The 57,671-nt window shown below is 37.2% G+C and carries 49 protein-coding genes and 1 pseudogene (1 of these 50 cut by a window edge); 13 read left to right on the top strand and 37 right to left on the bottom strand.

From position 1 onward, the window contains the following. Nucleotides 1-457 precede the first annotated feature (457 nt). Nucleotides 458-1,567, bottom strand: a complete 1,110-nt coding sequence (zapE, locus tag I6E80_RS00930) for a cell division protein ZapE (protein WP_197184564.1) — start codon at nucleotides 1,565-1,567, stop codon at nucleotides 458-460. Between the two features lie 59 nt (nucleotides 1,568-1,626). Here zapE and rsuA point away from each other — a divergent pair, with 59 nt between their 5' ends. The 3 genes from rsuA (at nucleotide 1,627) to I6E80_RS00915 (ending at nucleotide 4,398) form a co-directional block, all read left to right on the top strand. After that, nucleotides 1,627-2,325 (top strand): 16S rRNA pseudouridine(516) synthase RsuA, encoded by a 699-nt coding sequence (gene rsuA / locus I6E80_RS00925; protein ID WP_197184563.1) that lies wholly within the window; start codon nucleotides 1,627-1,629, stop codon nucleotides 2,323-2,325. Nucleotides 2,326-2,712: 387 nt separating this feature from the next. Beyond that, nucleotides 2,713-3,366, top strand: a complete 654-nt coding sequence (rluA, locus tag I6E80_RS00920) for a bifunctional tRNA pseudouridine(32) synthase/23S rRNA pseudouridine(746) synthase RluA (protein ID WP_197184562.1) — start codon at nucleotides 2,713-2,715, stop codon at nucleotides 3,364-3,366. Between the two features lie 81 nt (nucleotides 3,367-3,447). Beyond that, nucleotides 3,448-4,398, top strand: coding sequence for a DUF3530 family protein (locus I6E80_RS00915; RefSeq protein WP_197184561.1), 951 nt, complete (start codon nucleotides 3,448-3,450; stop codon nucleotides 4,396-4,398). On the opposite strand, the gene djlA is transcribed toward I6E80_RS00915, so the two are convergent. Genes djlA through I6E80_RS00900 form a run of 3 tightly spaced genes read right to left on the bottom strand, consistent with a single transcriptional unit; the run spans nucleotide 4,381 to nucleotide 6,933 of the window. After that, a complete protein-coding gene (gene djlA / locus I6E80_RS00910; protein WP_024600316.1) occupies nucleotides 4,381-5,247 on the bottom strand; it encodes a co-chaperone DjlA in 867 nt (288 codons plus the stop codon). The two genes, I6E80_RS00915 and djlA, sit on opposite strands and share 18 nt — an antisense overlap. Nucleotides 5,248-5,278: 31 nt before the next feature. Beyond that, a complete protein-coding gene (gene murU / locus I6E80_RS00905; protein WP_197184560.1) occupies nucleotides 5,279-5,935 on the bottom strand; it encodes an N-acetylmuramate alpha-1-phosphate uridylyltransferase MurU in 657 nt (218 codons plus the stop codon). Continuing rightward, entirely contained in the window at nucleotides 5,932-6,933 is a 1,002-nt protein-coding gene (locus I6E80_RS00900; protein ID WP_197184559.1) for an aminoglycoside phosphotransferase family protein, read from the bottom strand. Before I6E80_RS00900 ends, murU begins: the two co-directional genes overlap by 4 nt. Nucleotides 6,934-7,044: 111 nt before the next feature. Between I6E80_RS00900 and lptD the strand changes: the two genes are divergently transcribed. The 8 genes from lptD to I6E80_RS00860 all read left to right on the top strand — a co-directional run bounded on the left by lptD (nucleotide 7,045) and on the right by I6E80_RS00860 (nucleotide 18,292). Further along, nucleotides 7,045-9,297 carry an LPS assembly protein LptD gene (lptD, locus tag I6E80_RS00895; protein ID WP_024592325.1) on the top strand — a complete coding sequence of 751 codons (2,253 nt, stop codon included), beginning with the start codon at nucleotides 7,045-7,047 and terminating at the stop codon, nucleotides 9,295-9,297. Between the two features lie 39 nt (nucleotides 9,298-9,336). Next, nucleotides 9,337-10,632 carry a peptidylprolyl isomerase SurA gene (gene surA / locus I6E80_RS00890; RefSeq protein ID WP_024600313.1) on the top strand — a complete coding sequence of 432 codons (1,296 nt, stop codon included), beginning with the start codon at nucleotides 9,337-9,339 and terminating at the stop codon, nucleotides 10,630-10,632. 2 nt (nucleotides 10,633-10,634) lie between these two features. After that, nucleotides 10,635-11,627, top strand: coding sequence for a 4-hydroxythreonine-4-phosphate dehydrogenase PdxA (gene pdxA / locus I6E80_RS00885; protein ID WP_024600312.1), 993 nt, complete (start codon nucleotides 10,635-10,637; stop codon nucleotides 11,625-11,627). Beyond that, nucleotides 11,624-12,430, top strand: a complete 807-nt coding sequence (gene rsmA / locus I6E80_RS00880) for a 16S rRNA (adenine(1518)-N(6)/adenine(1519)-N(6))-dimethyltransferase RsmA (RefSeq protein ID WP_002960838.1) — start codon at nucleotides 11,624-11,626, stop codon at nucleotides 12,428-12,430. The genes pdxA and rsmA overlap by 4 nt, the downstream gene beginning before the upstream one ends. After that, complete coding sequence (gene apaG, locus I6E80_RS00875) at nucleotides 12,414-12,803, top strand: Co2+/Mg2+ efflux protein ApaG (protein WP_007585091.1); 390 nt, start codon at nucleotides 12,414-12,416, stop codon at nucleotides 12,801-12,803. Before rsmA ends, apaG begins: the two co-directional genes overlap by 17 nt. A gap of 8 nt (nucleotides 12,804-12,811) precedes the next feature. Continuing rightward, nucleotides 12,812-13,630: a symmetrical bis(5'-nucleosyl)-tetraphosphatase gene (locus I6E80_RS00870; RefSeq protein ID WP_197184558.1), complete on the top strand. Its 819-nt coding sequence runs from the start codon at nucleotides 12,812-12,814 to the stop codon at nucleotides 13,628-13,630. A gap of 136 nt (nucleotides 13,631-13,766) precedes the next feature. Further along, nucleotides 13,767-15,782 carry a methyl-accepting chemotaxis protein gene (locus I6E80_RS00865; RefSeq protein ID WP_182711398.1) on the top strand — a complete coding sequence of 672 codons (2,016 nt, stop codon included), beginning with the start codon at nucleotides 13,767-13,769 and terminating at the stop codon, nucleotides 15,780-15,782. Between the two features lie 1,067 nt (nucleotides 15,783-16,849). Beyond that, nucleotides 16,850-18,292 carry a capsule assembly Wzi family protein gene (locus I6E80_RS00860; RefSeq protein ID WP_197184557.1) on the top strand — a complete coding sequence of 481 codons (1,443 nt, stop codon included), beginning with the start codon at nucleotides 16,850-16,852 and terminating at the stop codon, nucleotides 18,290-18,292. A 455-nt stretch (nucleotides 18,293-18,747) separates the two neighbouring features. Here I6E80_RS00860 and I6E80_RS20380 read toward each other — a convergent pair. Beyond that, nucleotides 18,748-18,936: pseudogene (locus I6E80_RS20380) on the bottom strand (protein CapI); the annotation flags it as partial. Nucleotides 18,937-18,957: 21 nt separating this feature from the next. After that, nucleotides 18,958-20,124, bottom strand: coding sequence for a nucleotide sugar dehydrogenase (locus I6E80_RS00855; RefSeq protein WP_197184556.1), 1,167 nt, complete (start codon nucleotides 20,122-20,124; stop codon nucleotides 18,958-18,960). A gap of 419 nt (nucleotides 20,125-20,543) precedes the next feature. Between I6E80_RS00855 and I6E80_RS00850 the strand changes: the two genes are divergently transcribed. Then, nucleotides 20,544-20,996 (top strand): transposase, encoded by a 453-nt coding sequence (locus I6E80_RS00850; protein WP_024600305.1) that lies wholly within the window; start codon nucleotides 20,544-20,546, stop codon nucleotides 20,994-20,996. Nucleotides 20,997-21,674: 678 nt separating this feature from the next. Here the strand turns inward: I6E80_RS00850 and glmM are convergent. The 17 genes from glmM to rfaH form a co-directional block, all read right to left on the bottom strand. After that, nucleotides 21,675-23,030, bottom strand: coding sequence for a phosphoglucosamine mutase (gene glmM, locus I6E80_RS00845; protein ID WP_024597819.1), 1,356 nt, complete (start codon nucleotides 23,028-23,030; stop codon nucleotides 21,675-21,677). Nucleotides 23,031-23,295: 265 nt separating this feature from the next. Continuing rightward, nucleotides 23,296-25,242: a polysaccharide biosynthesis protein gene (locus I6E80_RS00840; RefSeq protein WP_197184555.1), complete on the bottom strand. Its 1,947-nt coding sequence runs from the start codon at nucleotides 25,240-25,242 to the stop codon at nucleotides 23,296-23,298. 203 nt (nucleotides 25,243-25,445) lie between these two features. After that, on the bottom strand, nucleotides 25,446-26,621 hold the full coding sequence (locus I6E80_RS00835; RefSeq protein ID WP_197184554.1) for a DegT/DnrJ/EryC1/StrS aminotransferase family protein: 1,176 nt from the start codon (nucleotides 26,619-26,621) through the stop codon (nucleotides 25,446-25,448). A gap of 33 nt (nucleotides 26,622-26,654) precedes the next feature. Then, a complete protein-coding gene (locus I6E80_RS00830; RefSeq protein WP_182195683.1) occupies nucleotides 26,655-27,284 on the bottom strand; it encodes an acetyltransferase in 630 nt (209 codons plus the stop codon). After that, a complete protein-coding gene (locus tag I6E80_RS00825; RefSeq protein ID WP_197184553.1) occupies nucleotides 27,277-27,873 on the bottom strand; it encodes a sugar transferase in 597 nt (198 codons plus the stop codon). Before I6E80_RS00825 ends, I6E80_RS00830 begins: the two co-directional genes overlap by 8 nt. Continuing rightward, nucleotides 27,870-28,982, bottom strand: a complete 1,113-nt coding sequence (locus tag I6E80_RS00820) for a glycosyltransferase family 4 protein (protein WP_197184552.1) — start codon at nucleotides 28,980-28,982, stop codon at nucleotides 27,870-27,872. The genes I6E80_RS00825 and I6E80_RS00820 overlap by 4 nt, the downstream gene beginning before the upstream one ends. After that, nucleotides 28,979-30,070, bottom strand: a complete 1,092-nt coding sequence (locus I6E80_RS00815) for a glycosyltransferase (RefSeq protein WP_197184551.1) — start codon at nucleotides 30,068-30,070, stop codon at nucleotides 28,979-28,981. Before I6E80_RS00815 ends, I6E80_RS00820 begins: the two co-directional genes overlap by 4 nt. Before the next feature lie 3 nt (nucleotides 30,071-30,073). Beyond that, nucleotides 30,074-31,231, bottom strand: a complete 1,158-nt coding sequence (locus I6E80_RS00810; RefSeq protein WP_197184550.1) for a glycosyltransferase family 4 protein — start codon at nucleotides 31,229-31,231, stop codon at nucleotides 30,074-30,076. Then, nucleotides 31,218-32,330 (bottom strand): hypothetical protein, encoded by a 1,113-nt coding sequence (locus tag I6E80_RS00805; protein ID WP_197184549.1) that lies wholly within the window; start codon nucleotides 32,328-32,330, stop codon nucleotides 31,218-31,220. Before I6E80_RS00805 ends, I6E80_RS00810 begins: the two co-directional genes overlap by 14 nt. After that, a complete protein-coding gene (locus I6E80_RS00800; RefSeq protein WP_197184548.1) occupies nucleotides 32,320-33,684 on the bottom strand; it encodes a lipopolysaccharide biosynthesis protein in 1,365 nt (454 codons plus the stop codon). The genes I6E80_RS00805 and I6E80_RS00800 overlap by 11 nt, the downstream gene beginning before the upstream one ends. Further along, entirely contained in the window at nucleotides 33,681-34,103 is a 423-nt protein-coding gene (locus tag I6E80_RS00795) for a serine O-acetyltransferase (RefSeq protein ID WP_197184547.1), read from the bottom strand. Before I6E80_RS00795 ends, I6E80_RS00800 begins: the two co-directional genes overlap by 4 nt. Before the next feature lie 9 nt (nucleotides 34,104-34,112). Beyond that, the gene (locus tag I6E80_RS00790) at nucleotides 34,113-35,144 is read right to left on the bottom strand and encodes an NAD-dependent epimerase/dehydratase family protein (protein WP_197184546.1); all 1,032 of its coding nucleotides are present in this window, start codon (nucleotides 35,142-35,144) and stop codon (nucleotides 34,113-34,115) included. A gap of 111 nt (nucleotides 35,145-35,255) precedes the next feature. Beyond that, entirely contained in the window at nucleotides 35,256-36,536 is a 1,281-nt protein-coding gene (gene tviB, locus I6E80_RS00785) for a Vi polysaccharide biosynthesis UDP-N-acetylglucosamine C-6 dehydrogenase TviB (protein WP_197184545.1), read from the bottom strand. 239 nt (nucleotides 36,537-36,775) lie between these two features. Then, on the bottom strand, nucleotides 36,776-39,025 hold the full coding sequence (locus I6E80_RS00780) for a polysaccharide biosynthesis tyrosine autokinase (protein WP_197184544.1): 2,250 nt from the start codon (nucleotides 39,023-39,025) through the stop codon (nucleotides 36,776-36,778). A 15-nt stretch (nucleotides 39,026-39,040) separates the two neighbouring features. Further along, a complete protein-coding gene (locus I6E80_RS00775) occupies nucleotides 39,041-39,475 on the bottom strand; it encodes a low molecular weight protein-tyrosine-phosphatase (RefSeq protein ID WP_197184543.1) in 435 nt (144 codons plus the stop codon). A gap of 12 nt (nucleotides 39,476-39,487) precedes the next feature. Continuing rightward, nucleotides 39,488-40,603 (bottom strand): polysaccharide export protein, encoded by a 1,116-nt coding sequence (locus I6E80_RS00770; protein ID WP_197184542.1) that lies wholly within the window; start codon nucleotides 40,601-40,603, stop codon nucleotides 39,488-39,490. A 757-nt stretch (nucleotides 40,604-41,360) separates the two neighbouring features. Beyond that, nucleotides 41,361-41,843, bottom strand: coding sequence for a transcription/translation regulatory transformer protein RfaH (gene rfaH / locus I6E80_RS00765; protein ID WP_197184541.1), 483 nt, complete (start codon nucleotides 41,841-41,843; stop codon nucleotides 41,361-41,363). 754 nt (nucleotides 41,844-42,597) lie between these two features. Between rfaH and I6E80_RS00760 the strand changes: the two genes are divergently transcribed. After that, nucleotides 42,598-43,968, top strand: a complete 1,371-nt coding sequence (locus I6E80_RS00760) for an MBL fold metallo-hydrolase RNA specificity domain-containing protein (RefSeq protein WP_197184540.1) — start codon at nucleotides 42,598-42,600, stop codon at nucleotides 43,966-43,968. Nucleotides 43,969-44,090: 122 nt separating this feature from the next. Here the strand turns inward: I6E80_RS00760 and I6E80_RS00755 are convergent, their stop codons facing one another. The 14 genes from I6E80_RS00755 to I6E80_RS00690 all read right to left on the bottom strand — a co-directional run. Further along, nucleotides 44,091-45,203 (bottom strand): glycosyltransferase family 4 protein, encoded by a 1,113-nt coding sequence (locus I6E80_RS00755; protein WP_197184539.1) that lies wholly within the window; start codon nucleotides 45,201-45,203, stop codon nucleotides 44,091-44,093. Nucleotides 45,204-45,206: 3 nt separating this feature from the next. Beyond that, nucleotides 45,207-45,992 (bottom strand): glycosyltransferase family A protein, encoded by a 786-nt coding sequence (locus tag I6E80_RS00750; protein ID WP_197184538.1) that lies wholly within the window; start codon nucleotides 45,990-45,992, stop codon nucleotides 45,207-45,209. Beyond that, a complete protein-coding gene (locus I6E80_RS20595) occupies nucleotides 45,982-47,247 on the bottom strand; it encodes an O-antigen ligase (protein ID WP_197184537.1) in 1,266 nt (421 codons plus the stop codon). Before I6E80_RS20595 ends, I6E80_RS00750 begins: the two co-directional genes overlap by 11 nt. Continuing rightward, the gene (locus tag I6E80_RS00740) at nucleotides 47,225-47,785 is read right to left on the bottom strand and encodes a DapH/DapD/GlmU-related protein (RefSeq protein ID WP_197184536.1); all 561 of its coding nucleotides are present in this window, start codon (nucleotides 47,783-47,785) and stop codon (nucleotides 47,225-47,227) included. The genes I6E80_RS20595 and I6E80_RS00740 overlap by 23 nt, the downstream gene beginning before the upstream one ends. Before the next feature lie 82 nt (nucleotides 47,786-47,867). Continuing rightward, a complete protein-coding gene (locus I6E80_RS00735) occupies nucleotides 47,868-49,295 on the bottom strand; it encodes a lipopolysaccharide biosynthesis protein (RefSeq protein ID WP_197184535.1) in 1,428 nt (475 codons plus the stop codon). Between the two features lie 48 nt (nucleotides 49,296-49,343). Further along, nucleotides 49,344-50,387: a TDP-N-acetylfucosamine:lipid II N-acetylfucosaminyltransferase gene (locus I6E80_RS00730; RefSeq protein ID WP_197184534.1), complete on the bottom strand. Its 1,044-nt coding sequence runs from the start codon at nucleotides 50,385-50,387 to the stop codon at nucleotides 49,344-49,346. Between the two features lie 33 nt (nucleotides 50,388-50,420). Beyond that, nucleotides 50,421-51,551 (bottom strand): dTDP-4-amino-4,6-dideoxygalactose transaminase, encoded by a 1,131-nt coding sequence (gene rffA, locus I6E80_RS00725; protein ID WP_197184533.1) that lies wholly within the window; start codon nucleotides 51,549-51,551, stop codon nucleotides 50,421-50,423. Nucleotides 51,552-51,553: 2 nt separating this feature from the next. Further along, nucleotides 51,554-52,252: a dTDP-4-amino-4,6-dideoxy-D-galactose acyltransferase gene (rffC, locus tag I6E80_RS00720; protein ID WP_197184532.1), complete on the bottom strand. Its 699-nt coding sequence runs from the start codon at nucleotides 52,250-52,252 to the stop codon at nucleotides 51,554-51,556. Next, nucleotides 52,245-53,126 carry a glucose-1-phosphate thymidylyltransferase RfbA gene (gene rfbA, locus I6E80_RS00715; protein WP_197184531.1) on the bottom strand — a complete coding sequence of 294 codons (882 nt, stop codon included), beginning with the start codon at nucleotides 53,124-53,126 and terminating at the stop codon, nucleotides 52,245-52,247. The genes rffC and rfbA overlap by 8 nt, the downstream gene beginning before the upstream one ends. A gap of 1 nt (nucleotide 53,127) precedes the next feature. Further along, on the bottom strand, nucleotides 53,128-54,231 hold the full coding sequence (gene rfbB, locus I6E80_RS00710) for a dTDP-glucose 4,6-dehydratase (RefSeq protein ID WP_197184530.1): 1,104 nt from the start codon (nucleotides 54,229-54,231) through the stop codon (nucleotides 53,128-53,130). Next, on the bottom strand, nucleotides 54,228-54,974 hold the full coding sequence (locus I6E80_RS00705; RefSeq protein ID WP_197098886.1) for a glycosyltransferase family 2 protein: 747 nt from the start codon (nucleotides 54,972-54,974) through the stop codon (nucleotides 54,228-54,230). The genes rfbB and I6E80_RS00705 overlap by 4 nt, the downstream gene beginning before the upstream one ends. Continuing rightward, nucleotides 54,974-55,978: an exopolysaccharide biosynthesis polyprenyl glycosylphosphotransferase gene (locus I6E80_RS00700; protein ID WP_197184529.1), complete on the bottom strand. Its 1,005-nt coding sequence runs from the start codon at nucleotides 55,976-55,978 to the stop codon at nucleotides 54,974-54,976. Before I6E80_RS00700 ends, I6E80_RS00705 begins: the two co-directional genes overlap by 1 nt. A gap of 175 nt (nucleotides 55,979-56,153) precedes the next feature. Further along, nucleotides 56,154-57,110, bottom strand: coding sequence for a Wzz/FepE/Etk N-terminal domain-containing protein (locus I6E80_RS00695; protein ID WP_165744767.1), 957 nt, complete (start codon nucleotides 57,108-57,110; stop codon nucleotides 56,154-56,156). A gap of 108 nt (nucleotides 57,111-57,218) precedes the next feature. Further along, a protein-coding gene (locus I6E80_RS00690) for an SLBB domain-containing protein (RefSeq protein WP_197184528.1) crosses the window boundary here: on the bottom strand, nucleotides 57,219-57,671 show its final stretch. Its footprint extends 2,226 nt past the window's final position; 453 of the gene's 2,679 nt are visible here — the last part of the coding sequence; its start codon lies beyond the right edge, outside the window; it ends in the stop codon at nucleotides 57,219-57,221.

The raw sequence follows: 57,671 nt of genomic DNA, 5'->3' as shown, positions 1-57,671 counted from the left end.
ACATAATTACTATTGTTTTATGTCTTCTCATTTACTCCTCTTTTACTTCTCTTTGTGCAATAAGTTTTTAAGTAATTTGCTCACAAAGAGGTTTAGAAGGCGCTGCGCTTTAGAGAAACCAATAAGTAAATAAAGTATCAATTATAAATATTAAAAGCTGCGATTTTCGCGTGAGCAAGCTCTACGCCTACCGATAAAATTTAACGCTGTGGTTAAACTCACTTGTAGCCGCGCAGCTTGCTGGCGTGTAAAAACGCAGTTTTTAAAATGGCTTAATAATTAGAAGCTACGCTTCTCACGTGAGCAAGCTCGACGTCTACAGCCAAGGTGTCACGGTGAGTTTAACTTGTAGTTAGGCAGCTTGCTGGCGTGTAAAAACGCAGTTTTTAAAATGAATTAATAATTAGAAGCTACGCTTCTCACGTGAGCAAGCTCGTCTACAATATATATTAAAGCGTTACCAATTTTGCATTTCGACTATGCGTGATTGCGTGCGTGCATATTCAAAGCTCAGTTTTTTACCTTTATACAAATGTTCAATGTCGGTTTGAGCATTTATTACCAGCAATTTATGGCAATCGTAAAACTCATCTACTAAGGCAATAAAGCGCCGTGCTTCGTCGTCAAAGGTGTGCTCATCAAGCGTTTGTTTTTCGCGTTGATAACTATCTTCTATACCGTGAACAATAACTTTACCCGTTGCTTTAACACCCATTTGCGGCACGTTCGATACATATAACACATCAAATTGCGTTGCTAAAAACATATAGTCGTTAGCACTGCGCGGGCCTGAGCATAGCGCCATAAAATCAATCATCAAGGCGTTATCGGCTTTTAATAAATAAGGTAAATTGCGGCCATGTACACTAATTGTATTTTTATATGTTACCTCTGCATAAGAAACTAAAAACTCATTTTCAAAATCGTGATTTGATAAATTAATAAAATAGTGACGACTATTTTTACCGTATCTAAAGCGGTGATCGTCCTCGCCTGCCACGTTAATTATATGGCAGTGACTATTAATTAAATCGATAGTAGGTAAAAATCGCGCTCGTTGCAGGCCGTTGTAATAAAGCTGCTCTGGCTTTGCGTTCGATGTGGCCACCAGCACAACACCTTGTTCAAACAACGCATTGAACAATCTCGCCATGATCATAGCATCGCCAATGTCGCTCACAAAAAACTCGTCAAAACACAGTACACGAATGTTTTTAGCCCACTGTTTTGCAATTAGGATTAGTGGATTTTTTTGACCTTGTAGCTGCGAAAGTTGGGCATGCACTTGCGCTATAAAATGATGAAAATGCAGCCGCTGCTTTTGCTCAATAGGTAGGTTTTTATAAAATAAATCCATCAACATAGACTTACCTCGTCCTACGGGTCCATATAAATAAACGCCTTTTATTAAGGGCGCTTTTTGCCACCATGATGTGTGAGCTTGAAGTTGCTCGCTTAGCGTATTTAAAGCTTCCACTGCATTTTGCTGCGCTGCATCAAAACACAGTTCACCCGTGTCTATTTTTGCTTGGTAAAGGCTTAAAATTTGTGTGCTGTGCACTGTCATGGTATTTCACTATCGGCTATAATCGCGCCCATTGTAGCCGACTAAAAATGTGAACCAAAATGAAATTCCCTTGCCGCTTAGATAAATTTATTAGCCACTTAGCTGAAATACCGCGCACGCAAGCCCGCGCTAGTATAAAGCGAAAAGAAGTAAGCGTTAATGGCGAAGTAATAACATCACATAATTTTCAGCTAGCCCAGCAAGATGAAATACTGCACAAAGGTACGCCTTTGGTATTTTTAGGTAAACGCTATTACATGCTAAATAAACCTGTTGGCTATGTATGTGCTAACAGTGACGAGCTACATAAAACCGTTTTTGACTTACTTGATGAGCCAAATATGAGCGACTTTCACGTGGCAGGTCGCCTTGATATAGATACTACAGGGTTAGTTATTATTACTAATGATGGCGATTGGTCACATAAAATTACGTCGCCTAAAAGCAATAAATTTAAAACCTACCTAGTAGAAACTCAAGAGCCTATTACCGATGAAGCACTTGAGCAATTACGTACAGGCGTCATGCTGCATAACGAAAAAGATTTAACCCGCCCCGCTATAGCTGAGAGACTTGCTAATTACGGACTGCGTTTATCAATAAGTGAAGGTAAGTATCATCAGGTTAAGCGTATGCTTTACGCGGTAGACAACAAAGTAGTTGAGCTACATCGCGAGCAAATTGCGGGAATTATCCTAGATGAAAACTTGGCTAGCGGTGAATATCGACTATTAACAACTCAAGAAATCAAACTATAAAAGCGCTTTAAAGGAGCCTAAGGCTTGGATATACTAGGGCGTGTTGAACTTTGTGGATTGAAATTTGTTCAATCTAGGGGCGATTTAATCACGGCGCGAGGTTTGTAACCTAGTGGGCTAAGTAAAAATCGAGCAACAAAGAGTTAATCGCCCCTAGAAAGAACCCAAAGGGCAGAGCATGTTTGGCATTTATGCTGCGTTATCGCCTAATTATGGGGAATAACCACACTACATAGGCTCTGCCTTGCCTAAAAACCAAACATACTACTGCAAATTCAACCACCAACGTTCAACACGCCCTAACTAAAACAATATAGCAAAACTTTTACTTGAGCCTGTTGGCCTGCTCTACTAAAATAGCGACCTTCAAAATTACTAAGGTCGGCCGTGTTAGTTAACTACAATCCCCCTATGAGTCCGTATTTAACAATACTTTTTCAGGATGACGACTTACTTATAGTTAATAAGCCTAGTGAGTTATTAACTGTTCCAGGTAAAGATCCTAAACATGCCGACAGCTTAATTAATCGCGTTAATCGTGTTTTTCCAACAGCGAGAATAGTACACCGCTTAGATATGGCCACCTCTGGCATACTGTGCCTTGCCATGAATAAAGCCGCGCATAGACATTTAAGTATGCAGTTTCAAGAGCGCGAAACAGCTAAACGTTACATAGCACGTGTATACGGACAACTTGAAGCTGAAACAGGATCAGTAGATTTACCCCTTATTTGTGATTGGCCTAATCGCCCTAAGCAAATGGTTGATAACGACAGAGGTAAACCTTCGCTTACGCATTTTAAAATACTTGAGCGTGAAGAAAATGCAACCCGTGTAGAACTAACCCCTATCACCGGTCGCTCGCATCAACTACGTGTGCATATGTTAAGCCTTGGTCATCCTATTTTAGGTGATAGACTTTACGCCCATAAAGAGGCACTTGCTGCCGCTCCTCGCTTACAATTACATGCACAAATGCTGCAGTTGAAGCACCCAACCACTGAGCAAGTACTTACTTTTGAAGCCGAGCCTGAATTTTAACTGGCTCAAATACTTCGTAAATTATTAAACTTTTAGATAACTTTGCCGATACCTAACTAATTGTCATTAGTTAGGTGCGTTATGCTATTTTCACGGTTTTTAAAAGGCGCTTTTTATATACAGCTCAGCTGTGCGCTACTTTTAGCTAACCCTATCAGCGCGGCGGAACATATTGCCCCACCTAGCCTATCAAGTATTGAAAATAGCGACATTGAGCGACTTCTTCCAAGCGATGAAATAAAACCAATATTAGCGGGTGAAACAGAATTTTTAAGTCTTTATAGCGAATATATGAGCGCTGATTTTAGAGGAGTAGTATTACTTATACCCGATTGGCACTCTTCACCTACCAATAACTCAGGCATGAGTTACTTGCGTAAAGAGCTTAATAATTTAGGTTACAGCACCTACGCAATGACAGTGCCCGACATTGATTGGCAAGCAAGCAAAATGGCCGAAACAACGCCCAGCGAAACCGAAGCTGCGCCGAGTAACGCCGAGGAACCTGCATCACCCGACACAACAGCAAACGCCCAATCGCAGCCTGCAAAAGTAAAAGAAGAACCTCATTACGTAAATGCAATTGAAAAAGTAACCGATGACATACTTGATAACTATAAAATAAATCTCATCTCTCGTTTTAATGCGCTGTATCAAACCGCTATGGAAGATTCGAGTAATATAGTGGTTATTGCACAAGGTACAAGTGCTGGTGTGTTGCTGGAGTACTATGCAGATTTTCCTGATGAGAGACTGGATGCGTTTATAAGTTTAAGCAGTTACTTACCTAATGCTAAGCGTAACGAAAGCTTGAGCCAAACAGCATCACTTGTTGCACCCGCCTTGCTTGATATTTACTACGCAAATGACAGCACAGACATTTTAATGAGCCTTAAAAATCGTCAGCGATGGGTTAACCGAAATGCAAAATTTGATTACCGCCAACGCCAGTTGTTTGGCCTGCGCGATCAACCCGATCAACACGCACGCCTAACAAAAGAAATAGACGGTTTTTTACGCCGACTTTTTTAAATACTCATAAGCAGCTTGAATATCTTGGCTCTTTTTAACAGCCAGTTCCATCATGTGTTTTGGTAGGCCTTGCGACACTAACTTATCAGGGTGATGTTGCGACATAAGTTTACGATACGCTACTTTTATATCACGCTGCGTTGCATCGCTATTTAAACCTAATAACGCCAATGCTTGCGCACGGTTCATGTTATTATTTGGCGGTACATGGTGCCCAGAACCTTCACGGTAACTACTACTTTGACCTTGATTTTGTTGCTGCTGATTAAACTGCTGTTGTTGCTTTCTAAAGTTAAACTCTGCTTGGTAGCGCTTTAATACAAATGCAAAACGTGTTTTAGAAATACCTAACTGTTTACTTACTTCTGCTAATAGTTGCTTTTCTTGTTCGGCTAATACCCCGTCAGAAAATGCCATTTGAATTTGTATTTCTAAAAACAACTGTATTAGATCGTTTCGTTTAGCAAAGCGTTCTTTAAAATCGTGTACAGTTTCTTTAAGTGAAAAGTCGCTCTCTTTACCTGACTGAAATGCATGTTGTGCTTCGCGGCGTTCTTCGCCCTTTAAGCCCATTTCATCCATAAACAAGTTAGCTGCTTTTATATGTACTTCGCTAACTCGACCATTCGACTTCGCAATGTGCCCCATAACAGCAAAGCAGCTTGAAAAGAATAAAGCTTGGCGCTCATTCACGTCGTCACCACTAAATAAGCTAGAAAAACCACCTGCTTTATCAAAGTTATTTTTTAAGCTTTTATCAAATAAATGACCTAGGTATAAACCTAAAATGGCACCAAATATTTTGCCAAACATAAAGCCAAAACAAAAACCGAGAATTTTTCCCCACATCTATAATACTGCCTTCTTAAAAATTGAGTTATTACGCTTCAAGGCGCTTGTTTAATTGGTTTAAACGCTCTGGTGTACCAATATCATCCCACTGCCCTATATAAAGCTCAGTAGAGACTAAATGTTCATTTAGCTTTTCACGTAAAATAGGCCCTAGAGGGCGAATGCCTTGCGTTAATCCTTTAAAAAAATCAGCCTGATAGCGGCCAATCCCCGAAAATGTATATTTTTGACTATCAGGCGACAAATGGCTCAACGCAAAGTCGCCATTAGGATTATGTGGCGGGTTTTCTATAAGCACTATGTGCGCCTCACCAGGCTGTAAATGAAGTTGCATTAGCGCACTTACATCATAGTCGGTGTATACATCGCCATTGACTACAATGAACGAGTCACCCAACAGCGGTAACGCTTCAATTATACCGCCAGCCGTTTCAAGGCCACCTTCAACTTCTTGGCTGTAAAGTATATTTACACCAAATTGGCTGCCATCTTTAAAGTAGTCTTTTATTTTATCACCTTGCCACGCAAGGTTTATTACAATATCGGTAATGCCGGCAGCTTTAAGGTTATTTATATGGTGCTCAATAAGTGGTTTTTCTGCCACTTTTAACATTGGCTTTGGCATATTTTGCGTAAGCGGCATCATACGTTGCCCGCGCCCTGCCGCTAAAATCATCGCTTTCATGAGCGCTCCTTTGCTAACTTTTCAGTCACTTTGGGCACTATGGTATTTTTTGTCCACTCACTCAATGCTTTAAGCTCTGGATAATTTGCCGCTACTTCAATAATGTAATCAAGCGTCGGTAAAATATTATCTAAATAACCTGTTTTACCGTCGCGCAAATATAATCGACAAAATATACCCGCAGCTTTTAAGTGGCGCTGTAATCCGGTTAAATCAAACCAATATTTAAACTCATCGAATGAAGTGTTAGTCAGTAAATTTTGAACTGTAAATTCTTGATAAGCAAAATCAAGTAAACTTGTTAATTCTTGCTCTGGCAATTTAAAGTAACAATCGCGCAGTAGCGATACTAAATCGTAGCAAAGCGGCCCACGTACAGCATCTTGATAATCTATAATTGCCCACTGGCCGTCACTATTCATAATATTACGGCTATGGTAATCACGATGTACGGTAACCGTAGGTTGCTCAAGCATGGCTTTTATTAATAGCGCTGAACTTATTTTCCACATAACTTTTTGCTCTGCGCTTAGTGGCTCATTAATAAAGTCACTCACTAACCACTGGCTAAATATATCAAGTTCTAGTTTTATAAAATCTTCGTTATACGCTTGCATAGCAGAAGCTGCCGGCGTTTTAGCCCATTGAGCACTTAAGCTAATTAGTGCTTGATAGTGCTCGGTGCGATTTGCATCATCAAGCATGTCAGCTAGGTGCGTACTCCCTAAATCGCTGAGAATAAAAAAGCCCTGCTTTTCATCACTTGCAATAATAGTAGGAAGTAAAAAACCTTGCTCAACAAACACATGGTTTAGCGAAATATAAGGTTCGTTATTCACTTTTTGCGGATCTGAGTCCATCACTATTAAATGCTTATTATCGTGATTTAAACGGTAATAACGGCGAAAGCTAGCATCACCCGTGATCGCGTTTAAAGTATACGACTTGGCATTAAGCTGTGTGTTTATAAATTGTTGTAAATTCTCAAAGCGTGTCATTTTATAAGATATCTATTTTTCACTAAGTTAATTAGGTCAATTACTGTAATTGCCATTATTTTCCTTTATTATGTGTATATTATATTAAACACACAGTATTAAGGTCGATAAATGAGCAAAACCTGGGGCATATTGATGCTAAGCGTAGTTAGCGCACCATCGCTTGCCGAAACTGAACTGGCACACAACCTTTGTGGCATTTCAATGCAAACCAGAGCTTGGCAACCACTTGAAGGCCTTAACCTTGGTGAAGTTGATATTCAAGCTGATGATGTAGAGCTACTTGGCACTCAAAGCGCTGAATTTACCGGCAATGTTGATATTAACACCCTTAAGATGAGTTTGTCCGCACAAACTGCGTTGATAGACAAACAGCGTGGTTTATTAAATGCAACGGGGCCAATCACTTATCAAGACTATGTAAGTAAAGTAAACAGCACCGGATTAAATGCCGATTTAAATAATTCAGAAGTCAGCTTGTTAGGCGCCGACTACAGCCTAACCGAACAACAAGGTAAAGGCGGCGCTGAAAAGCTTACTGTTAATCAGTCTGGCCTATTACTCATGAATGCAAGCTTTACTACTTGCCCAAGTGACACCCCAGTGTGGGAAATTGAAGCTGACGAAATAAACCTTTCACGCGAAGAAGGCTGGGGCGAAACATATAACGCCGTATTACGCATTCTCGATACACCGGTTTTGTATTTACCTTATTTTACATTTCCGCTGGATGAACGCCGTAAATCGGGTTTACTTACCCCGACTATTTCAAGCTCTGACAAATACGGCCTTGAAACAATTACGCCGTACTATTTAAATATTGCACCTAATTTTGATGCCACTATTACGCCTCGTTATATGTCTAACAAAGGACTGCAATTACAAACCGAATTTAGATACCTAACAGAGCAACACGAAGGCTTAGTAGGGATTGAATATTTAGATAGTGATGATTCTGAGCCAGATTTGAATGAACGCTACATGTTTCATTGGCAACAACAAAGCTACCTAGGTGAAAACTGGCGCGCAAACGTTGATGTAACCAATGTAAGCGATGATAACTACATCACCGATTTAAGCTCAAATTATGCTAGTAAAACCGATACTCAGTTGTATCGTACCGGTTCACTTACTCATTTAGGTGAAACATGGCGCACTGATATTAAAGTACAAAACTTTGAAGTACTGGGCGATCACTTAGAGTCTTATACTGCTATACCGCAAGTTAATTTTACGCAAACTGCTCCATGGCGTTTTGATAATTTTGACTTTAGTGTGTCAGGTGAAATTAGCCATTTTACTAATGATTCATCAGAAGTGGCCATAGACAGCGCAACTCGTGTACACGTAGAGCCTAAAGCACGCTATAACTATGCAACGCATGCGTGGTCATTTTTATCTGAAGTGAGCTTACTGCAAACTAATTATAAGCAAAGCGGAAACTTAACAGGCACGCAATACAGCGACACCGTATCGCGTACTATTCCTAAAGTACGTTTGTATTCTCAGCTTAATTTTGAGCGCGACGCATCTTACTTTTTTGAAGACGCTATACAAACGCTAGAGCCGCAAATTCAATATTTATATACACCTAATAAAGATCAGTCAGACATTGGCTTATTTGATACTACTAAGCTACAAGACGATTATTATGGTTTATTTAGAGACGTGCGCTTTTCGGGTGTTGACCGTATAGCAGCCGCGAATCAATTTACATTAGGTGCTACAACGCGCTTGTTTGATAAAAAACAAGAAGAAGTATTTAACTTTAGTGCCGGCCAAATATTTTATTTAAGTGACGATGCCAAGCCAACAGAACAAGGCTTGAACTCAGACACAAATTATAATGCACTATTTGCAGCTCAAACCATGTTACATTGGCACCGCCGTTGGTACCTCGCTGGAGGTATTCAATACGATACAGATGGCAAGCAAATGGTACAGTCAAATGTAACGCTTGATTATAAAGGTGATAATAATCAGCTAGTACAATTGAACCATCGCTATGCAAATGATGTCTCAGGAAATACAATCGAGCAAGCAGGTGTATTTACAAGTATTCCTATTAGCGACGAATGGCAATTTATTGCAAGCTATCATCGAGATCTTGAAAACAACAGAAGTATCGAAGTATTGAGCGGATTACAGTATGAATCATGCTGTTGGGCTATCCAAATTACTGGGCACCGCCAAATTGAAACAGATTTAAATCAATCAATAGGCCAAGAACAAGCAACTTTTGATTCAGGTATTAGTTTGAATTTTGTATTAAAAGGACTTGGCAGTAAAAGCCGTTATGATGCACAAAAATTATTACAACAAGGTATTTTTGGCTATCGTAGACCGTATTTTCTTAGTAACTAGTATCACAACAGTACTATCAGCAAGAGTAGTAAAAAGAATATGAATTTAAAAAAATTATTAACATCAGCAGTTTTAAGTGCCAGCCTTTGTCAAAGTGCAATGGCCGCACCAGTAGAAATAGATAAAGTTATTGGCGTTGTAAACCAAGGCGTAATTTTAAAAAGCGAAGTAGACACCATTATTAATCGTGTTAAAAAGCAAGCCGAAGAACAAAACCAGCAATTACCAAAAGATGAAACTCTTCGTGTACAAGCCGTTGAGCGTTTAGTAAATCAAGCCCTTATGATACAAATGGCTGACCGTATGGGGTTACAAATCTCAGACAGTCAACTCGATCAAACTCTTGCAAGCATGGCACAAGAGCAAGGCGGTACAATTGCCGATTTACGCCGTACTATTGAAGGTTCGGGCGAAAGCTTTCAAGCTTACCGTGAAGAAATTCGTAAAGAAATTACAACGCAACAAGTAACACGTGCAAGTGTCGATCGCCGTATTTATATTAGCGAACAAGAAGTTGATAACCTTTTAAAAATTATGGAAACCCAAGGTCAAAGTGCTGAAGAGTACGACATTGGTCATATTTTAATAGATATCCCTAACGATGCGAACGCTGACGAAATTGCTGGTGCAAAAACACGCGCAGATAAAGTTATTGAGCTATTAAACGATGGCCAAGAATTTAAGCGTATTGCTATTTCATCATCAAGCGGCTCTAAAGCACTTGAAGGTGGACAGCTTGGTTACATGGGCATTAACGAAATGCCATCGCTTTTTGCTGAAGCAGTAAAAGGCCAAAAGAAAGGCGCTATTGTTGGCCCTCTTCGCTCTGGTGCCGGTTTTCATATCATTAAAGTACAAGATGTTCGTGGCCTACAAGTTGTGGAAACAACTGAAGTGCGTTCACGCCATATACTAATTAAACCTTCGATTATTTTAAGTGAAGAAAAAGCACGCTCTATGCTTGCTGGCTTTGCAAAAGATTTACGCGCAGGAACTGCCGACTTTGGCAAGTTAGCTAAAGAATACTCAGAAGATCCAGGCTCTGCACTTAAAGGTGGCGAATACGATTGGACTGATCCAACAACTTACGTACCTGCGTTTAAAGATACTCTGCTTTCTCTTAAGCAAGACGAAATAAGCGAACCGTTTAGAACACAGTTTGGTTGGCATATTGTTCAGTTACTTGGTAAACGTGTAGCTGATAAAACTGAGCTAGCTAAACGTAACCGTGCTCACGGTATGTTGTTTAACCGTAAATTTAAGGAAGAAAGTTTTAACTGGCAGCAAGAAATGCGCGAGCAAGCTCACGTTGAAATTTTCCCTATAGACCAATAAATATGACCCTAAGAATTGCTATTACACCGGGTGAACCTGCCGGTATTGGCCCAGATTTGCTACTCACGCTTGCTCAGCAAGCGTGGGATGCTCAACTTGTAGCAATTGCCGATGGCAAGCTGTTAAAAGAGCGTGCAAAACATTTAGGCCTAACAATAAACTTAATTGAATTTGATGATAATGCACCCGCTATCGTAGCACCTGCTGGCAGCCTGTATATTCACCAAGTTGATTTAGGTACTGATGTAGAGCTTGGCGTACTAAACGACGGTAACGGCCAATACGTGTTAGATACCTTGCGTATAGCAAGTGAAAAAAACATGGACGGCACCTTCGATGCTGTTGTTACGGGCCCTGTTCACAAAGGCATAATTAATAAAGCGGGTATTTCATTTAGCGGGCACACTGAGTATTTTGCACAGCAGTCAAATACTGCTGATGTAGTTATGATGCTTGCAACAGAGGGCTTACGAGTTGCACTTGTAACCACTCATATTCCACTTGCGTATGTATCGCGTGCAATTACACCAGAGCGCTTAACTAAAGTAGCGGGTATTTTAAATCACGACTTACAAACTAAGTTTGGTATAGAAAAACCACGTATTTTAGTGTGTGGCTTAAATCCGCATGCCGGTGAAGATGGCCATTTAGGCCGCGAAGAAATAGAAACAATCACACCAACGCTTGAGATACTTAGAAGCGAAGGTATGAATTTAATTGGCCCACTACCGGCCGATACCTTATTTCAAGATAAATACCTATCTGAAGCAGATGCAGTGCTTGCTATGTATCACGATCAGGGATTACCTGTGCTAAAATACAAGGGATTTGGTAAATCGGTAAATATTACCCTTGGCTTACCATTTATCCGCACATCAGTTGACCACGGTACTGCACTCGATTTAGCAGGAACTGGTACAGCTGACGTTGGCAGTTTTGAATTAGCGATCCGCGAAGCAATTAAGCTCGCCCAAGAAAAAGCACAAAATCAATGACCGATAAAGTACATTTAGGACACCGCGCTCGTAAGCGTTTTGGGCAAAACTTTTTATTTGATGAATCTATTATCGATAAAATAGTCTCTGCGATTGATCCTAAACCAGAAGACAACTTAGTAGAAATTGGCCCCGGCCTTGGCGCAATTACTGAGCCAGTAGCTGATTTGAGTGGCCATTTAACGGTTGTTGAATTAGATAAAGATTTAGCACAAAGATTAATTGAGCATCCTTTTTTGGGTCCTAAATTAACCGTTAACCAAGGCGATGCAATGACGTTTGACTTTGCAAGCTTGGTTCGCGATGACAAAAAATTAAAAGTGTTTGGTAACTTGCCTTACAATATTTCGACACCGTTATTGTTTCATCTTTTTGAATTTTCAGATCATATTGAGCACATGCACTTTATGCTTCAAAAAGAAGTAGTAAAACGTATGGTAGCAGGCCCAGGTAGTAAAACATTTGGCCGCTTAAGCGTAATGACTCAATACTACTGTAACGCGATGCCGGTTGTTGAAGTACCACCTGAGTGCTTTAAACCAGCGCCAAAAGTTGACTCTGCCGTTATACGTTTAATACCTAAAAAGCCAGAGCAACGTACAGCAAAAAGCGTTAAAATATTAAACACAGTGTGTTTAGAAGCCTTTAATCAACGCCGTAAAACACTGCGCAACAGTTTAGGTAATTTACTAACTGCAGAAGAGCTTACTAGCATTGGCATTGATATAACGCTGCGTGCTGAGCGCTTATCTTTACAACAATTTATTGATATAGCTAACTGGATTTATGACAACAAGCAGTAATATTGGATCGCCTGTAAAGGTGTCTGTAGAAACATTTTACGTAGAAGGTCAATCTCAACCTGAGCTTGAAAAATATGTATTTGCTTACTCGGTAACAATTAAAAACCATAGTTTATGCAGTGCAAAATTACTGAGCCGCTATTGGTTAATTACCGATGCAAATGGCAAAGAAGTAGTAGTAGAAGGTGAAGGCGTTGTTGGCGAGATGCCAGACATTGGCCCAGGCGAAAGCTATAAATACACCAGCGGTGCAATTTTAGATACACCTGTAGGCACAATGCAAGGCCACTACACGTTACGCAACGAATTTGGCTCTGAGTTTCAGGCGCCTATTAATGTGTTTCGTTTGGCTTGCCCTAACATTTTGCATTAAGCGCTTAGATGGCAGATTATGCGATAGGTGATTTACAAGGGTGTTTTAGTGAATTTAACACCCTTTTGCAACGGGTTGATTTTAATCCAAGCAAAGATCACCTTTATTTAGTTGGCGACATCGTTGCCCGCGGGCCAGACTCCCTAGCCTGCTTAGACTATATTTACCAACATCAAAATAGCATGACCATCACTTTAGGCAATCACGACCTCCACATGGTTGCCTGCTACTTTCTTAACAAACCTACCAACCCAAAAGATAATCTAAACCCGATATTTGAAAGCCCAAAATTAGCGCATTACATCGCTTTTTTACAAACCCAACCATTGGCTCTAGAGCTTATAAAACATAACTGTTTTATATCTCATGCAGGATTAAACCCCGATTGGTCCATTGAAAATGCACTAAAGCACGCGCAATTTGCACAAAGCTGTTATCAATCAAATAACGCGAAAGCATTTTTTGAACATATGTATCAACCTCACCCTGCAAAGTGGTCAAGCAATCTTGATGACTTTGAAAAATTTAGATACATAGTTAACTACTTTACCCGCATGCGCTTTTTAACAAACAATAACAAACTCGAGCTTAATGCAAAGGGTGCAATAACCGATAGCCAAACATTAACCCCTTGGTTTAACCATCCTAATATAGCTAAAACTAAACACGATATTATTTTTGGCCACTGGGCCGCGCTTGAAGGTAGAACAGATAATCCAAGGGTTCACGCCTTAGATACGGGCTGTGTATGGGGTAACACCATGACCCTAATGGAGCTAAGTACAAAAAAAATTATTGTAGAAAAGTCCCACCTTTCGTCTAAATAAACTGAAAAAAAACAATACATCTGTTAGATTTATAAATTAATAGTTAAAATTAGTTAAAGTAATTGATTTTAATTACTTAACTTATTGGTACAAACGCCGATAAGTCTTAATTGAAGTACTTTTGAGTGGAAACCTTATGAACCTGACAGTAAGCCAACGTATTTGGGGTGGTTTTATATTTATCACACTATTATTATTAATAATTGGTGGTAACTCCTTAATAAAAATTGCAAATATTGACCGTTCCACTCAAAAAGTGAACCAACTATCACTCCCAGCATTAAATAAAAGCTCTGAGCTACAAGCAGAATTTATTTTAATGAGTAAAGCTGCTCAAGCTAGCTTTTACACTACCTCTGCCAATGAGCTTGCGCCAATAAAAGCACAGGTCCTTGAGCAAAAACAATTGTTCAACACGCTACACCGTGAACTTCAAGACGTAGTAAAAAATGATGCAACGCTTAATCAAAGTAGCCAAAACGTAGAAAAAACCTACTTAAGCTTTTTAAGCACCGTTGAAAACTTATTAGAAGACAAAAGCAAACAGCTAGCATTAAATAAAACATTAAAAGCACAATTAGAAAATATAGAACTAAGTGCAGAAGATGCTAACTCTGTTGTACTCGATATTACCGACATTGATGGGTTTGAGCAAAACCACCCTCGTGCTTATCAAGCTGCAAACAATTTAGAAAATAACTTTATGTCGGTGGTAAGCAACAGCACTGATATGCTAACCGTTAAAACGCTTAATACTCTCGATATTGTTAAAAACGAGCAAACTTATTACCTAGAAGAAGTAACGCGTACTATTGCATTAATTAAACCTGCGATTGAGCAAACTCACAGCGATTTATATTCAAGCTTAAAAGAGTATGTTGATACTTTAGAAAACAACATAAAAGGTAGCAGCGGTTTAGCTGCAAACAAAAAACGATTAATTGACTCGATTACGCTAACAGAGACAGAGCTTGCCCAGTCAGAGCAAGCCACCAAAATGGCACTTAACCAAATTGATGAGCTAGTTAATCAAGCAAGTGATGTTGCGTTTAAATTACAGCAAGGCGTGCGCAGCGACGTAGACTCAGCAAACTTATGGACGTGGGTTGGTATGATTATAGCCACCCTTTTAGCTGTAGCGATTGCTATTATTACTGTTAGCCGCATTACTAAACCACTTGCTGAAGTTAACCGAATTTTAGATATTGTTGCCAGTGGCGACATGACACAACGTTTAGACGACAGCGCTAAAGACGAATTTGGCGAACTATCTAAAAGCTGTAACACGCTAATTGACAGCCTACGCAGCCTAATTAAAGGTATTATTTCGCGCTCCACTCAGTTAGCTGCAGCATCAGAGCAAACATCGGCCATTACCTCAGAATCAAGCCAAGCAATTCGTAACCAGCAAGCACAAGTTGAACAAGCAGCAACCGCAACAACCGAAATGAGCAGTACATCGCAAACGGTTAGCAACAGCGCTCAACAAGCACTTAGCGAAATTAAAAATGCGGATAAAGAAGCTGAACGCGTTAAAGGTATTTCGAATAACAACAAAGCAACGATTGAGCAATTAGCACGTGAAGTAGACGACGCCTCACAAGTAATTAATAAACTACATCAAGATAGCGCATCAATTGGCAGCATATTAGATGTAATACGCGGAATAGCGGATCAAACTAACCTACTTGCACTAAATGCCGCAATTGAAGCTGCACGTGCTGGTGAATATGGCCGAGGCTTTGCGGTTGTAGCAGACGAAGTACGCTCTTTAGCGAGTAAAACTCAAGAGTCGACCCAAGAGATACAATCAATGATTGAGTCGCTACAAACAGGCGCAGAAGCTGCAGTAACGGCAATGAGTAAAGGTAAGCAACGTGCCGTATCGTGTGTTGAGCAAACAGACCTAGCAAGTAGCGCACTTGATTCGATTACATTTGCGGTTTCGCAAGCTCACGACGTAAGTGAAGAAATTTCGACCGCAGCACTTGAGCAACAACAAGTAGCACAAGAAATTAGCGAACGCCTTGAGTCGATTGTAGCAATCGCAGAGCAAACAGCCGAAGGCGCAAACCAAACTAATATTTCAAGTTCAGAAGTAGCAAAACTGGCCGAAGAGCTTCGCTTATCGGTAGACGAATTTAAAGTTTAGGTTTACTAAAACGATTAAAAAACCCCGATGGTACAATGTACCATCGGGGTTTTTGTTTATCAGGACTTTAAAAGCGAGATGTAAAACCTTACCGGCAGGCGTGAAGCTTGCTCACGCGAAAAGCGCAGCTTTTAATATTTATTACTAATAACTCACCTACTTTTGGCTTCTCAAGAGCGCAGCGCCCTCTTAACCTCTTTGTGAATAAATTACTTAAAACCTTATTGCACAAAGAGAAGCCAAAGAGGAGTAAATGAGAAGAGACTAAAGCCTAGGAATTACGAGCTTTGCTCGCCTACAAGTAAATTTAACCACGGCGTCAAACTTTACCGATAGGCGTAAGCTTGCTCACGCGAAAAGCGCAGCTTTTAATATTTATACTTAATAAACCACCTACTTTTGCCTTCTCTAAAGCGAAGCGCCCTCTTAACCTTTTTGTGAATAAATTACTTAAAACCTTATTGCACAAAGAGAAGCAAAAGAGGAGTAAATGAGAAAACATAAAACATAAAACATAGTAATTATGTATTTTTACTTCTCTAAAGCGCAGCGCCCTCTTAACCTCTTTGTGAATAAATCACTTAAAACCTTATTGCACAAAGAGAAGCAAATGAGGAGTAAATGAGAAAACATTAAAACAATAGTAATTATGTATTTTTACTTCTCTAAAGCGAAGCGCCCTCTTAACCTCTTTGTGAATAAATAACTTAAAACCTTATTGCGCAAAGAGAAGCAAAAGAGGAGTAAATGAGAAGACATTAAAACAATAGTAATTATGTATTTTTACTTCTCTAAAGCGTAGCGCCCTCTTAACCTCTTTGTGAATAAATAACTTATAAATCTATTTTTTGTAGGTATAACTTATTAAATGCGTTCACCGCCTGCTTTATAGCAAAACACTACATGCAAGAATGCGCTCGAATTTAACGCATAGTCTATCACCCGCGAATGATAGCTTGCTTCTATATCCCCACTAATATATCGCTTTTTTCTTCCTTACTTAGGCGTTTATTGCTAACCTCGCGTTAACGTTTTTACTTAAACAAATTTTTGCTAACGGAATAATTATGCTCAAAAAAATATCACTGTTTATCGGGATGGCAATCAGTGCAAATGCTGTTGCTAAAGGTGGCGTATCACCTTATTTACCTTTAAATCAAGCCCCAGAACTTGAGCACCAAGTACAACGACTTTTAGCCGTAAGTAAAAATACACATATTATGAGTAAGCCTTATAAAGCTCACGATATTTATAGAGTGCTGCAAACAGTAAGGCATACTTACCCAGAACTATATCAAACACTTTCGTACCAACTTAGCCCTTACATTCAAAGCGACGCGGGGTCATTTGCAAAAGTAACACTTGCTGCTGGCACAAAAGATAAAACACTGCCTAACCAACGCGGCCAAACTACTAAAACCAACTTAATAGTTGAAGGTGGTGCTTATGCTAACTTCGGGCGTTACTTTGGTGTAAGTGTTGCAGGTATAGCCAACGAAGACGAAATATTACCTACACAAAGCTTTTTTTACCTTGGTAATAAGTACGCGCAGCTAGATGTAGGTTACCGAGAGCATTGGTACTCACCTTTTAACGACAGCGCCATGCTATTAAGCACACACGCTAAAACAACACCTTCTATAACGCTTAGTAATGTAGAGCCAATAACCAGCTTTAATATTCGTTACGATATGTTTATTAGTAAAATGACAGAGCAACGTGGGATCCGTAAAGGTAACTACGACCCTGTAAACGGTAACGAATTTACACCCGGTAAGCCTTATTTATTTGGTTTACATACCAGTTTTGCTGCAACCGATAATTTAACAATAGGCCTAAGCCGTTTAATGCAGTTTGGTGGTGGTCCGCGAAGTGTTACTTTAAAAGACTTTGCAGAAGGCTTTTTTACCCCTGGCAGTAAAGATAATATAACGACCTCGGAGGCAGAAGAGGTTAATACAGATTTTGAGCTTGGAGATCAGTTAGGCTCAATTACTTTTGCGTATAACAATAGTATTTATGCTCTTCCTTATGAGCTATACGGTGAGGTAGCACTCGAAGATACATTAGGTGGCTCTCGCAATAACGCATATAGCTTTGGCATTTATTTACCTTTTATTGCTAACAACCACAGCTTACGCTTCGAGCACAGTAACTTACAAAAGAGCTGGTATGCAAATAGTATATATCAAGATGGCAACCGTAATTCTGGCAATGTAATTGGCCACTGGGCGGGCGATGAGCACGACTACACCGACTACACACCGGCTAAATCTATGAGCGCAAACTGGCATTGGCAATTAAGTAAAATAGAAAGCTTAAATACCACCATTCGCATGCTTGAAAATAAACGCAGTGGCTATAAAACAAGTTACGAACTGCAAACGGCATACACACGTAAGTTGAGTAAACCAATAATGGGTGCTAAAAGTTGGGGTGCTGAGCTGTATCAAGGAAAGGATGTATACGGGGAAACGTTTGCTAGATTAGGTGTATTTGCTAATTTTTAATACCCTGTAGGTGCGAATTTACTTCGCGCTCATGTAATTTAACTCTACCAAAGCGAGGTAATAAAACCTCACCTACAACATACACACACCCTGTAGGTGCGAATTTACTTCGCGCTCATGTGATTTAACTTTACCAAAAGCGAGGTATAAAACCTCACCTACAGTATATGCCCCCTGTAGGTGCGAATTTACTTCGCACTCATCTAACCTAACTTTACCAAAAGCGAGGTATAAAACCTCACCTACAATATATACCACCCTGTAGGTGCGAATTTACTTCGCGCTCATCTAACTTAACTTTACCAAAAGCGAGGTATAAAACCTCACCTACAATATATACCACTCTGTAGGTGCGAATTTACTTCGCACTCATGTAATTTAACATTATCAAAAGCCAAAAAAACACTGTCTCAAATTGAAAACAGTGTTTTTAAATGACTTACAAATTGTAACCTTTATTTATAAAAGTCTTTATACAACTTAATAAGCCAACTTACGCCTTGCTTAACCCCAACTTGCGCTTTATAGCCTGTTGCATTAAATAAATCTGTAGTATCAGCTTAAGTTTTATAAACATCGCCGGCTTGCATTTCACGGAATTTATTTTTAGCTTCAGTATCTAGTTCAGCTTCTATAGCTTATATCTAGCCTTTAAACTTTGTTTATTAATCACTACCAAATAAGTCGCGTGTATAAACTTTGTCAGCAATATCGCTAAGCTCTTCAACCATACGGTTAGATACAACAACGTCAGATATTTGCTTAAACTCATTTAAGTCTTTAATTACACGTGAGTGATAAAACTCATTTTCTTCAAGTACTGGTTCGTAAACTACAACCTCAATACCTTTGGCTTTAATACGCTTCATAATGCCTTGGATGGCAGAGGCTCTAAAGTTATCAGACCCAGTTTTCATTACTAAACGATACACACCAACTACTTTAGGGCTGCGTTTAATTATTGAGTCTGCAATAAAGTCTTTACGCGTAGTATTAGCATCCACAATTGCACCAATAATGTTGTTTGGTACATTTGCATAGTTTGCACGCAGCTGCTTTGTATCTTTTGGCAAACAGTAACCACCGTAACCAAACGATGGATTGTTGTAATGATCACCAATACGTGGGTCTAAACTAACACCCTGTATAATTTGCTTACTGTTTAAGCCATGAGCTTCAGCGTAGCTATCAAGCTCATTAAAATAAGCCACACGCATTGCTAAATAGGTGTTAGAGAATAACTTAATAGCTTCAGCTTCAGTTGAGTCGGTAAACAGTACTTCAATATCTTCTTTTATAGCGCCTTGCTTAAGTAAGTTAGCAAACACACTTGCGCGCTCACTTTGCTCACCAACTACAATACGTGATGGGTATAAGTTATCGTGTAGCGCTTTACCTTCACGTAAAAATTCTGGCGAAAATATTAAGTTATTAATACCGAGTTTTTCTTTTATACCTTGCGTAAAGCCAACAGGTACCGTCGACTTAATGACCATAACTGCATTTGGGTTATGCGCTGTAGCATCTTTAATTACAGCCTCTACAGAGTTTGTATTAAAGTAATTATTTTCAACATCGTAATCAGTGGGTGTGGCAATAATTACAAAATCTGCATTTTTATAGGCTGCTACTTTGTCGGTAGTCGCTGTAAAATTTAAATCACTACGTGTTAAAAACTCACTAGTTTCGGTATCAACTATTGGTGATTTTTTATCATTCAATAGCGCTATTTTTTGTTCGTCTATATCTAATGCGACCACTTCATTGTGTTGTGCTAGCAACATAGCGTTAGAAAGGCCTACATAGCCTGTACCTACTACGGCAATTTTCATATTAATCCTTTAAGGTTAGTTAATAAGTAATAAAATGATTCTATCAGAGTTATAAATTAGGCTCTAGCTAAAAGACTTTAGCTAGAGTGTAATATCGAATATATTACTAAATATTTTTTGCAGAATAATATAAGTAAGAGAAGGATGAACATATTGAAATATACACCAAGTAGTAGATGCGAATTTACTTCGCGCACATGTGATTTAACTTTACCAAAAGCGAGGTATAAAACCTCTCCTACAATATATACACCCTGTAGGTGCGAATTTACTTCGCGCTCATCTAACTTAACTTTACCAAAAGCGAGGTATAAAACCTCTCCTACAATATATACACCCTGTAGGTGCGAATTTACTTCGCGCTCTCTTATTTTAAAAACCTCTGCTACCTTTAAACAAAAGTACTGAAGGCTCGTAAAATGTATCGTTCAGATTTATTGCGAAAAGGCAGAGTATCATTAACAAATCGATTTTACTCAATCACACTAGTGGCGCACAAAAGAGAAAACATATTTATTTCTATGGATATTAATCGATTAATAATCACAGAAATGAAAAAGATAGAAACGCAAGAAGCAGCCAGAACAATAGCATTTGTAATTATGCCAAATCATATACATTGGCTAATTCAATTAGGAAATAAAAAAGCACTATCAGACGTAATTAAGTTGTTTAAAGGCCGTTGCTCTAAAGTAACCCGTGACGATTTAGGTATGTATAAATTATGGCAACGTAACTACTATGATCACATGATTAGAAATGAAAATGATTTACTGAACAATGCTAGATATATTATTGCTAATCCTTTGCGGGCTAAAATTGTCGATAAAATTGCTTCATACCCTTACTGGGATTGTATTTATATAAAATAAAAAGCGACGTATAAAACCTCACCTACAATATATGCCCCCTTAGATGCGAATTTACTTCGCGCACATGTGATTTAACTTTACCAAAAGCGACGTATAAAACCTCACCTACAATATATGTACCCTGTAGATGCGAATTTACTTCGCACACATGTGATTTAACTTTACCAAAAGCGAGGTATAAAACCTCACCGACAATATATGCCCCCTGTAGGTGCGAATTTACTTCGCGCACATGTAATTTAATCCTACAAAAAGCGACGTATAAAACCTCACCGACAATATATGCCACCCTGTAGATGCGAATTTACTTCGCGCACATGTAATTTAATCCTACAAAAGCGACGTATAAAACCTCACCTACAATATATGTACCCTGTAGATGCGAATTTACTTCGCGCACATGTAATTTAACTTTACCAAAAGCGAGGTATAAAACCTCACCTACAATATATATATCCTATCGATGCGAATATACTTCGCGCCCTTGTAATTTAACGTTACCAAAGCGAGGTTAAAACCTCTCCTACAATATACACACCCTATCGATGCGAATTTACTTCGCGCTCTTGTAATTTAACGTTACCAAAGCGAGGTTAAAACCTCTCCTACAATATACACACCCTGTAGGTGCGAATTTACTTCGCGCTAATGTGATTAATCCCCGACAAAAACATATTTTTACAATAACGCTTTTATTGAACTAGCTATATGCTCAGCTTGCTCTTGTGACGCTACGGAATCAGTAGATTCAACCATGACACGGATCAATGGCTCAGTGCCTGATTTACGTAGTAAAACACGACCTGTATCTGCCAATACTATATCTGCTTCTGCTACTGCTTGTTTTACCGAATTAGTATTTAGAATTTCATTCGCATTATTTTTTGTTAAACGCACATTTAAAAGTACTTGCGGTAGTTTTTGCATACCTGCTACGTAGCCTTTTAATGATTGCTTTTGCTGAATTAGCGCTGTTAACACCAATAAAGAGGCAACAATACCATCACCAGTTGTTGCATAATCTAGGTGTAGAATATGGCCTGAGCCTTCACCACCAAGTTTCCAACCCGTATTTTTAAGCTGCTCAACAACATAGCGATCACCTACTTTTGCGCGTTTGAATGGTATACCCATTTCCTTAAGCGCTAGCTCTAACCCCAGGTTAGACATTAGTGTACCAACAACACCACCTTGCATTTTGCCTTGCAGCTTTGCTGCTTTAGCTAAAATATAAAGAATTTGGTCACCGTCAATCACAGCGCCACTGTCATCAACAAGCATTAATCTGTCAGCATCGCCATCAAGCGCAATACCTAAGTCTGCTTTATGTTCTAGTACAGCAGCTTGAAGGCTATCTAGATGTGTAGCACCACATTGCTCATTAATATTTAAACCATTTGGTTTATCGTTAATGCTAATAACATCGGCACCCAGTTCTGCATAAACATTAGGCGCTATGTGGTATGCAGCCCCGTTAGCACTATCGACAACAATTTTTAAACCTTCAAGCGTTAAATCTTTAGCAAATATGCCTTTGCAAAATTCAATGTATCGCCCTGCGGCATCATTAATGCGTCTTGCTTTACCTAAGCGCTCAGAGCTTACACACTGCATTGCGTTGTTATTTAATGCTTGCTCAAGTAAAGCTTCAATTTCAAGCTCTTGCTCATCATTTAATTTAGTGCCAGAATTATTAAAAAACTTAATACCATTATCGTAATATGGATTATGCGATGCACTAATTACAACACCTGCATCAGCCCTAAAGGTTGATGCTAAATAAGCAACAGCAGGCGTTGGCATTGGGCCAACAAATGCTACATTAACGCCTGCAGCTGAAAGCCCAGCTTCAATAGCAGACTCAAACATATAACCACTGTTACGTGTATCTTTACCTATTAGAATCTCTTTTGTACCACTAGAGGCTAAAACAGTACCCGCGGCCCACCCTAATTTCATTGCAAAATCAGGCGTGATAGGAAAAGTACCAACCTTACCTCTTACTCCATCGGTACCAAAGTATTTACGTGGCATAATTATTCCTTTTAAAATGTAAAATGCGTAGTGCACTTATAATTAATATTTGTTAGCTCATTATCTTAAAAATATAGCTTTATTTCAAAAAGCAAAAAGCGCGAGTTAAACTCACGCTTTAAATTTCATTAAATATAAAAGCTAAGTACATAGCTTTAATTTGTCAGAATATTGAATAAATTATTATCAACAACCTTACTCAGCCTGATCGTTCTTTGTTACTTTAAAACACAGTGTCTCTCAACTTAGCGTGTAAAATAATAACTTAATTAATATTTACAACCTTCTGCTTGTTTCCCTTGGTTAGGTCTTTTTTTGCATTCCAAACTAAATCACATATACCATCAGTTGGATTAAAACCAGTGGGTGCATCTAACAACAATTGACGAATTGTTTCATGATCAAAGTTATGACACGCAATATCTAACGCTTCTATAAACACATTAAGCTCAGCTAAAGGTAGCATTACTTCACTGGCTGTCATTATGCGCTCGTGTGTTGTTTCACCCACGTTATTACCAATTAACAGTTCTTCATAAAGCTTTTCGCCTGGGCGCAAGCCTGTACACTTAATCTCGATATCACCATGTGGATTAGTGTCGCTTTTAACTTCAAAACCAGAAAGCCGCACCATTTTAGTCGCAAGATCTTTAATTTTAACGGGGTCGCCCATATCAAGTACAAATACATCGCCGCCTTTCCCCATAGCGCCTGCTTGTATTACTAATTGAGCAGCTTCTGGAATCGTCATAAAAAAACGTGTTATATCTGGATGTGTGAGCGTTATTGGGCCACCCTCTTTTATTTGCCTGCGAAATAGCGGCACAACAGAGCCACTCGAACCAAGTACATTACCAAAGCGGACCATACAAAAACGTGTTTTGTGCTTAACACCTTGCTCTTGCGTTAAGCCCTGCAGCACTAATTCGGCCATACGTTTAGTCGCCCCCATTACATTAGTAGGACGAACGGCTTTGTCGGTAGATATAAGTACAAAATTTTCAACGCCAGCATTAACTGCTGCTTTAGCACAGTAATAAGTACCAAACACATTATTACGTACACCTTCAACAACGTTATGCTCAACTAACGGTACATGCTTATAAGCCGCTGCATGATAAACTGTATGCACGCCAAAGGTTTTCATTACCGTTTCAAGACGATTAATGCGCTGAACAGAACCCATTATAGGAATTAACTCTAATTCTAAAGCGTTATTACAAATATACTCGTTGAGCTCCTTTTCTATTGAATATAAAGCAAACTCACTTTGTTCAAATAAAATTAATTTAGTGGGTTTTAGTTTAACTATTTGTCTACAAAGCTCTGAGCCAATAGAACCCCCTGCACCAGTTACCATAACCACTTTTTTAGTAATATTAGCCGTCATTAAATCCATTTTAGGGGCTACGGGGTCTCGGCCTAATAAATCTTCAACGCCTACTTCTGTTATTTCAGCAAGCTTGGCTTTACCTTCAACAACATCAGCCATTCCTGGCATTGAAAGCACTTTAATGGTGAGCGGCTCTAATTGGGCTAGTATTTCTTTTCGGCGGGCACGTGTTGCACTAGGTAATGCTAATAAAACTTTGCTAACTTTACGTTTATTAATTAATTCGTAAATACCTTTAAAACATACAACGGGTATACCCTGAATTATTGAGCCATGTTTAGTAGCATCGTCGTCAATAAATGCACTAACAAAATACTCAGGGCCAGCACCTAAAGCCGTGGCTAGTTGTCGCCCTGCAGAGCCCGCCCCATAAATAATCACAGACTCTTTTTTACTCGTAGTCATTTTGCCAATAATCGCACGTACCAATACACGGGCTCCACCTACGGTTAGTAAACACAGCCAAGCAAATATAAACGGCATAGTACGGGGTATATCTATACCTATCAAAAAGGCAATTAAAACCAGACTAACTGTGGTTATAGCTGTACCTAATACTATTGCCCATATGGCTTGGGAGTTCATGTACCTAAGTACTGCACGGTACAAACCTAAACTTATAAATGTATATAAGCTTACAGGTATCAACACCGCTAATAAAAGCCAATTATCTAAACGCTGCAGTGGTTCAAAGCTATCAAGCCTTACAATTAGGGCTAACCAAAAAGCGATTACAATAAATAACGTATCGATAAACAAAGTAATAAGGCGTTTTTTAGCGCGAGATGCATTTAGAATAGAGCGTATAAAGCTATCCACTGACAGTTCCTTTTATAATTAAGGTGCTAGGTTTCACAAATAATAGTTATGCGAGTAATCTTCAGCTATTAGCCAAAATAATATACAACATAAAAAGCAGCAAACAAGAGTAAATGAAAGGTCGCTAAACCGCTTTAATTTCTAAAGCGTAGCGACCTCTTTACTTGTTAGTAGACTTTTTATTTAACTAATTATATGCAAACCTATTTTGTTGCGAGACTAAAAACTTCTTTGATTACCTGGATTGTTTTGGCTATTTCGGCTTCAGTAAGTGTTGGGTGTACTAAAAACATAATTGACGTTTCACCTAGTTCAACAGCATTAGGTAAACGTTTTTCTGGGCGCCATTGTGTATTGTCAAATGCTTTTTCAAGATACACCTCAGAACAACTGCCCTGAAAACAAGGTACACCGCGCTCTACAATCGCATTAACAATACGGTCACGGTTCCAACCTTTTGCTAATTGCTCAGGTTTAACAAACATATAATGTTTATATTCTGCGTGCTCGCTATGCTCTGGCACTGTCACTAAGCGAATACTACTAAAGCCACTTGCGGCTTCGTCTAGCTGAGCACCATATGCTTGGCGTTTTGCTGTCCAATCACTCATACGTGTTAATTGTATGCGACCAAGCACAGCTTGCATCTCTGTCATGCGCCAATTAGTACCAAAGCTTTCATGCAGCCATCTAAATCCTGGTGGGTGCTCACGGTTATAAATAGCATCAAAGCTTTTACCGTGATCTTTATAACTCCACATAGTTGACCATAACTCTTTTGAGTTAGTGGTTACCATGCCGCCCTCGCCGCCAGTTGTCATTATTTTATCTTGGCAAAAACTCCATGCACCAACATGCCCAATACTGCCAACAGACTTACCTTTATATTTAGCACCATGTGCTTGGGCACAGTCTTCTATCACATAAAAACCATGCTCTTTACTCAATAACATTATATCGTCCATTTCAGCAGGCATACCTGCTAAATGTACAACAATAACCGCTTTTGTTTTCGGTGTAAGTACTGCTTTAATACTAGCGGCTGTAATTGCTTGGCTATTTAAATCAACATCAGCAAATACCGGTGCAGCGCCCGCAGTAACAATACTTGAGGCAGATGCTAAAAATGTACGAGGCGTAGTTATTACTTCATCGTCAGCGCCTACATCTAATGCTTTAAGTGCTAAATCAAGTGCTAAAGTGCCATTACCAAGCGCTATGGCATATTCACTATCAGCCCAAGTAGCAAACTCTTTTTCAAACTCACGGCCTTCTGTGCCAGTCCAATAATTAACTTTATTCGATAAAATTACACGACTAACGGCGTCGGCCTCTTGCTGAGTAAAACTAGGCCAAGGAGAAAATGGGGTATTTAACATGATGTTCCTATTAATTTATATAGAAATGAGGTCTTATTTGTTTGGTACTGCAGGAGAGCCAAATGCAGTAACATTATCCGGTATATTTTTTATAACAGTACTACCCGCACCAATCATACAATTGTCACCAATTACTATTAATTGTTTAATTTGGCTACCAATACCAACCCAACTTTTACTACCAATAATAACCCCGCCCGCCAAAGCAGTATTAGGGCAAATATGAGTAAAGTCACCAATAGCACAGTCGTGCTCAATAATAGCTGAGGTGTTAACTATGCAGCCAACGCCTATATTGGCAAACGCATTAATAATAGCACCAGCAAAAACGACACTTCCCTGCGCTATTGTAGCGTATTGGCTTATAACAGCTGTGGGGTGAATTAATGTTATTAAATTAAACTTATTTTGTTGTAACAACTGTATTTTTTGCTGGCGAATATCGTTATTACCGATAGCAACAACAACGTCATTAGGAGTTGTACTTGTATTTTTTAATGCTATTAAGTCGGCACAAGTACCATGTATAGGCCAATGTTCAATGTAGGTTTTACTTGGGTAGGCATCATCATAAAAGTTAACAATAAAACCAAGCTGTTCGGCAATATCGGCAATTACTTTACCATGGCCACTGGCGCCAACTACAACCAGCTTATTAGTCATTATTAGAACCTTTAAATGGCTCAATAGTTACGTGCCCGTCAGCGCTTATACCTTCGCGTACAAATACTTTTTTTACGGTAAGTAATAAAATTTTAATATCGAGTAAAAAACTTTGGTTGTTAACATACCAAACGTCTAGTTTAAACTTTTGCTCCCAACTAATAGCGTTGCGCCCATTTACTTGAGCCCAGCCAGTTATACCTGGGCGCACATTATGTCGGCGTGCTTGCTCGCTACTATATAACGGTAAATACTGCACTAATAAAGGCCTTGGCCCTACTAAGCTCATATCACCTTTTAATACATTAAATAAACCTGGGAGTTCATCCAAACTAGTCGAGCGTAAAAAGGTACCAAACTTTGTCATACGCTCATCATCAGGCAGCAAGTTGCCATGCTTATCTTTACCATCAAGCATGCTTCTAAACTTCATCATTTTAAATACTTTACCATTCAAACCAGGGCGATTTTGAGTAAACAAAATAGGTGAGCCCAATTTAAAACGAATGAGTATTGCGACAACAATTATTACTGGGAATAAAATAAGTAATACGCAAAGAGCAACTAAAAAGTCAAAGAGTCGTTTCATTTACTCAATCCCATAATATCCATTAATTCGGCATTTACTTTATGAACATCAAACTTATTTTCAACCATAGCTCTGCTAGCATCAGCCATTCGTTGCCACTCTAAAGGGTTTTCGATAAACCATGTCATTCTATCAACCAGTTGCTCTACATTTGCTTTTTCTACTAACCAACCATTTTCGCCATTAATAACGGTTTCACGACAACCTGGTACATCTGTAGTTAAAATAGGTCTCCCTGTTGCCATTGCCTCTAAAACTGTACGAGGTAAACCTTCATGATACGAGGGCAATACAAAAATACTACAGTCATCAATAAAAGGACGAACATCACTCGTTTCACCTAAATAATCAACTGAATTATTTTGGTTTAACTTTGTTAGCTCTTCTAGTGGAATACCATCTGGTGAGGGATCTTCAGGGCCAACTAACTGGAATACTGCTTGTGGGTAATGTTGTTTAATAATATTCGCAGCTTTAACATATTCACGTATCCCTTTATCCCCCAATAACCGAGCAATAAGTAAAAATTTAGGTGTCAAAGGCAGAGGTTTTACCTCAAAGTGCTTAACATCAACGCCAGAGCCATTTACAACAGCCGTTTTATGTTCAGGCACTATGCCTAAATCAATAAAAACCTGCTTGTTGTCGGGGTTTTGAAAAATGACTTTATCCGCATTCTTTAGAGCTGTTTTATATAAAATAACAACTAACTTCATCAAAAGGTTCTTTTTCCAATTGCCTCTTTGAAAAGCAAATCCTAAGCCGGTTACTAGCGCATAAAAATGGCAATTTGGCAAACAGCGTGCAGCAAAGGCTCCCCAAATAATTGGCTTAATTGTGTAAGCTAAAATCACATCAGGCAACTGCGTTTTAAAAATCTTTTGTAAAGCCTTAAAGGTCTTAAAGTCTTCTCTTGGATTTAAACCACTGCGACTAACAGGGTAATCAATATACTTAGCACCTAACTGCTCAACAGCTTTGATATCTTCAAGGTTTGCCCCTGTCGCTAAACCATTAATATCAGAACTAATGCCTTTAAAGTGTTGGAGTAACTCACCTCTGAAGTTATATAAAGAAGAAGGTAGAGTACCGATAACAAACAATTTCAATCATTCACCTCTGAGTATAGCTTAGACCATTTTTTACTGTAGTTTTGTATTGAAAAATCATGTTCAATTACAGATTTATTATTTTCTAGATATTGACGAAATCCAACCTCATCTTGCATCCTATCTACAACATCGATAACTAACTTGGCAATACTTAGAAAGTCACCAACCTCGCAAATATACTCATCAGATGGTATAACCTGAAGAGCTCCGCTAGTATTAGTTGAAACTACTGGAATAGAAGCTGCCATAGCTTCGGCAATAACCAGTCCGAAGCCTTCCCAATAAGAGCTCGAAACGAAAATATCAGCTGCAGAAAAATACTCTTGGATATTACTTCTAGTGCCAACTAATTTAACTTTTCCTTCTACATTAAGTTTAGCTATTAAATTTTCTAGCTGAGTTGATAAGGGGCCTTCACCTATTATTATCCATGTAAATTTAAGTTTATTATTCTTACATAACATATCAGCTGCCTTTATAGCACAATCAAAGCCTTTAGCCTCTCTCAAGCTACCTACTGATAATATTAATAATTCATCATCAGCTATATTTTCTAATTTCCTAATTTTCTCTCTACTACTTGAACTAAAAGAGAAATTATCAACATTTATTCCATTTGGAATTGGTAACATCAAATTAGCTGGGACAGCTTTTTTTCTTTCAAACTCTTTAACTGCGCCAACTGAGACATTTGTAAATAGCTTGGCTTGACTGTTTGTAAGTCTATATAACGCCATTCTAAATCTACCGCCTTCATTCCCACTATGAGCAGTATTTATAACTATTTTAGAGGATAAAAAAAGCTTCATTGCTCTGGTGAGCATGTTAGCATGAAACATATGCCCATGAATTATATCCGGGTTATATTTAGAGACTATTTTCAAGAAAGATATAAATGCACGGACTGGGCGCTTGATGTCTATTTTTACCAGCTGAATTCTCTTATCTATACTTATTTTAACATCACCATATAAATAAATGATTATAACTTCATGGCCCATATCAATTAACTCAGCGGATAAGTCCGCTACAACTCTCTCGGCACCGCCCATACCAAGCCCTGTTATGACTTGAATAATTTTCATAAATCAATTTGCTCCTTTTAGAGTTAATTCATCAACGAGCTTATCCCACGAGTATTTATCTAAGAAACTTAAGAACTCATTTTCACCGACAGCTGAAGTGTAGGCTTTACGAACGGCGTCAGCTAACCCAAATTGATCAAATGAATCTGAATAAGTAACTAAATTAGTATGTTCTGAATATATATTATTAGTATTTGTCAAAATATTAGCGCCTGATTTAAAGGCAACAACATGAAGGCCGGAAGATGTAGCCTCAAGCAAAACCTGTCCAAAAGATTCATATCTAGAAGTCATAAAAAAAATATCAGAAACCTGATAAAACAATTCAGGGTTTGTAGTTGCACCAAATACTTTAACACGATCACCAAGCTGAGATTCCTCAATGATACGCAGGTAATGCTTCTCCTCTGGTCCACTACCCACTAATAATAACTTGTAAGTATCATCTAAGAAGGAAAGAGCTTTTATTGCAATATCAAAGCCTTTTAATTCAGAAAACCGGCCAAGACATAGTAAATATTTATATTCTGTTTCCAGCCCAAGCATTTTTCTTAATTCAATTTTTTCTTCTTGCTTTTTAGGAAAAAAACGACTTGAATCAACTCCAAAATTCTTAATTATAACTTTCTTCTTTTGGAAGCAAAGCTGACTCACTTGTTCTTGCATTCCTTTACTAAAAACAATATTCGATGCAAAATTAAAAGAGATGATTTGTAATAGCGAGGATACAAGGTACTTTACTTTATTGCTTAGAGAATAACTTAAAAACTTAGCTCTATTCTGCTCATATATAACTGATGGGATTAAATAGTGATAGTCAACCCCTAGCAAAGTTAAACAAAAACTAGTGACATAACCCCTTGATATAATAGAGTCATATTTTTCCTTTTTTAACAAGGAGCGTACGAGTCTGTAGCAGTTGTAAATCTGCTTTAAATAACCAATAGATAAAACATTATACCTATATATAGTAGAGTACTCATTTGTATAACGTTCGCTAAGTATCTCATTATTAACATGATTACGATTAGAACATACGATATCAACATCATACCCTTTACCTTTGAATGATTTAGACATTTCATGCATTGAGTTTTCAACTCCACCAATGTTTGGAATATATAAAGAATTCAAAATAAGTGCTTTTTTATTTTTTTTCATGCTCTAAACTTAAAATAGATAATGACAATATTAAGGCTATAAAATAGCCCGAGTAAAAAGAAGGGATGAATTGTAAACCAATAAAGATAGATATAAGACAAAGCTTAAAATAAGAATCGATAAACCTTAGTCTTATAAAAATAAAAAGGAACCAGAGTAACAAAAGAAAAATCCCCATAATCCCACTAAAAACCATAGTATACAAAAATATATTATGTGGAACTGCGCCAAATAATGCCTTGTAAGCTACGACATCATAACTATATCCGAGATAAGGAGAGTCTATGAATACGTTAAATGCGTGAAGATACCCTTCAAACCTTCCTGAACCACTTATAGTGAGCTCCCTATTAGAGTAACTCCCCCATAATAGAACTACTGTAGATATTAAGATAAAAGCTAAGCAGATCATAATAAAGTCGTTCTTCTTAACTTTAGCCTTCAAAAGGCTAGAGAAAAACCCTGCAAAGCTAAGAAATAACATTGAAATTACTAATGCAAACAAACCAGTTCTAGCTGTAGTTGTTATGCTCCCTATTATAATAATTAAAGAAAAAAAATACTTAAACTTCATTTTCTCTCTAAATATTAACGGTATAGATGAAGCAAGGTAAAGTGATAAAAAACTGTAGTCCAACCAAAGGAAGCCAAAGCCTGTTCTATTAAGGTATGTATCTATTTTGCCAAACTCTATACCAAACTTATTATAAAGTAGAGACTGGCAGATAACACCACAAGAACAGAACAAGGCTGAGTAAGCATACAATTTAATAAACCTAGACATATTGTTAACATTAATCGCTTTCCCTTTTATAAAGTGTGGCCAATAAAGAAATATAAAAAAAAGTAAGAATGCAAAGAACTCGTTGTGATTTGCTGAATAAATAGACAAGTAAAAGACTACTAAGGCATTAAGAGTAAAAAGCAAAAAATCTGTAGTTACCTTAACAATCCCTCCTCTTATTAAAAAACTAATAAACAATAGTAAAGTAGCTATAAGTACAACTCTAAATCCAGCTATAGTAGAATAGGAAAAAGGAATTATTAGAAAAACCCCTGCTATACTCTTATTTATATCTAGGGTTAACTTATTTTTCATCAGAGAAAAAACCTTTGATTTTTTTAAACTCGAAAATTAGTAATAAACTCATTAATATCAAAGGAATTAAGATTGGAGTAAACTTCCACAATAAAACAATCATATAAAGTAGTACCATTTTAGATAATATACTCAGTACCCTTTCACTACCCCAAAATATCGCACTTCCCCATAACCTCAAAAAAAACATAACAGTAAATGAAATAAGAGTAGCAATTGCAACGCCTGAGAGAGAAAATAGATCTACTAGTAAAATAGAAAGACTAATGTTAATAATTAAAGCAACAAAAGTTATAAGCATTACTACTGGCGTTTTCTTCTTTACATTCATACCGATTAAAACAAGTTCAGAGAGCGTAAAAACTACCGAAGATAGTAGAATAAAGCTCAAAAAATCGATTACAGATGCATATTTAGAAGGAAACAAACCTAAAATGAAGTTTATCGACAACAAGAATAAAACACACAGCACAATTGAGCCTGTTAGCATAATATCTATCCAGAGATATCCCTTTTTTATAGCTATTTCAGTACTTAACTTATCCATCTTATAGATATAGGGAGGCCAAATAATAGATAGTATACTTTGAAATATAATAAATACAGCACCTAATGTTTGAGCAACCGAATAAAAACCTACAGCACTTACATCTAAGTAATAAGATATTATAAATTTATCGGAAGACATCATGGCCCAATATGAAGTAGAAGATACAACTAGCGGAAGTCCATATCTCAAATACTTTTTTATATCTAAAAATTTTAAATCGGTTGTAGTCAGTTTAATCTTAGAAAAGAACAACAAATATAATAAAAGTAATATCTGGCTTAATAGCAAAGAATTAAAAATTGAAGCTCGATTTCCATCCCGAAAAAAATAAAATCCAACTAAAAAAGCTACAACTGCAAATTTATTTATAATTAAATAAGCCGAATAGAGTAAAGCTTCTTCTTTCATTCTCAAGTCTAAAGAGAGGAATCTATTTGCTGTAGCCAAGAAAGAACAAAACAACAAGAGATGAATTTCATAACTACTAAATCCAAGTATACTTATATTTTCTTTAAAATAGAAAAAAACAAAAGCAGTTAAAGCTAATAAAAGTAAAAAGGTAGGTATTAGGCAAGTAGAAAAAAGCTTATCTTTAGAGTCAACATCGTGAAATTCGCGAATGTAGGCTGAGTCCATTCCAACACTAAAAATTATAATTGTAAAACTGATTAAAGATATTGAAAGAGAATATAAGCCGATATCCTCAGAACTATACAACCATGACAGTATCGGTGTAGTTACAAAACCTATAAAGGCAGCGACTAAAGGTCCTGCTGAAAATGTAAGTACCTTTTTAATATTCATATTATTTTAGCTGGTACACCTACTGCGGTACAGCCTGATGGGACATCAGTTATAACTACGGAGTTAGCACCAATTTTAGCATTATCACCTATATATACAGGGCCTAAAATAACAGCTCCAGCACCTATAACAACATTATTGCCAATTATTGGCGGTCCATTTTTACTTTTCTCTTTACTATTACCACCTAAGGTAACATTCTGATATATCGAAGTACCAGCTCCTATCTCAGAGCGAGGGTGGATAACAACACCCAATGCATTATGATAAAATTTTACATCATCACCAATTTTTACTGTGAATTTAATATCGCAAGAAAAAATAACTCTTGAAATTTTATATATAACTAGTGCAAGAAAGGTCAATCCTCGTTTGTCAAACCAAGTAGATAGCCTATGAAACTTCAAAATTAAATGCATAAAACCAACTTATAATAAATTTGTGTACCATGGCATTGCTTTACTAATACCTTGTAATATCTTGTATTCTGATTCGTAACCTAATTTATTAACGGCTTTACTTACATCTGCTTGCGAATGACGTACATCACCAGCTCTGAAATCACGGTATATTGGCTCTTGTGTAACTTCAACATTACATTCGTTTAAAGCTAATTGAATTGATTTGTACAGATCGTTAAGTGTAGTCCGGTCGCCCACGGCTACATTATATACGTTGTCTTTAGCTTCATCTTCTGCCGTTGCAGCAAGTATGTTCATTTGTACTGTGTTTTCGATAAAACAAAAATCACGGCTTGTTTCACCATCGCCATTAATAAATACATCTTCGCCTTTGATCATATCCGCAGTCCACTTAGGGATCACTGCAGCATAGGCACCGTTAGGGTCTTGTCGTTGGCCAAACACATTAAAGTAGCGTAAACCAATGGTTTTAAAGCCATATGTTTTTGCATACACGCCAGCGTACAGTTCATTAACGTATTTGGTTACTGCGTAAGGCGAAAGCGGGTTACCGATGTTCTCTTCAACTTTAGGTAGTGCCGGGTGGTCACCGTATGTAGAGCTACTTGCCGCATAAGTAAAGCTTTTTACTTTTGCTTCCTTTGCTGCTTGTAACATATTTAAAAAACCGGTGATATTAGCCGCATTAGTTGTTAAAGGGTCAGCTATTGAGCGTGGTACCGAGCCTAACGCGGCTTGGTGTAATACATAGTCAACACCTACACCGTTATTAGCTAATGCTGTTTCGCAATCTTGATAATTGCGAATATCGCCTTCTATAAAGTTAAAATCCTGCCACTGCTCAGAAGTAACTAATCCTTTCACTTCATCAAGATTATGCTGATGACCTGTTGCAAAATTATCGAGCCCTACTACTTTTTGATTTAATTTTAATAAATGCTCTAAAAGGTTTGAGCCAATAAAACCAGCTACACCTGTCACTAACCAAGTTTTAGGAGAAGAAAGTAGTTCTGATTTAATTTGTTCGTAACGAGTCATGGAAATCCTTTAAAATTTTTGATACTGAACACTAACAACATTTAAGTTATTAATTGTGCATGGCGTATGCAGTCTAATTTAAGAGCGCGGGATAAACCCACGCCTACAAAGCTATAAACGCATATCTACACTTTGCTTTGGTAATACATATTTTAAATCGTAAAGTACATGTTCAGCTTTGCCCAGTGCACGAATTTGCTCTGCGCCCATTTCTTTAAATTCGTTATGCCCTACTGCAAGAATAATTGCATCGTAGTTATTTTGTTTATGCTCAGCAGTTAAGCTTAAACCATATTCATGTTGTGCTTCATCGTTTGAACACCACGGGTCTACTATATCAACATTAATGTTATATTCTTTTAGCTCACTTACAATATCAACCACTTTTGTATTACGTAAGTCTGGGCAGTTTTCTTTAAAGGTTAAACCCATTATTAATACGTTTGCACCGTCTACATGAATGCGCTTTTTAAGCATGTTTTTAACCAGTTCAGACACCACATGTTTACCCATACCATCGTTTAAACGACGGCCGGCTAAAATCATTTCAGGGTGGTAACCTACGCTTTGGGCTTTATGTGTTAAGTAATACGGATCAACACCAATACAGTGCCCACCAACTAAGCCAGGACGAAATGGTAAAAAGTTCCATTTAGTGCCTGCTGCTTCCAACACTTCAAGGGTATCGATACCTAGCTTGTTAAAAATAATTGAAAGCTCATTAATTAGTGCAATATTTACATCGCGCTGTGTGTTCTCAATTACTTTTGCAGCTTCAGCGACTCTAATAGAACTTGCTTTATGTGTGCCGGCCGTAATTACTGATTTATAAAGTTGATCTACTTTTTCAGCGATTTCAGGGTTTGAGCCTGAAGTTACTTTTAGTATGTTAGTTACGCGATGCTCTTTATCACCTGGGTTAATACGTTCTGGTGAGTAGCCAGCGAAAAAGTCTTCATTGAATTTAAGACCTGAGAATTTTTCTACTACCGGTAAACATGCCTCTTCAGTAGCACCTGGGTATACTGTTGACTCATAAATTATTATGTCGCCTTTTTTAACCACTTTACCTAGCATTTCACTCGCTTTTATAAGTGGCGTTAAATCTGGCTGCTTATGCTCATCAATTGGAGTAGGTACTGTAACAATATATACATTACAACTTTCAAGATCTGACACTGTATAAGAGAAATTAAGTTGCGGGGACTGTTTAAGCTCTTCGTCACTTACTTCAAGCGTTGAGTCGTGACCTGACTGCAACTGTGCAATTCGACCTTTGTTAATATCGAATCCCGTTACTGGGAATTTTTTACCAAATTCAACTGCTAATGGAAGGCCTACATAGCCTAAACCTATAATGCCAATTTTTAGGTCCGTTAATGAATCGTGCATGTACTTACTCTCTTAAATTTTAAAATAAATTATCAGCTATCAGCTATCAGCTATCAGCTATCAGCTATCAGCTATCAGCTATCAGCTATCAGCTATCAGCTATCAGCTATCAGCTATCAGCTATCAGCTATCAGTGGAACGCTACTTTATTGCATTACAGTGTCAAATTTTAGGTTCTAGAATCTTTAACCTTTTTCTTTTACCTTTTAAAAGACGCGGGGTAAACCCGCTACAACGGCTTATTTATCGCTTTTATATTCGTAGTTATAGTAGCCGTAATACCCATATGCATTACTCGCTTTTTTAACTACGCCGTTAAATACTACGCCTTTTACATCTATGCCATTTTGTTCAAAACGATTACGAGTAAGCTCTATTTCACGTACATGGTTTTGTCCAAAACGTGCAACAAGTAATGTAGTGCCTGTATGCGCACTTACAATTGCGGGGTCAGTTACTGCAAGTATTGGAGGAGTATCGATAATTATAATGTCGTAAGCGGCGCTTACTTCTTCAACTAACTTACTAAAGTTACTATGCATTAATAACTCTGAAGGGTTTGGTGGTATTTGTCCGCGCGTAATAACACTTAAGCCTTCGACCTTGGTTGGTTTAGTAACTTGATCTAGGTTTAAACGGCCTGATAGGTAATCACTTAAGCCATCGTCCCACTTTAAACCAAACTGAGTTTGTAAGTAGCCTTTACGCATATCGGCATCAATAATAAGTACTTTTTTACCACTTTGCGCAAGCACGCTTGCTAAGTTAACCGATATAAACGATTTACCTACGCTTGGGCTTGGGCCCGATATAGCAATAATATTGTTTTTAGCTTCCATCATCGCAAAGTGCAGGCTCGTACGCAAACTACGTAATGCCTCTATAGCTAGGTCGGCTGGGTTATCTAGCGCTAATATACTTTTAGGTTTATTAACTTTGTTTTTGCGGGCTCGCTCGGCAAAGCCACTTAGTTTATCTTGATAATCTGAGTGCGGTACACTTGCGTATACAGGTAGGCCTAGCGCTTCAATCTCTGCAGGGTCTTCAACCCCTTTGTGCATTGCCTTTTGTATAAGCACAATAACCACGGCTAACATGCCACCAAGCATAGTGGCCATTACCACGATTAATGCTTTTTTAGGTTTAACTGGCTTGCTGGTATTTACCTCAGCGTAGTCAATAATACGTACATTACCTACGGTACCTGCACGAACGATATCAAGCTCTTGTGTTTTACTAAGCAGTAACGTGTAAATTTGGTTACTTACCTCTACATCACGCTTTAAGCGTAGTAGCTCTTGTTGAGTTTCTGGCAGATTACCTACCTCACCTACAAGCTCTTGTTTTTGGCTTTCAACCGCTTCTATTTGCTCAAGTATACCTTGGTACGAAGGGTGATCTTTTTTAAACTTTCGGCCAATATCTAAGCGTTTTAAGTTTAGCTCTTGTAATTTAGTTTCAAGCTTTACAACTTGCTCAAGCACGCCTTGTGTTTCGAGTGTTATGTTTATTGATTGGCGTTTTATTTGGTAGTCGTTAAAGCGTTGCTCTGCGTATTCAAGCTGTTTTTTAATTTCTGGTAATTGTACTTCTAAAAACTCCAGCGACTTTTGCGCCTCAGCGCTGTTGCGCTCAACATTGCGGCGTACATAAATAGCAGCTACTTTATCAAGCACTTTTTCAGCGTAACTCGGTTTAGTACTTTGTAAGCTTAAGTTAATTATGCCTGAGTCTTTGCCTTTTTCGCTTGCACCAATAGCAGTTTGCAAATCTAAAATAGTATTTAAGCGATCTTTACGGGTAATTGTAAACTCTGTACCAGGACGTGCCTTTAAAGTACGAATGGTTAGGTTAAACTTACCGTTTGTAAGTTCCTCACCTACTTTACCCGATAATATTTGCTCGCCGTCACCATTTAAAAGTGCAAGGCTGTTGTTAGCTTGTGCAACTAAAGTAAATGTTTTATTTACAGCAGTACGAGGTACGTCAAATCTAAATACATTTATGCTCTCGCCGCCCCATGCGTAGCTACTAGCACCAAAGCTTGGCTCAGCTAAGTCGCCATCTTCCATTGGGGTAAATTTACGGTAAGCTCGGCTACCTATAAACGGAAATAGCTTAGGCTCTGCTATTACATCAAGCTTTAAAGTGTCTACTGCCTCGCCTATTATACTGCGCGACTTTAATAGCTCTATTTCGGTTACTGCAGCCGATGTACTTTCAAACATGCCTGCCATATCGTCAAAACCAGGAACTGATGCGCCGCCGTCTTCAACTTGTATCATGGCTGTTGCTTGGTAAACAGGGGTACTTAATACTGCATAAATAACACCTACAAACATAAACAGCGCAGTTACGGCTACTATAAAATATTTGCGATCGAGCAATGCGCCTAGTAGCGCCATTAAATCAATTTCTTGCGTTGCTTGTGTGTTATTAGTGCTTTTATTATTAGCGTTACTAGCGCTGTTATTCGGCTGGGTATTCATTAAATTAGCCATTCCTTATAAATACTTTTGCCAAGCGCTACAGGCGCTATCGATTAATGTATAAACGTGTTCAAAAGCCTCTTGACTTTGGCGGTAAGGGTCTGGTATTTCGGCGTTATTAATCCATTTACCGAGTAAAAACGTTTTACCGCGCGCTTCTGGGTAGCGAGCATGTACATCGTTTAAATGGCGTTCTTCCATTACGAGTATTACGCTATTTTGTGCAACTAAGCTTGATGTAAGCTGCTGGCCTTGGTGAGCATCCATATTAACGCCATGTGCAAGCGCTATTTGTTTTGCTTTTGAATCGGCTGGTTTGCCTTCAAGTGCTGTTAACCCAGCAGACGATACTTTAATATTTTTGCCTTCAAGCTTTTGCTTTAAAACATACTCACCTGTTGGGCTGCGGCAAATGTTACCTGCACACACTACTAAAACTGAATCAAACATTTTTAAAAACCCTTAGTTTGATGAAATATCGTCTAGGCTATCAACCGATGCTACCGACGGTAATAATAAACTTATTACACGGTTCCAACGGGCAAGCGGTGCCGATGTTACATATACAATATCGCGCGGTTGTAGTTCAAACTGTTCAGCTAATACCATTGCCGCTATATTTTTAGCGTGTAATTGGTATACGTTTGCAATAACACCGGTTTGCTCTACGTCACTTTTACGCAGTACAAATACGCCATTAGCATCGGCTGTTGCTTCATTTAAACCGCCTGAGTCGCTTAGCGCTTCGGCCAAGTTTAAACCATAACGGTTAAGCGTTACTGAACCTGCTTTTTTAACATCACCTAATACAAATATTTTTTGTGCATCGTTACGATTTACATGCACTATATCGCCATGTTGCAATAAACGGTTTTGCGAAATGTCACCATGGGCATAAAAGTCATCAAGTTTAATTACTTCTGTTTTGTCGCCACGGGTAAATGTTACTGTGCGCCAATCGGCTGCATCAGTTAAGCCGCCTGCTTGGTTTAGGGCATCAATTAAGGTGAGTGGTATTTCTGTAACTGGGTATACACCTGGTTGTTTTACTTCACCGGTAACGTAGGTTTTTTGGCTTCTAAAGCCAACTACTTTTACGTCTACTTGTGGGTCTTCTATCACTCGGCTTAGACGTTTTACAAGTTCGTTGCGTACTTGGCTTATTGTTTTACCTGCTGCGGGTATATTTGGTGCGTAGGCGTAAGTAATGGTGCCGTCTCGTTGTACTCTAAAACCGTCAAACTCTGCGGTACGTTGTACTGCTGCCGGTATTGTTAGCTCTGGGTGATCCCATACACCTATGGTTAGTACGTCGCCAACATCTAGTTTGTATTCGTAGTTGCTTACGTTTAAACCATCGGTGCTTGAAATTGGTTTAGCTGCTATACGCGCTTGATTTTGTTTATTTATTAGTAGCGAGTCGATTATTTGAATGTTTACTTTTTCGAGATCTTGTTCGAGGTTTTGTGTTTGCTCGCCTGAGTCTATACCTTCAAAGTGGCTGCCTGGTACTATTGTACAGCCGGTCATGCTTAGTATTGCGAGTATTGATGCGAGTGATTTACAGCTTAACGCCATTGTAGAATCCCAAAATTATTTTAATATTGCACTTACTCACCAACCTTGGTGAGCACTTGTATTTTAGCCGACTAATTAAAGCATGTGCACTATTGTGAAGCAATAGTCTTTGCTTTGTAAAAGCTTTGTTACTAAGTTTTTAATTAGCACTGAAATTATATCAGTATTTTCATAAGGTCTTTATGAATAAATTTAATTGATAGCCGTTTTTAGTAAAACACTTAACGCATTAATCACCAATTGCACAAAGAGAAGTGAATTATAAGTCATTTAAACAAGTGCTTTATGGCTGTTTACTTCTCTAAAGCGCAGTGCGCTCGACCTCTTTGTGAATAACCCTTATTACGAGCTTTGCTCGTCACGCCAGCAAGCTGTGCGTCTACAAAGTAACTTAACCACGGTGTTAAACTTTGCCGCTGGGCTTTCACTTAAAAGCACAGCGCCCTCTTAACCTCTTTGTGAATAAATCACTTAAAATATGATTGCACAAAGAGAAGCGAATGAGGAGTAAATGAGAAGCCATTTAAATAAGTACTTTATGAGTTTGCTTCTCTAAAGCTCAGTTTGCTCTTAACCCTTTTGTGAAGAAGTTCTATTAAGAGCTTTGCTCGTCACACCAGCAAGCTGTGCGTCTACAAGTCAACTTAACCACGGTGTTTTAAGTGCTTCAGGCACGCTTCCGCCCTTAGGTTACAGTTCCTAGTTACTGATATAAAACTATTTTCGCGGCATAAAGCCGCTGCTACGTTTTTAGTTATTATTGCTTAATATCTTTATTATCTACACTTACTTCAATTTTTTGATTAAGTAAGTTAATTAGTAAAATACTGCGCAAGTCGCCATCGGGCTCTTTGTATATTGCTTGTATATTACTGAATGAATCGTTGTTAACATTTACTACATCACCTGTTTTTGGTATTTGTGATTCAGTAGTGTGTGCACGTTCATTTTTTAGCTGGTCAATTATGTGCTTAGAAACCAACTGATAACTTGCCCCATAAGAAACAAAACCACCTATTCCACGGGTGTTTTTTACAGCAGAAAAGTTACCATTTTTTGATTCAAGGCATACAAATAAATAATTAGGGAATAAAGCGGTGTGTTTGACGGTCCGACGACCTTTAACCAACCTTTCGGTAGTTAATTGGGGGTAAAACGCTTCAATCCCTTGATTTTGCAAGTTAGTTTTAGCTCGCTCTTCTTGCTTAGGTTTGCATACGACTAAATACCAACATTCCATAGTAGCCCTTAATACATAACTAAATTGCAAAAAATACAATTCCAAACTAAACAACGGCGGCATTATAGCCAACATAGAGTACCTATGTAAATAAGCCTTAGCGGTTAATAGCCACTCACTTTAACAAATATTGTTATTGAGTTTAAAGGGAGTAAAGGCCTTGACGCTAGTTTAGTACCTATAAAGCCATGTTTAGATTGGGCTAAACAAAAGTTTAGCCGCGAAAATTTATTAAAAACTTTAATTAATATTTTTTTAATAAATATATAAATAAGAGCGCGAAGTAAATTCGCACCTACAAGTTGGTGCATATTTGTAGGTGAGGTTTATACCTCACTTTTTTTGGAGTTAAAATACGAGCCCGAAATAAATTATCACTTACAGGTTGGCGCATGTTGTAGGTGAGGTTTTATACCTCACTTGTTGTTAGGAGTTAAAACACGAGCGCGAAATAAATTCGCACCTACAGGTTGGTGCATGTTGTAGGTGAGGTTTTATACCTCGCTTTTTAAGAAGTTAAAACATGAGCGCGAAATAAATTCGCACCTACCTGTTGGCACATATTTGTAGGTGAGGTTTTATACCTCGCTTTTTTAGGTGTTAAAACATGAGCGCGAAGTAAATTCGCGCCTACAGGTGGGTACATGCTTCTAGATAAGGTTATTAATTTAGCTCAAGCGTTAGAACCTTGAATAATTATGGCTTTACTTCTACCTTAAAATTCAATGTAACAAATTGATGACAAGGAAGCACAATGCAAATACTTCACCACGGAGCGGTTAATGGCGTTACTGGTTCGTGCCACGAGCTGGCAGTTAACGAGCAAACAAGTGTACTTATTGATTGCGGGTTATTTCAAGGCGAAGACTCTAAAGCCGATCTTTCAATTGAGTTTAATATTACCCATGTTACTGCCCTTATTGTTACCCATTGCCATATTGACCATGTTGGTAGAATTCCTTACTTATTAGCAGCCGGTTTTAAGGGCCCAATTTTTACAAGTATTGCATCGGCCAGCTTATTACCTTTAGTAATAGAAGATGCTTTAAAAGTGGGTGTAACCCGCGACCCTAAAATTATAGCTGCCTGCTTAAGCTTATTAAATAAACGTATAGTTGCTGTAGATTATAAAACGTGGTTTGAACTACCTTGCAAAGGACTCAATAAAGCTAAAGCGAGGTTTCAGCGTGCAGGCCATATATTAGGTTCTGCTTATGTAGAAATTGATGTTACAAATAGTGATAACAACAAACACCGTATTGTGTTTTCAGGAGACTTAGGTGCGCCATACACCCCGCTACTCCCTTCGCCTAAGCCGCCCTATAAAGCCGATACCCTCGTTATTGAATCAACCTACGGTGATAAAAATCATCAAGGCCGTAAAGAGCGCACTCAAACGCTAAAAAGCATTATTGAACGCGCTGTTAGCGATAATGGCGTGGTGTTAGTGCCAGCTTTTAGTATTGGCCGTACACAAGAGCTACTATATGAGCTGGAGCAACTCATACATAGCTCATCTAAAAAGTCTAAGTGGCAAGACATTCACGTAATACTCGACTCCCCTATGGCTGCCAATTTCACCGAGCAATACAAAAAATTTAAGCACCTATGGGATAGCGAGGCCAAACGCAAAGTTGCAAACGGTAGGCACCCGCTCGATTTTAAAAACCTAACTACGGTTGATTCACACAAAGAGCACATAGCTATTATTAACTATTTAAGTTCTCGGCAAACACCAGCCATAATATTAGCGGCAAGTGGCATGTGCACTGGTGGCCGAATAGTTAACTATCTTGAGCGATTTTTAAATGATAAAACCACTGATGTATTGTTTGTAGGTTACCAAGGTAATAAAACGCTAGGCCGCGAAATTCAAAAATATGGCCCACGTAATGGGTATGTTTTTATAAATGATGCTCGCATTACTATAAACACAAAAATACATACAATTAGCGGGTACAGCGCCCATGCCGATCAAAACGGATTAATTAAGTTTGTAACGGGTATGCATAAAAAGCCAAGCCGTATTAAAATTGTACATGGCGATGTTGATGCAAAAAGTGCGTTAGCAGTAAGGTACAGACAAGTTTTAAGTAGAGAGGTAATTATAGAGATTGGAAAGTAGCTTGTGGTAGCCATACATATTTAAATTATGTGGAATAAAATTTTAAAATCAGCAAGCTATACGCCAGTAAAGTAATTAATATCCTAGACGCATGCTTGCATATATAAATTATAAAGTTATTTTCAGCTTAATAGCTTTTTCGACATGTTAGCCCAAGAGTATTGCTCTAAGAATGAAATGTGCTGCTTGTCATCTATTTTTGCGCTAAGAGCTTCATTAATTTTTGTAGAATAGGCTATAGCCTCCTTTGTTTCACTTAAATGAACTAAGCTTTCAAAGTTGTTATATATTTCTTTTGTAGCCGTCTGTATTCCATAAATATCACTATTAATGGCAACAACAGGTAATTTACTAGCTGAAGCTTCTAAAAGAACTTGCCCAAAAGGTTCATATGTAGACGTTAATAAAAACACATCAGCAAGCTTAAAGTACTTCTCAGGAACCTTAGTCGCACCTCTGAAGAAAACACGCTCAGCAATCCCGACCTCACTGGCATAGTTCCTTAATTGATTATTAAGAGGCCCGTCGCCAACTAATACTAAAATAACACTATCATCAAGTTGCTTGAGTGAATCTATGGCAAGCTTTAAATTTTTGACATCAACAAATCGTCCTATTGAAAAGATTACTTTTTTATTAGAAGGCAATTCTTCTTGGGTCCTCAATCGATTTTTTTCACTCGCATCAACAGGGAAAAACCTTTGTGCATTTACGCCAGGGTAAAGCCTTACAATTTCCTTATCCCGTAGCTCTCCAACTTGAGATTCCATGGTATTGCTAAATACACAAACTTCATCTGTATTTTGGAGTACATACTTTTCAAGCTTACAATTTATGAAGTACTTAATTCTTCCCGAAAAAGTATTTCTCAGGCCTATATTTTGATACTTATAGACTCCTGGAACAATATATTTGACTTTTTTCACTTTGAGCAATAACAAAACAAATGTTGTTGCTATATGTCGAGATACAACAAGATCAAAATTTAATACTTTTAATTTCTTCATCAATAAAGCTATTGTTATAAAATATCCAAAAAGAGGGACATATTTATATCTATAAACATCTGCTCCAAATAACCTTTCATATTCAGGTAACTTTCTCTCGTTGCTAGCAATTATTGTTACACTCATGCCCTGTTTGTTAAACTCTTCTGATAAACTTCTTAAGGAGTTTTCAACACCACCTACGCTTGGGTAAAATGATGCATTAGCTAATAATATTTTTTTACTCATAGCTTAATCAACTTTTTTAAAAAATACGGTTAGACTTTTACAAAATAAAGAAATATTTTTAAAGCGAGGATAGTTTTTTAAAATAAAAACTAAATATAATAAACGACCTACAAAAGAGCCAAATATCCGAGTAAAGCAATACATTCTTGAAACTAATGCATTAATATCTTTAAACCCTACACCACTGGACTCTGGTGGGTGTTCGCCAATAGTAATGGGAACATATCTCCCTTTTAACCCTGATTTAAGCAACCTTGACAAGAAAACAGGTTCATCACACAAATAATATTTAGCACCTGCTCCCATATCTTCTGGGAACCATTTTTTAACGTTTTTCAAGTTCTCCCTTTTACATGTAACTTCTATAGTGCCAACATTTAAAATTGTTCTTGAATTATGTGAAAACGAGGAATTTGAAAATTTGTGTAAACCCAAGCCTGTTTTAGTATACGCAAAAGTTATAAAACCATAGCTAGGATTGCTAATATACGCAGCACTTACATTTTCATACACATCCGCTGAATATTGTACGTCATCATCACAAAACATAATTATATCAGCGCTTGATTTTTCCATTGCGAAATTACGGCTCTTTGTTACTCCAACTGAATTTAGAGCAAAGTATTTAACATCATTTCTAGCCTCGAATATATTTTTTACTGAATCAGAGAGTTTTTGAGTAGTTTGATGACAAATAATTAATGTTACTTTTTCATTTTCTTGAGGTAAATTTTTAGCGAGTACTTCCACTCGCTCTCCAAATGTGGAAAACAACATATCAAGTGTCATCATGAGACCTTTTTTTTGATAAACAGTATAAAACTAAAATATTTGATAAAACCCAAAAAAAGTGGGTTGTAGTATACTCTGAGCGGTATAAGGAAGATATTAACAAGCTTAAAAACATCATAAATGCACAGAAACCTATTTTGCTACTATGTTTGATAATGTTTAATTTTATAAAAACGTATAACATTCCTAAAATATAAAATAGTAAACCAAAAACTCCTGCATCCCAGAGAAAATCTATGTATAAGTTATTCGAAATAGCAAATTCTAAATTTTCTGTATGTAAGGAAAAGTCATTAAAGCTAGTTAAAGAATTTAAGCCATGGCCAAAGAAAACATTTATATACGGTGACTCTAAAAATGTTTTTAAAACCGTGATGTATACATTACTTCTCAAAGATGAGCCGGAAGCTTCTGCGCCTAATTTAGATATAAAATACTGCAACCAAAAAGAATCAAGGTTTATATATATAAACAAAGAAAATGCAACACCCAAAAGAGAAAAAAGCAATATTTTATAAAGGCGTTTCACCCTAGAGAATATAAAAGCTAAAGTAAAAAACAAAATAGCATGCGCATAAACACCTGTGGATAATGTTTTAAACATTAAAAACAAAGTTACGATTAAAAATATAATAAACTTTTTCCTACTTAAAACAGCAAATGCGAGACATAACGATTCAAATAATATTGGGGAATAAAAATTTGGCTCTCTAGCTATTGATGTCAATCGAAACCCAAGTGATTCTCTCATTGAGTAATCAGTGCCATAAACATCAGATCTAGTTTCTATGAAAGGTAAGCCAAGCTTATTAGCTAAAATTTGATATCCCCCCAAGAGGGCAAATAAAACCGTAGCTAAAAAAGATAATTTAATGAAAAACTTTAGCTCCTCATCTTTTCTCTTATATATCCAATCTCCAATAGATACAATAACAATAAGCCCAAGACACATAGTTACAATTCTGGAGAGTGTTTTACTCATTTGTTCAGGGCTTGAATATAGGCTAGAGACAGTGTATCCACCGATTATTGAGAAAAACAGAATGAAAAAATAAGAAAAAAGAAAAGCTTTAACTATTTCATTATCAAATTTAAGTTTATTACTTATAAAACTAATAAGAAATAAACCAAAAAAAAGTGACGTTAATAACGCTAGGTTAGGCTTATCTAAAAACGTTGTAGATAAAGGGCCACACAAAGCAAAAATGTATATTACTAACGTTTTTAAATCAAAACTTTTCTGGGAAGTCACTTAACAAGCTCTTATATTTACTTTTATAACTATCTATATCTTTAATTTTTTTAGCTGGATTTCCGGCATATACAAAATTACCTTCCAAGTTTTTTGTAACAACACTTCCTGCGGCCACTATCGTATTATCTCCGATTGTTATGCCAGGCAAAACAATACAGCCGTGGCCGATAAAAACATTGCTTCCTATGTTGATTGGATCTCTAAAAGATCTTCGAGAACCTGAAGACCACACATTTGGCTTCATTATTAACTCGTCTAAATACACACATGGAGAAGCATCATGCCCGAGTAACGTAGCTCCTGTTATAGTTGTATTACTTCCAATGTAAAAACGATCTCCCTTGCTGCTGTAAGAAAATTTCGTATTATAAACAACTGAATTTTTTCCAATTTCTACGTTTTGCTTTTTTAACTTAAAAAGCATTCCTTTATAAGCAATTTCTCTAAATTTTTCAGAAAAACCATAGCCTCCAAAGAACCTAATAAGCTGAGAGTTTATAATTAATACTAATTTCCATATCAAAATTTTTATCATTTTTACCTTCTTAATATTTTTAGCTATAGCGCATTGCTGCGTTTGACGTGTATGGGATTACAACTATCGCAATAATTAACATTTAACTTTTAATAGATTTCATTTTAAGTTTATCTATTAGAAACAATTTACTTTCATTCAATTCGTCTTTAAAAAAAGCCAAAGTACTTAATAACAATAATAGCCAATATAAAATAAAGTAATCACCTAAAACATCACCATATAATGTATTTCCTATAGCCCCGCTAACTAATAAAGTAGTATAGCCATATAGTAAAACTCTTGGTATTGGCCTCCATAAATAAATAGAGAACTCTGTTCTTAATAAAAAAAACAACCAAAATGAGAAACATGTACTTACTGCAGCTCCAGCAGCTCCCCAGTACGGGATAAGATAGTAATTTCCAATCAGATTACTTATGAAGGCCAAAATTGAGGCCACCATTGAAAAACCAGAGCGACGTGAAATGTTTACACCAATCACTGTAGTTTCTGATAATGTATAGAGCAAAGGGAAACCTAAACATGCGATTAAAATCCATTGAACTTCTTTATATTGAGAAGGCAAAATAAGAGTAACCAACCACGAAAATAAACCAGCAAGACAAAATAAAACGATTACGACTAACAATACATAACGATTTACGTTATCTATTTTATTAAGGTCTTCTCCTGTAGAAGCCCATTTGTAGACTGTAGGGATCCACACTGTTGAAAATACACTTTGAAATATAGTTGCTGCGGCTGCAAAACTTACAGCCACGGAGTAAATACCTAGCTCATTAAAAGTTGATAACTCTTTTAAAAGGACCCTATCAGTTGCGGTTAGCCCCCAAAATGCTAGGCTTCCAAAAATTAATGGAACTCCAAATTTAAGTAATCTTTGCAAGTAAATATAATCAATATTTTCTTTTACAGCTGCCAGCCACTCTTTTCGAGTATTCCAAACAAAAATTAAGCAAATGAAAATAGTTGATGCTACATTAGCAATTATAAGATTAGTGATGTTTTTAGAAGTGTTAAAAAAAACATAACTTACTATAATTACAATAAGTAATATTTTAGGCAACACTTGACTCATTGAGTATGCTAAACCTCTTTCATTCATACGCAAGATTAGTGATAGAAATCTAGCTATAAATGTGGATATCAAAACACTAGCGATTAAGACGCTTAATAGTAGACTATCGATATCAAGCAGCCATTTTGAAAGTGCTCCACCCAAACTTAAAAGAATCAATAATATAACGGTTAGTAGTGCAAAACCGGGCAGAAATGTAGCTTTAAACAACGCAGGTTTGCTATTGGCTTCATGATATTCTCTTACGTATGCTTGGTCCAAGCCCAGACTGAAAAACAATGTAGAAAAGCCTATAGCTACATTTAACATTGCAATTCGGCCAACATCTTCAGTAGTAAAAAACCACGTGATCAATGGTAAAGTTACAAAACCTAAAATAGCTCCTCCTATGGGGCCCAATGCAAAAACAAGTATTTTTTTAAGTTCCATAACTTCTCATTAGTCAGTAGTGATTAAACAATAAATTAAGTAAGGTATTTACTGAGTAAAAATATTTTTGAGTTGTTGTAAATATTGCTCTTCTGAGAAGTATTTTTTTATAATCTCAGAATTTGTTTTTACATCAATTTTATCTAATGAATTTAACTGGTTTATATCTCCAATTTTAATTCCTTTTAAATGAAAAAATTCCCATTGTGTGGTTTCACTTCTGATATATACCGTTTTCTCTAAGCCTAATAGCGCTATTGTATTCCCCATAGCTTGTTGACGTTTGTGGTTAAAAATAGCAATATCAACAGTCGATAAAAAATGTAGGTATTCATCGAAAGGCATAAAACTTAACATTGGTTTAAACTTTTTACCAAACCACTCTTTACCTTGCTTTATGACATTTTCGGTATATGTGGATAACCCTGCCGGCCCGTAAGATAAGGGAACGTAGATATTAATATTTTCATTTTTAAATTTTAATAGCTTCTCAAGCGCATCAATATGTTCATTACTTGGATCAGCTGAGTTCCCTAATTGAATATTGATGCTTTGTGAAGTATCTACGTCTAACTTGTGATCTTTATAAAGATTACTAGTGTACATAATACACTCTAAAACTTGGCCTTTTGCTTTATACCACTCACGTGCTAGCGCAGCATCTCCTGGTATATAAGTTATTAAAAAACCAAAGTTTTTTATTACAAACTTTCTAAAAAACTCTCTACGCTTAAATGTATTATCTCTATCTGAAAATTGATAAACATATAAGTCACTACCCCACATAACCCAATGGCATTTTTTTAATAACCATGGGGTAAAAAAAAGCATTTGAATTATGCGAATATCAAATAACCCATGTAGTATTATTTTTTCTGCTTTATGCATTCCAATAAGTACATTTTTATAATGCTTGAGCCGAGATAACAGGCCACGGTTAGCTAAAGAAACATTATTAGATGTTGTGATTAAAGAGTCAGCCATTCCACTAGTTAAAAAAAACTGGTGTTCTGAAAAATCGAAATGCTTTCTAATAAATTCTATATAAGGGGGTAAGAATTTATCACAGCTAGAAATATGTACTATTTTCATTTTTTCCCTAGTTTTCATTTATTATTAAAGTAGTTAATTACTAAAGAAAAAATTAAATATAGCTATTATTACTTTATCTTGATCCTCTATAGGCATTCCATAATACAACGGTAAACGTACTAACTTTGCACTTTCAGCCGATGTATGAAGATCATTACCAAAAAACCCACCAAATTGCTTACCCGCTGGACTTGAGTGCAGTGGGATATAATGAAAAGGAGTCGTAATACCCTGCTCTTTCATATAAATAATGAATTCATTTCTTTCTTCATTTGAATTTAGTTTTATGTAAAACATATGCGCGTTATGCGTTAATGAATCGGGAATATGAGGTAACTGCTCTGCTTTTAACTTTTGGCTAAGTTCACTGTAATAGCGTTCCCATATTGATAAGCGAAAATTATTTATCGTGTCTGCGGCTTCAAGTTGTGCATATAAATAAGCCGCTTGTAACTCGCTTGGTAAAAAGCTCGACCCTATGTCCTGCCATGTGTATTTATCGACGATACCATGCAAGAACTGGCTACGATTTGTTCCTTTTTCACGTATAATCTCAGCTCGCTCAACCAGCTTAGGGTCATTAATTAAAATTGCCCCACCTTCGCCACCCGATGAGTAGTTTTTAGTTTCATGAAAGCTATAGCAGCCTATATGACCAATAGTTCCTAATGCTTTACCTTTATAAGTAGACATTACTCCTTGTGCTGCATCTTCTACTATCCACAAGTCATGTTTTTCTGCGATAGCGAGTATTGTATCCATTTCACAAGCTACACCTGCGTAATGTACTGGCACTATTGCTTTTGTTTTAGCCGTAATCGCAGCTTCAATAAGTGTTTCATCAATATTCATTGTATCCGGACGAACGTCAACAAATATAATTTTTGCACCACGTAATACAAACGCATTCGCTGTAGATACAAATGTATAGGAGGGCATTATAACTTCATCGCCTGGCTGAATATCTATCAAAATAGCGGCTAGCTCTAACGATGCTGTACATGAGGGAGTTAGTAATGCTTTTGTTGTGTTGAAGCTGTCTTCAAACCATTTTTCGCACTTTTTAGAGAAGTAACCATCGCCGCATAACTTGTCTGATGCAATCGCTTGTTCGATATACGCTAATTCTGTGCCTACTTTAGGAGGAATATTAAAAGGGATCATTTTTAAACCTGTTTATAAAACCAATATGATATATCAGCAATGCTAAAACCATTTTTACTGTATAAATTTGCTGCGGGGGTATTGCTAGTTTGTGTTGCAACTTTTATCTTACTAACGTTATTTGCTAAACAGTAGGCCTCTATTAGCTTTAGCAGTTCACTACCTATCCCCTGCCCCTGAAAACGACTAGCTACTCCAATAAGCCCTATAACGGCTTCTTTATTTCTAATCCGAATGGTAACAAAACCAGAAATATTACCTTCGTTTTTTAAGACTAAGCAACAGTCGTCAAATTTAGATAAAACTGCATTTTCGATCCATATTTTATAAAAACAATCTCTTTCGGTTGGAGAGAACCATGGCTCTCTAAAGCGACTATTTATGTATAAATCACTTACTGTACGTTTAAGTTCATCAATATCGCTTTCTAGCGCTAGATAACAATTAAAACTTGGTAGTGAAACTACGTCATTGCTGTCTAGTAAGCTTTTTTGAAATACAACTTCTCCCTCAACAAAGCTAAAGCCGTACTTATTCATTTTATCTAAATCGTGATAGTTATTTGAACTAACTTTAGTTGTTACTAGTGAGTTACTAGGCCAATTTTTATTTTCTATATCATCACTTGTTAGCTCAAGTGAAAATATTGTCTTGTTAAAAAAGTGGCTATCCCACTCCTTCAAAGTAAAGTGATTATGCATTACTTTTTACTAAACTCATTAGGTATTGACCGTAACTATTTTTAAGCATTGGAGCTGCAAACACTTCCACTTCAGAGTTAGTTAGCCACTTATTATTGAATGCAATTTCTTCTAAGCAAGCTATTTTGTAGCCTTGACGCTTTTCTATTGTTTCTACAAACTGAGCAGCTTCAAGCAAGCTTTCATGCGTACCTGTATCAAGCCAAGCAAAGCCGCGACCAAGTATTTCAACATTAAGCTTATTTTGCTTTAAATAAATTTCATTTAAACACGTTATCTCTAGCTCACCTCTATGCGAAGGCTTAACTTGTTTTGCTATTTCTACAACAGAATTATCGTAAAAATATAAACCGGTTACCGCTAAATCAGACTTTGGTTTAGCTGGCTTCTCTTCAATGGAAATAGCCTTATGGTTATCATCAAATTCAACGACACCAAAACGTTCCGGATCTTTTACTTGATAACCAAATACAGTCGCTCCTTGCCCATTTTTGGCATTCTCGACTGCATGCTTTAACTTAGGTGAAAACCCTTGCCCATAAAAAATATTATCGCCTAGCAATAAGCAAACGTCGTCAGAGCCAATAAACTCTTCACCTAAAATAAACGCTTGAGCCAAACCATCAGGACTTGGTTGTATTGTGTAACTAAGCTCAACACCAAAGCGTGAGCCATCACCTAACAATCGTTTAAATGATTCTTGATCTTCAGGTGTAGTAATAATTAAGATTTCACGTATTCCCGCTAACATTAATACAGAAAGCGGATAGTAAATCATTGGTTTATCATAAATTGGGAGTAACTGTTTAGATACGCCCATCGTTATAGGATAAAGGCGTGTACCGGAGCCTCCGGCAAGGATAATTCCTTTCATACTATTTTCCTTTAGCTGTCATATTTATTTCGCCCAGTCGCTCACGCTGATATGAACCATCTTGTACGTTTTGACACCACGTTTGATTATCTAAATACCACTGAACCGTTTTACGTAGGCCTGTTTCAAAGGTTTCTATTGGTGTCCAGTTTAGCTCTGTACTCATTTTTGACGAGTCAATAGCATAACGTCTATCGTGACCAGGGCGATCTGTCACGTACGTTATCTGCTCTGAGTACGGGGAGTCCTTAGGCACTAAAGTATCTAGAATACTGCAAATACTTTTAACAACTTCGATATTTTGCTTTTCGTTATGACCACCAATATTATAGGTTTCACCAATTTTACCTTCAGTTACTACCTTATATAAAGCTCGAGCATGATCCTCAACGAATAACCAATCTCTAATCTGATCACCTTTACCATAAATAGGTAAGTCTTTACCTTCTAGCGCATTAAGTATTACTAAAGGTATTAACTTTTCAGGGAAATGATATGGCCCATAGTTATTTGAGCAATTGGTTACGATTGTAGGAAAGCCATAAGTACGTTGCCATGCACGAACTAAGTGATCGCTAGACGCCTTACTTGCTGAATAAGGACTGCTTGGTGCGTAAGATGTTTGCTCAGTAAACAAAGGTAGCGCTTTACCTAGCCCATTACCTACTTGCTCATCTGGGTGAGGTAAATCTCCATATACCTCATCCGTTGAAATATGATGGAATCTAAATGCTTTTTTCGCATTAACTTCTAAGTTATTCCAGTAACTGCGAGCTGCCTCAAGTAAGTTATATGTACCTACAATATTAGTTTGAATAAAATCGCTCGGCCCTGTAATTGAACGGTCTACATGACTTTCAGCAGCTAAATGCATTATTGCGTTAGGTTTATGTTCTTTGAATACACGGTCTAGGGCTACACGATCACAAATATCAACTTGCTCAAATGTATAACGCTCATCAGCCTGAACTGATTTTAATGACTCTAGGTTCCCCGCATAAGTAAGCTTATCAAGATTAATAACAGAGTCTTGAGTACTATCTAGTATATGTCGGATAACGGCAGAGCCAATAAACCCTGCACCACCTGTAACTAATATTTTCATTTTTTATGTTTTAGAAAACCTTTAACCGAATATATAAAAAAGTGATAAGTCGCTTTAAAAATGTTTAACTTCACTACTTCACGATAAAATAACCACTGCCATTTTAGTATTTCTAATTTATTCTGTGACATACCTGAGTCGACTCTATAAATAGCCAGTGACTCTGAAATACTATAAGCTGCTTTAACTTCTTTCAAAATACTAAGCCACAAACCCATATCCTGCCTTTTTCTTATTAAAGGCATATACATTTTACCAAGAGTTTTTACATCATATACAGCTGTTAAACAGCCTATTACATTACTACTTAACAACTTTTTATAATTAGTTAAAACAGGAGGAATGACTATTCCTTTTAGACTACTTCCTTGCAACTTTTGATAACCTGTAAAAGTAAATGCATATCCATTGTCGAGCATAAAACTAATCTGTTTAGTTAATTTCTCGGCTAACCACTGATCATCAGCATCTAAAAATGCTATAAAGCGCCCTTTAGCATTAGCTATCGAATTATTGCGGGCAACGCCCGCACCGCTATTACTTTCATTTATAAATAGCTTTATCCGCGGATCTTTAGCTACATATTGCTCTACAATTTCTTGTGTATTGTCAATCGAACGATCATCTGTGATTAATAACTCCCAGTTTTTATACGTTTGAGATTGAACAGATTCTATTGCTTGCTTTATATAGTTTTGTGCATTGTAAGCTGGCATAATTACTGATACTAATGGTTCGTCCATTATCTACCCATTCCGAATAGAACAGTCTTCACAGTTAGAAGTAGTATCTTCAAGTCTAATAATGACGAATGATGCTTAATATAGTGAATATCGTATTTATGTTTCCAGATAGCATCTTCTACAGACGCACCATATGGGTAACTCACTTGCGCAAGCCCGGTAACACCTGGTTTAACTGCATGTCTAAAGCGATAATATGGAATTTCTTTTTCCAAATCTTTTATGAAGACTTCACGTTCAGGCCTGGGGCCTACAATCGACATGTTGCCTTGTAAAACATTTATAAGTTGAGGAATTTCATCAATGCGTGTTTTGCGTATAAACTTACCGACCTTAGTAATTCGCACATCATTTTTAGAAGCCCATTGAGCACCATGCTTTTCTGCATCATTACACATAGATCTAAATTTATAGACTTTAAACTGTTTATTATATTGCCCAGTCCGTTTTTGCTTAAATAAAATAGGTCCAGAACTTTCTAATTTTATTAGTATTGCAGCTATAATTGCTAAGGGCAGTGTTATGATTAATAAAATTAATGCACATGCTACATCCATGAACCTTTTTGCAACTTGGGTTCGTTGATTTGAAAGAATAGAAAATGCTTTTTGGTGCAAAAAATAATTACTACGGAGTAGTCTAACCTCGGTGTATTTTAAACGGTCGTCTAAATAGCTAATTAATGGCTCAACCCAGGCACCACATTCTGTTGCTCCTACCAGAAACTTTCTCTGTTCCTTTGTCAAATAATCGCTTTGATAATGACAAACTATCTTTTTAGTAAAATCTTTAACACTGTAATCGTTTATAATAATATCAAACGAATAATCTTCAATGATTTCACCTATTTTAGAAGCACACTCAGGAGGACAAAAAACGTAGATAACATCTTGTTTTAAGGCTTCTTTTTTAGATTTAAAGCTTTCAGTTATAAATATACCGTCTAACTGTTCAGAGTTACTTGCCACCTCATCAGCTTCTTCTATTTTGACCTTACTGGCCATTATAATTCTTCCCCATAGATAGAATTAAAACTTTGAATATAATTCATTATCAAAACCTCAGAAACAATCGTTATTAACTCGAAATTCCAGCCTTAAATTCCTTTTAAACAAATTAAGCTGAAAGTGACACCACTACTAATAAACTAAGAAAATAAATAAGATATAAATTAGTTAGTTATTTTTTAAAAAAATGTCTTATAAGTACTAATATAATACCTAGTAAACCACCTAATGTGACACCGAGCATCACAATAAGAGCCCTTTTCGGTTTACTTTTTTCCTCAGACACTAGTGCGGGATCGATAGTTTTAAAAACATACTCATCCCGTACATTTGCAAACATAATAGTTTTTGCTTGTTCTTCTACTAATTTATATAACACGCTACGAATATCAGCTATTTTTGTTTCCTCTAATTGCTTAGTCAAAAACTCTGTACTTCTATTCGCTTCCAAAACATCTCGTTGTTTCATTTCATCGTTTAGATCTTGAATTAACCAATTAACCCATTGCTTAGCGATAAAAGGAGAAACATGCTCTACTGATATTTTTACCATCCCTGTTTCTACATCAGTACTTGTTGAAACTATCTGTATAAACTCTTTATAAGCTTCTTGCATTGAAGGCTTTGGTTTACGAGGCGCCTTTACGGCTCGCAGCCATTTCCCATTTTCATCGTCATAAAGTTCTTTATCGTATTCTATAGTATTACTACTTAGCTCCCATGATTTTACAGCCATCAAATCAGGTAATATTTCATGTCTTTTTATAAACTCACTAGTAAATATTCTTGACTTTAAAACTTCTAACGCAAGCTGTGTTTTATTTGCACTTTGACTACCTAAATTGACCCCTGCAAGGCTTGCTAAACCACCGAATTGACCAGCGATACCTGATAGCCCACCACTACTTTTAGTTTCGGCTGGAGCTAAAAGAGCCTCCGATTTATAAATATTTGGTTGTTGTATTGCATAATAAACAGAGCTTATAGCCATTAATACAGTAATAATTGCAACAGTCCATTTTCCCTTCCAAATAACATTAAAGACTTCACGTAAATCAATCTCATTATGATTTTTTTCATGCTTAGGAGGAGTAGTATCCAGCTCAATTGTTTTAATATCATTTGACATAAAAATTTTAAGACCTTTAATATAACTTCTTCAAACTATTCGATAAACGATAGCGAGTAGGTTGAAATTATATAAGTCTTCATCACTGAAGACTTATTGCTTAACTTTTTACAAACTACCAATCGCTGCAACTGCCACACCAAGCTGATAAAGAATCTGCGTTGCTGTGCTCCAAAGCGTTAGCTTGTCCATGTGTCCTGCGTCCATTGGTATTACTATTGTGTCGCCTGGTTCTAACTGATCAGCATTATTTGCTGCAAACCAGCCACCTGTGTTTGGTATTTTCACTGAACCATTGGCTTTAATAATGTAAATTCGGTCTTCAGCGGCACGCTCTTTAAGGCCACCACTTAGCGCTATATAATCGTCAACACTAACATCTGATTTATACAGATGTGATGTTGAGTAGTTAACTTCACCAATTACGCTGATTGAATCGCGCTTGCTTGGTACATAAAGTGTATCGCCATCTTGTAGTACCAAGTTTTGCTGATTATTTACAATTAAAGGTAAATCAATTACTAATCGTCCTACGGCTTCTACACTAGCGAGGTCGTTTAA

Origin of the sequence: Pseudoalteromonas sp. NSLLW218 (genome assembly GCF_015864775.1) — a bacterium.
In the GTDB taxonomy this organism is placed as follows: Bacteria; Pseudomonadota; Gammaproteobacteria; order Enterobacterales; family Alteromonadaceae; genus Pseudoalteromonas.
This window is presented reverse-complemented; position numbering and strand designations above follow the sequence as displayed.

What these genes read in the sequence shown, in the direction of transcription:
- I6E80_RS00730 (WP_197184534.1), bottom strand. Translation starts at nt 50,387, where the DNA reads ATGAAAATAGTACATATTTCTAGCTGTGATAAATTCTTACCCCCTTAT.
- tviB (WP_197184545.1), bottom strand. Translation starts at nt 36,536, where the DNA reads ATGCACGATTCATTAACGGACCTAAAAATTGGCATTATAGGTTTAGGC.
- I6E80_RS00735 (WP_197184535.1), bottom strand. Translation starts at nt 49,295, where the DNA reads ATGGAACTTAAAAAAATACTTGTTTTTGCATTGGGCCCCATAGGAGGA.
- I6E80_RS00815 (WP_197184551.1), bottom strand. Translation starts at nt 30,070, where the DNA reads ATGAAAATTATTCAAGTCATAACAGGGCTTGGTATGGGCGGTGCCGAG.
- I6E80_RS00835 (WP_197184554.1), bottom strand. Translation starts at nt 26,621, where the DNA reads ATGTTAAATACCCCATTTTCTCCTTGGCCTAGTTTTACTCAGCAAGAG.
- zapE (WP_197184564.1), bottom strand. Translation starts at nt 1,567, where the DNA reads ATGACAGTGCACAGCACACAAATTTTAAGCCTTTACCAAGCAAAAATA.
- apaG (WP_007585091.1), top strand. Translation starts at nt 12,414, where the DNA reads ATGACAACAAGCAGTAATATTGGATCGCCTGTAAAGGTGTCTGTAGAA.
- rfbA (WP_197184531.1), bottom strand. Translation starts at nt 53,126, where the DNA reads ATGAAAGGAATTATCCTTGCCGGAGGCTCCGGTACACGCCTTTATCCT.
- I6E80_RS00770 (WP_197184542.1), bottom strand. Translation starts at nt 40,603, where the DNA reads ATGGCGTTAAGCTGTAAATCACTCGCATCAATACTCGCAATACTAAGC.
- murU (WP_197184560.1), bottom strand. Translation starts at nt 5,935, where the DNA reads ATGAAAGCGATGATTTTAGCGGCAGGGCGCGGGCAACGTATGATGCCG.
- I6E80_RS00805 (WP_197184549.1), bottom strand. Translation starts at nt 32,330, where the DNA reads ATGAAAAATAAGTTAACCCTAGATATAAATAAGAGTATAGCAGGGGTT.
- I6E80_RS00780 (WP_197184544.1), bottom strand. Translation starts at nt 39,025, where the DNA reads ATGAATACCCAGCCGAATAACAGCGCTAGTAACGCTAATAATAAAAGC.
- I6E80_RS00740 (WP_197184536.1), bottom strand. Translation starts at nt 47,785, where the DNA reads ATGATAAAAATTTTGATATGGAAATTAGTATTAATTATAAACTCTCAG.
- I6E80_RS00695 (WP_165744767.1), bottom strand. Translation starts at nt 57,110, where the DNA reads ATGTCAAATGATATTAAAACAATTGAGCTGGATACTACTCCTCCTAAG.
- I6E80_RS00810 (WP_197184550.1), bottom strand. Translation starts at nt 31,231, where the DNA reads ATGAAAAAAAATAAAAAAGCACTTATTTTGAATTCTTTATATATTCCA.
- I6E80_RS00800 (WP_197184548.1), bottom strand. Translation starts at nt 33,684, where the DNA reads ATGAATATTAAAAAGGTACTTACATTTTCAGCAGGACCTTTAGTCGCT.
- rsmA (WP_002960838.1), top strand. Translation starts at nt 11,624, where the DNA reads ATGACCGATAAAGTACATTTAGGACACCGCGCTCGTAAGCGTTTTGGG.
- rsuA (WP_197184563.1), top strand. Translation starts at nt 1,627, where the DNA reads ATGAAATTCCCTTGCCGCTTAGATAAATTTATTAGCCACTTAGCTGAA.
- surA (WP_024600313.1), top strand. Translation starts at nt 9,337, where the DNA reads ATGAATTTAAAAAAATTATTAACATCAGCAGTTTTAAGTGCCAGCCTT.
- I6E80_RS00915 (WP_197184561.1), top strand. Translation starts at nt 3,448, where the DNA reads ATGCTATTTTCACGGTTTTTAAAAGGCGCTTTTTATATACAGCTCAGC.
- I6E80_RS00850 (WP_024600305.1), top strand. Translation starts at nt 20,544, where the DNA reads ATGTATCGTTCAGATTTATTGCGAAAAGGCAGAGTATCATTAACAAAT.
- I6E80_RS00750 (WP_197184538.1), bottom strand. Translation starts at nt 45,992, where the DNA reads ATGACACTTGATATGTTGTTTTCCACATTTGGAGAGCGAGTGGAAGTA.
- I6E80_RS00870 (WP_197184558.1), top strand. Translation starts at nt 12,812, where the DNA reads ATGGCAGATTATGCGATAGGTGATTTACAAGGGTGTTTTAGTGAATTT.
- I6E80_RS00795 (WP_197184547.1), bottom strand. Translation starts at nt 34,103, where the DNA reads ATGCATTTAATTTTGAAGTTTCATAGGCTATCTACTTGGTTTGACAAA.
- pdxA (WP_024600312.1), top strand. Translation starts at nt 10,635, where the DNA reads ATGACCCTAAGAATTGCTATTACACCGGGTGAACCTGCCGGTATTGGC.
- I6E80_RS00900 (WP_197184559.1), bottom strand. Translation starts at nt 6,933, where the DNA reads ATGACACGCTTTGAGAATTTACAACAATTTATAAACACACAGCTTAAT.
- I6E80_RS00755 (WP_197184539.1), bottom strand. Translation starts at nt 45,203, where the DNA reads ATGAGTAAAAAAATATTATTAGCTAATGCATCATTTTACCCAAGCGTA.
- rfaH (WP_197184541.1), bottom strand. Translation starts at nt 41,843, where the DNA reads ATGGAATGTTGGTATTTAGTCGTATGCAAACCTAAGCAAGAAGAGCGA.
- rffA (WP_197184533.1), bottom strand. Translation starts at nt 51,551, where the DNA reads ATGATCCCTTTTAATATTCCTCCTAAAGTAGGCACAGAATTAGCGTAT.
- I6E80_RS00860 (WP_197184557.1), top strand. Translation starts at nt 16,850, where the DNA reads ATGCTCAAAAAAATATCACTGTTTATCGGGATGGCAATCAGTGCAAAT.
- lptD (WP_024592325.1), top strand. Translation starts at nt 7,045, where the DNA reads ATGAGCAAAACCTGGGGCATATTGATGCTAAGCGTAGTTAGCGCACCA.
- I6E80_RS00790 (WP_197184546.1), bottom strand. Translation starts at nt 35,144, where the DNA reads ATGACTCGTTACGAACAAATTAAATCAGAACTACTTTCTTCTCCTAAA.
- I6E80_RS00700 (WP_197184529.1), bottom strand. Translation starts at nt 55,978, where the DNA reads ATGGCCAGTAAGGTCAAAATAGAAGAAGCTGATGAGGTGGCAAGTAAC.
- rfbB (WP_197184530.1), bottom strand. Translation starts at nt 54,231, where the DNA reads ATGAAAATATTAGTTACAGGTGGTGCAGGGTTTATTGGCTCTGCCGTT.
- djlA (WP_024600316.1), bottom strand. Translation starts at nt 5,247, where the DNA reads ATGTGGGGAAAAATTCTCGGTTTTTGTTTTGGCTTTATGTTTGGCAAA.
- rffC (WP_197184532.1), bottom strand. Translation starts at nt 52,252, where the DNA reads ATGCATAATCACTTTACTTTGAAGGAGTGGGATAGCCACTTTTTTAAC.
- I6E80_RS00705 (WP_197098886.1), bottom strand. Translation starts at nt 54,974, where the DNA reads ATGGACGAACCATTAGTATCAGTAATTATGCCAGCTTACAATGCACAA.
- I6E80_RS00775 (WP_197184543.1), bottom strand. Translation starts at nt 39,475, where the DNA reads ATGTTTGATTCAGTTTTAGTAGTGTGTGCAGGTAACATTTGCCGCAGC.
- I6E80_RS00760 (WP_197184540.1), top strand. Translation starts at nt 42,598, where the DNA reads ATGCAAATACTTCACCACGGAGCGGTTAATGGCGTTACTGGTTCGTGC.
- I6E80_RS00855 (WP_197184556.1), bottom strand. Translation starts at nt 20,124, where the DNA reads ATGAAAATTGCCGTAGTAGGTACAGGCTATGTAGGCCTTTCTAACGCT.
- glmM (WP_024597819.1), bottom strand. Translation starts at nt 23,030, where the DNA reads ATGCCACGTAAATACTTTGGTACCGATGGAGTAAGAGGTAAGGTTGGT.
- I6E80_RS00825 (WP_197184553.1), bottom strand. Translation starts at nt 27,873, where the DNA reads ATGAAACGACTCTTTGACTTTTTAGTTGCTCTTTGCGTATTACTTATT.
- I6E80_RS00865 (WP_182711398.1), top strand. Translation starts at nt 13,767, where the DNA reads ATGAACCTGACAGTAAGCCAACGTATTTGGGGTGGTTTTATATTTATC.
- I6E80_RS00830 (WP_182195683.1), bottom strand. Translation starts at nt 27,284, where the DNA reads ATGACTAATAAGCTGGTTGTAGTTGGCGCCAGTGGCCATGGTAAAGTA.